At 56.3% G+C, this 42938-nt stretch carries 31 protein-coding genes (1 of these 31 only partly in view); 13 read left to right on the top strand and 18 right to left on the bottom strand.

The window, feature by feature from the left end:
• Positions 1 to 332: the 5' portion of an ATPase gene (locus C4318_05305; protein ID MER3454560.1), read on the bottom strand. It extends 1183 nt beyond the left edge of the window; 332 of the gene's 1515 nt are visible here — the first part of the coding sequence; it begins with the start codon at positions 330 to 332; its stop codon lies off the left edge, out of view.
• 1 nt (position 333) lies between these two features.
• Positions 334 to 1227 carry a hypothetical protein gene (locus C4318_05310; protein MER3454561.1) on the bottom strand — a complete coding sequence of 298 codons (894 nt, stop codon included), beginning with the start codon at positions 1225 to 1227 and terminating at the stop codon, positions 334 to 336.
• A 64-nt stretch (positions 1228 to 1291) separates the two neighbouring features.
• Between C4318_05310 and C4318_05315 the strand changes: the two genes are divergently transcribed.
• Together C4318_05315 and C4318_05320 are read left to right on the top strand one after the other, a co-directional pair.
• A complete protein-coding gene (locus C4318_05315; protein ID MER3454562.1) occupies positions 1292 to 2083 on the top strand; it encodes a uracil-DNA glycosylase in 792 nt (263 codons plus the stop codon).
• 183 nt (positions 2084 to 2266) lie between these two features.
• Positions 2267 to 4999: a hypothetical protein gene (locus C4318_05320; protein ID MER3454563.1), complete on the top strand. Its 2733-nt coding sequence runs from the start codon at positions 2267 to 2269 to the stop codon at positions 4997 to 4999.
• Between the two features lie 29 nt (positions 5000 to 5028).
• On the opposite strand, the gene C4318_05325 is transcribed toward C4318_05320, so the two are convergent.
• From C4318_05325 to C4318_05355, 7 genes are all read right to left on the bottom strand, one after another.
• Entirely contained in the window at positions 5029 to 7311 is a 2283-nt protein-coding gene (locus tag C4318_05325) for a hypothetical protein (protein ID MER3454564.1), read from the bottom strand.
• Positions 7275 to 8468 (bottom strand): hypothetical protein, encoded by a 1194-nt coding sequence (locus tag C4318_05330; protein ID MER3454565.1) that lies wholly within the window; start codon positions 8466 to 8468, stop codon positions 7275 to 7277. The genes C4318_05325 and C4318_05330 overlap by 37 nt, the downstream gene beginning before the upstream one ends.
• On the bottom strand, positions 8465 to 9409 hold the full coding sequence (locus C4318_05335; protein MER3454566.1) for a hypothetical protein: 945 nt from the start codon (positions 9407 to 9409) through the stop codon (positions 8465 to 8467). The genes C4318_05330 and C4318_05335 overlap by 4 nt, the downstream gene beginning before the upstream one ends.
• A gap of 238 nt (positions 9410 to 9647) precedes the next feature.
• A complete protein-coding gene (locus C4318_05340; protein ID MER3454567.1) occupies positions 9648 to 10418 on the bottom strand; it encodes a hypothetical protein in 771 nt (256 codons plus the stop codon).
• Positions 10415 to 11725, bottom strand: a complete 1311-nt coding sequence (locus C4318_05345) for a hypothetical protein (protein ID MER3454568.1) — start codon at positions 11723 to 11725, stop codon at positions 10415 to 10417. The genes C4318_05340 and C4318_05345 overlap by 4 nt, the downstream gene beginning before the upstream one ends.
• A 25-nt stretch (positions 11726 to 11750) precedes the next feature.
• Complete coding sequence (locus C4318_05350) at positions 11751 to 12740, bottom strand: anion-transporting ATPase (GenBank protein MER3454569.1); 990 nt, start codon at positions 12738 to 12740, stop codon at positions 11751 to 11753.
• Positions 12721 to 12954, bottom strand: coding sequence for a DUF3107 domain-containing protein (locus C4318_05355; protein ID MER3454570.1), 234 nt, complete (start codon positions 12952 to 12954; stop codon positions 12721 to 12723). Before C4318_05355 ends, C4318_05350 begins: the two co-directional genes overlap by 20 nt.
• Before the next feature lie 334 nt (positions 12955 to 13288).
• Here C4318_05355 and C4318_05360 point away from each other — a divergent pair, with 334 nt between their 5' ends.
• Together C4318_05360 and C4318_05365 are read left to right on the top strand one after the other, a co-directional pair.
• Complete coding sequence (locus C4318_05360) at positions 13289 to 14452, top strand: sulfonate ABC transporter substrate-binding protein (protein MER3454571.1); 1164 nt, start codon at positions 13289 to 13291, stop codon at positions 14450 to 14452.
• Entirely contained in the window at positions 14449 to 15354 is a 906-nt protein-coding gene (locus C4318_05365; GenBank protein ID MER3454572.1) for an ABC transporter permease, read from the top strand. The genes C4318_05360 and C4318_05365 overlap by 4 nt, the downstream gene beginning before the upstream one ends.
• 28 nt (positions 15355 to 15382) lie before the next feature.
• Here C4318_05365 and C4318_05370 read toward each other — a convergent pair whose 3' ends face one another.
• Complete coding sequence (locus C4318_05370; GenBank protein ID MER3454573.1) at positions 15383 to 15961, bottom strand: hypothetical protein; 579 nt, start codon at positions 15959 to 15961, stop codon at positions 15383 to 15385.
• Between the two features lie 95 nt (positions 15962 to 16056).
• Positions 16057 to 16935 carry a hypothetical protein gene (locus C4318_05375; GenBank protein ID MER3454574.1) on the bottom strand — a complete coding sequence of 293 codons (879 nt, stop codon included), beginning with the start codon at positions 16933 to 16935 and terminating at the stop codon, positions 16057 to 16059.
• A gap of 222 nt (positions 16936 to 17157) precedes the next feature.
• On the opposite strand from C4318_05375, the gene C4318_05380 reads away from it, so the two are divergent.
• The gene (locus tag C4318_05380) at positions 17158 to 18093 is read left to right on the top strand and encodes an LLM class F420-dependent oxidoreductase (GenBank protein ID MER3454575.1); all 936 of its coding nucleotides are present in this window, start codon (positions 17158 to 17160) and stop codon (positions 18091 to 18093) included.
• A gap of 119 nt (positions 18094 to 18212) precedes the next feature.
• Here the strand turns inward: C4318_05380 and C4318_05385 are convergent, their stop codons facing one another.
• The gene (locus C4318_05385) at positions 18213 to 19226 is read right to left on the bottom strand and encodes a hypothetical protein (protein MER3454576.1); all 1014 of its coding nucleotides are present in this window, start codon (positions 19224 to 19226) and stop codon (positions 18213 to 18215) included.
• A 67-nt stretch (positions 19227 to 19293) separates the two neighbouring features.
• Here C4318_05385 and C4318_05390 point away from each other — a divergent pair, with 67 nt between their 5' ends.
• Entirely contained in the window at positions 19294 to 20496 is a 1203-nt protein-coding gene (locus tag C4318_05390) for a hypothetical protein (protein ID MER3454577.1), read from the top strand.
• Positions 20493 to 22733, top strand: coding sequence for a hypothetical protein (locus C4318_05395; protein MER3454578.1), 2241 nt, complete (start codon positions 20493 to 20495; stop codon positions 22731 to 22733). Before C4318_05390 ends, C4318_05395 begins: the two co-directional genes overlap by 4 nt.
• Here C4318_05395 and C4318_05400 read toward each other — a convergent pair.
• Positions 22694 to 23410 carry a hypothetical protein gene (locus C4318_05400; protein ID MER3454579.1) on the bottom strand — a complete coding sequence of 239 codons (717 nt, stop codon included), beginning with the start codon at positions 23408 to 23410 and terminating at the stop codon, positions 22694 to 22696. The two genes, C4318_05395 and C4318_05400, sit on opposite strands and share 40 nt — an antisense overlap.
• A gap of 55 nt (positions 23411 to 23465) precedes the next feature.
• Entirely contained in the window at positions 23466 to 25175 is a 1710-nt protein-coding gene (locus C4318_05405) for a hypothetical protein (GenBank protein ID MER3454580.1), read from the bottom strand.
• Positions 25176 to 25447: 272 nt separating this feature from the next.
• Between C4318_05405 and acnA the strand changes: the two genes are divergently transcribed.
• On the top strand, positions 25448 to 28201 hold the full coding sequence (acnA, locus tag C4318_05410) for an aconitate hydratase AcnA (GenBank protein MER3454581.1): 2754 nt from the start codon (positions 25448 to 25450) through the stop codon (positions 28199 to 28201).
• A 96-nt stretch (positions 28202 to 28297) separates the two neighbouring features.
• Here the strand turns inward: acnA and C4318_05415 are convergent, their stop codons facing one another.
• Complete coding sequence (locus C4318_05415) at positions 28298 to 29773, bottom strand: hypothetical protein (protein MER3454582.1); 1476 nt, start codon at positions 29771 to 29773, stop codon at positions 28298 to 28300.
• A gap of 9 nt (positions 29774 to 29782) precedes the next feature.
• Here C4318_05415 and C4318_05420 point away from each other — a divergent pair, with 9 nt between their 5' ends.
• The 5 genes from C4318_05420 (at position 29783) to C4318_05440 (ending at position 37445) form a co-directional block, all read left to right on the top strand.
• Positions 29783 to 30919: a hypothetical protein gene (locus C4318_05420; protein MER3454583.1), complete on the top strand. Its 1137-nt coding sequence runs from the start codon at positions 29783 to 29785 to the stop codon at positions 30917 to 30919.
• 4 nt (positions 30920 to 30923) lie between these two features.
• Complete coding sequence (locus C4318_05425) at positions 30924 to 32174, top strand: hypothetical protein (protein ID MER3454584.1); 1251 nt, start codon at positions 30924 to 30926, stop codon at positions 32172 to 32174.
• Positions 32035 to 34473 (top strand): hypothetical protein, encoded by a 2439-nt coding sequence (locus tag C4318_05430; GenBank protein MER3454585.1) that lies wholly within the window; start codon positions 32035 to 32037, stop codon positions 34471 to 34473. The genes C4318_05425 and C4318_05430 overlap by 140 nt, the downstream gene beginning before the upstream one ends.
• A gap of 130 nt (positions 34474 to 34603) precedes the next feature.
• The gene (locus C4318_05435) at positions 34604 to 36571 is read left to right on the top strand and encodes a hypothetical protein (protein ID MER3454586.1); all 1968 of its coding nucleotides are present in this window, start codon (positions 34604 to 34606) and stop codon (positions 36569 to 36571) included.
• The gene (locus C4318_05440) at positions 36546 to 37445 is read left to right on the top strand and encodes a hypothetical protein (GenBank protein MER3454587.1); all 900 of its coding nucleotides are present in this window, start codon (positions 36546 to 36548) and stop codon (positions 37443 to 37445) included. The genes C4318_05435 and C4318_05440 overlap by 26 nt, the downstream gene beginning before the upstream one ends.
• Before the next feature lie 4 nt (positions 37446 to 37449).
• Here the strand turns inward: C4318_05440 and C4318_05445 are convergent, their stop codons facing one another.
• From C4318_05445 to mfd, 3 genes are read right to left on the bottom strand one after another with little or no spacing between them, the layout of a single operon-like run.
• Complete coding sequence (locus tag C4318_05445) at positions 37450 to 38988, bottom strand: nucleoside triphosphate pyrophosphohydrolase (GenBank protein MER3454588.1); 1539 nt, start codon at positions 38986 to 38988, stop codon at positions 37450 to 37452.
• Entirely contained in the window at positions 38985 to 40061 is a 1077-nt protein-coding gene (locus tag C4318_05450; GenBank protein ID MER3454589.1) for a hypothetical protein, read from the bottom strand. The genes C4318_05445 and C4318_05450 overlap by 4 nt, the downstream gene beginning before the upstream one ends.
• Before the next feature lie 59 nt (positions 40062 to 40120).
• Positions 40121 to 42874, bottom strand: a complete 2754-nt coding sequence (gene mfd, locus C4318_05455; GenBank protein MER3454590.1) for a transcription-repair coupling factor — start codon at positions 42872 to 42874, stop codon at positions 40121 to 40123.
• Positions 42875 to 42938 lie beyond the last annotated feature (64 nt).

A 42938-nucleotide genomic window follows, 5' to 3' on the forward strand; every position in this document is an offset into this window, starting at 1 on the left:
GTGACACGCTCGCCACTTCTCCAACACCGTGCTACATAGGGCACCACCGCTTCACCCACGATCTGGCCTGTGGGGTCCACTTCGAACAGTGTGTGTGTGGTATTTGGTCTAGCGAGTCCCAGCACCACATAGCATTTGGGGTCGGAAACACAGGGACAGAAAAGAACCAAATCAGCAAAGGAAAGGTCCGCAAGAAGCCCCCAAGTGGCTACTAAGTGCTGAATGTGAGACAGGCCATCGGGATTGAGGCGCGTGTACTTAGCCGCCAGCTCCTCCAACGACGGCTGCGGCTCGGTTGATGTTATCTGTGAGACGAGTTCGTTGGTCATCACTCTAGGACCTGCTTTCGCTATTTTCGGGTGGATCAAGAGGGAATCTGATAGGTCGCCTCTGACGATACCCGTAAATTTCTCGACACCCCAAGCCCTTCAAAAGCTCACAGAGATTGTCGACCCTATAGCCGACCAATTCTGGCACGTGAGCATCGGAGGCCGTCGTGAGTTGGGCGCCTCTGGAGACTGCAACTTCTAGAAGCTGACGTTCCGGATACTGCTCTTGCGCGGGAACCCTCCATCCTGCGGATGAAACCTCTAGTCCTACACCCTCTCGGGTGCAGACCGTCACCAAGCCTGAGTATGCTGCGGCGAGGTCATAGTTGCGGGATCTGTATCCAAACTTTTTTGGAAGATCAGGGTGAGCCAGTACCTGTGGCACTCCTGTAGAGGCCAATGCCAGTAAGTGGTCGAAGTATTGCTCGTACACTGAATCCGGATCGCGCCGTTCCCATTCGTCCGACACTTCTTCGTTGTCGAAACCCCAGGCTCCTATCCAGTGCACCGAACCTAGTACGAAGTCAAGCTCGAGGGAGTCGAGAAACTGTTTCACTTCTGCCATCCTGCCGGGGAAGAAATCCACCTCGAGTCCTGCTCTGATAGTTACTCCCCAGTCGTGGTCAGCACGCAAGAAATCGAGGTATCTATGCACTGACTGAGTGGCATGCTGAGCAAAGTACTTTTCGCAGTGGTCCCTGAGCCATTTGGGATCGTCGGTGTCGTTCCACCAATCGCCAACTACATCGACGAACTCGACAAAGCGGAATACGTGCTCTGAAAGACCGACCTCGACCAAGCCTTTTCGCTTTGCCGTCTTCGCGATACTTTCCAACCTCTGCAACTCGTATTCACCCGACTCGCCATGTTGGTGGTAATGAACGTGATAATCGATCATCGAAACTGTGATTCTTCACGATCCTTACTAAAACAACTAAAACAACCGCCAGCCTGGAGAACCGTTGGAAACACCACAACGAGCACTCGAAGACCTGAACCGGAGAATTATCGCCTGCAAGGCATGTCCGAGGCTCGTCGAATGGCGCCAGAGCGTTGGCCGAAAGCCTCCGAGGCAATACATTGGCTGGCGGTACTGGTCGAAGCCCCTGCCTGGATTTGGTGATCCCTGCGGCCCTCTCATGATCATCGGCCTAGCCCCCGCAGCCCACGGTGGCAATCGAACAGGAAGAATCTTCACTGGCGACCGGTCAGCGACGTTCTTGTTTGAAGCCCTGTATGAGGTAGGTTTGGCCAACTTGCCCGATAGCCGTAGTCTCGACGACGGGCTAAAGCTCCAGGGTGCTTACCTCTCAGCCGTAGTGCGGTGCGCCCCCCCTGCGAACAAGCCAACCCCGCAAGAGAGGGACAACTGTATTCCCTACCTCATCGAGGAAATCGAGATCGTGCAGCCGACGTCGATCCTGTGTCTTGGCCGCTTTGCATGGGACGGGATACTCCGGGCGACAGTTATTGCCTCTGGTGAGATACCCTCACCCAGACCCCGTTTTTTCCACGGAGCAGTTGCGAATATTAGATGGAAAAGCAGATCGATCTGCACAGAGCCCCGCATGGCGAAGACTGAGGGTAGGGTTACTGAGGTACCACCCTCGATGCGGCCCATCGCTCTCGTCGCCTCGTATCACCCCAGCCAGCAGAACACCTTTACAGGGAAACTGACAAAAGCAATGCTGGTCGATGCGATGCTTTCAGCTGTCGCTGAAGCAGAAAAGTTGGCTAAGACATCTTCCCAGTGACACCACGCGGCAACAAGCCGAATGCCTCGCGATACGTAATGTGCTTGCTCTGCTAAAATCAGAGGCCGGGTTGGAGACCTGGATCGGGTATGCAGCGTGTGCAAACTACCTGTCCCGTCTCAGGGGCATGCGGGCGACCTGTCGATAAATCCCCCAAAAAGCGAAGGCAAGGGTTGTCGTTTCATGGCACGCAAATCGAGTAACGCATATATCCGTCTTTTGATCTTTTTGATAGTTTTTTCTGCTGCGCTGGGAGGAGTGCTCCCTGCCCCTGCATTCGCTTCCGATCCCGTCCTCCCGCCAGAGCTGTCCACCGTCGACGCTACCTCCATCAAGCCCTCTAGAACTACACCACGCACTGGTGACAGCGAGCCGGTAGTAGAATCCGAGCCGGTCGACACAGGACGCATTTTCGATATGGTCGGCGCTTCGTGGGAGATCCCCTCCAACTCTCGCAGTGGCCAAGGTCTGGATGGTCTAGAGGGATCGGAACCACTCTTCGAGGTGCGAGGGGCTGTGGAGCCAGGAAAGTGGGGTCCTTGGATATCGTCCGACGAGGCTGACGGACCCGATCCCAGCACCGGCGAGGGGGTGGCTAACAAGGTAACCATAGGACCTATATACCTGGGTCCGTCTCGCTACGTCCAAATCAGATGGCGCGGACCCCATGGTATACAGAGTCCTCCAGAAGTAACCACGATAGACATTCAAGGGCGCCGGGCTCCCCTTCTCGCGAAGGCTGCTGCATACTTCCGAGCAATATTTCGCTCCCGACCCCTTCTCGCCAAGGCCTCCAGCCCCCAGCCCAGTATCGTGTCGAGGGCCGGATGGGGGGCTGACGAGTCTCTCAGGCGAGGGGAGCCTAGTTACGGTGCCGTAAAACTTGCGATCGTGCATCACACTGTGTCCACCAACGTCTACGGTCCGGGCGACTCAGCCGCAATCGTGCGAGGGATATACGCCTACCATGTCTTGACTAATGGCTGGAACGACATCGGGTACAACTTTTTGATCGATCGGTACGGGCAGATCTTCGAGGGGCGTTATGGGGGAATCGACCAGCCCGTAATCGGAGCTCACAGCTGGGGATCCAACTCTCAGTCGACCGGTATAGCTATCATCGGGGACTTCTCCTCTGCATCTATACCTGGCCCTGCCTTTGCCTCGCTGGTGGCGCTTGTCGATTGGAAATTAGACGTGCACTCCGTCGACCCCACAGCCCGAGTCGACATAGTAAGGACAGATGGCGTACCCCTGAATCTGCGAGCGGTCTCGGGTCATCGCGACGCGTTTCCGACTTCGTGCCCTGGAAACGGCGTGTATGGGACACTCGACTCAGCTGCTCAGCAAGCAAGGGATTCTGGAGGACAGAAAGTCTTCGGCGCCCGGTGGATACCCGAACAGCCGCGGTGGCTCGGAAATGGATTCGAGTCAGTTCGTTTTTCGGCATACCTCAAATACGAGGCCGCATGGAAAGTCACGATCGTCGACTCCCGAGGAGCGTCTTTGCTCACCAGGACCGGCTCCGGCGCTTCAATCGATGTCTTTTGGGATGCACGCTTTCCCGATAAAAGATCGGTGTTGCCCGGCACCTACTACGCCGTCGTAGAAGTTCAAGGGTCTATGACAAAGCGCATTCCCTTGCAGCTGACCGCCGGACCGACCTTTGAGCAGTGGTTTCTCACTTACAATCCCAATGCCGTTCCGACAGAAGTGACGCTGACTCTCTCCGGAAACGAAGGGGTTCTTGGGGTCAAGAACTTTGTAGTTCAGCCAAAGGCAAGACATACCTTTTTCGTCAATGACTACGTCGTTGGAAAAGAAGTCTCCGCCAGAGTGGACTCTTTGGTTCCTGTAGTTGTGGAAAGAGCTATGTACTTCGACTACCAAAGATCCTTCGATGGCGGGGACGCAGCCTTCGGTGTGCCCCAGCCCGATACACAGTGGTACTTCGCCGAGGGTTACACGGGAGGAAGCTTTGCAGAGTATCTAACGCTTTACAACCCTCAGGACTCGGATGCAACCACCAGAGTGGAGTTTTTGTTCAATCCCACGGGTAGCCAGAGCCTGGATGTCGTAGTTCCATCGAAATCGCGAAAGACTATCTTCGTCAATTCAGTCGTAGGATCCGGCAAAGAAGTGGCAATTCAAATAAGTTCGAACATTCCAATAGTGGCCGAGCGACCCCAATACTACGACTACTTGGGCTACAAAGGCGGAGACGTGGTCGTAGGTGCCAGATCTCCCCTCCGGGAGTGGACCTTCTCCGAGGGTTACACGGGCCGAGGATTTCACACTTACCTTACGCTCGCGAATCCAGGCTCGATAGATGCAGTCGTGACCATAGAGCTACTCGGAAACCAAGGCCTCCTAAAACGGCTTGAGGGAGTCCTTGTAAAAGCGAAGGGTCGCACCACTATTTTCGTCAACGACTACGTTGGACCCGGAAAGGATGTGTCGGCCAAAGTCTCATCGACTCAGCCAATAGTGGCTGAGCGGCCGATGTACTTCGGCTACGGAGAGGTAGACGGAGGTCACGTAGCTCTAGGTGCAGTATCCGCAAAGACCAAGTACTTCTTTGCCGAAGGTTATACGGCACCAGGATTCGACGAGTACCTGAGCCTTTTGAATCCCAACGCTTCTCCTATATCGGTACAGGGCACCTACAGCTTCCCATCGGGAGCTCCCATAGTGAAAAGCTACAGCGTCGGCCCCAATTCCCGGCTGACAATAGCCGTTCACGACGAGGTGCGCAGAGCCGGGGAGGTATCTGTCGCTCTCGAGTCGTCGTCCCCATTCTTCGCTGAGCGACCTATGTACTTCCACTACAGAGGGGCCTGGAAGGGAGGAAGTATCGTCCAAGGGGGCGCAGAGCCAGCATCGCAGTGGTACTTTGCCGAAGGTTATACGGGGTAGGAAAAGGGAGGCGACTATACAGCTCGGTGCTAACTAGTCCCCGCCGAGATACGTCGAGGAGACGGCTGGGCAAGTATCTGTTTTAGCTCGGCTTCCAACTGATTGATCACGGCCTCCAGGGAAACTCGGTCGGAGTCGTCCAGCGGGTGTCTCGAGTGAACGTGTCTATCTAGGCTATCGGCCAACGAGCAGATGTCGCTCAATCCTGTCGCTCTCGAGAGCCGCGCTGACCTTGCTTTTTCCAGCCGGTAGACGAACTCCCGAACGGTCTCCGACCCAGCTCGTTCAAGACCGTACTCGGTCGCTACTCGCTCCAAGCGCTTTAGCATTCGTTCCTCCCAAGCCAAAACCACCTCTGCACGCCGTCTTCTTCGACTCCTAACGCAGAATGCCGCAGCCGTACTGGATAGCAAGAGCAGCACTAGTGTCGAGACGGCCGACGGATCTAGGCTCCACACCCTCTTGCCAAAACGAAAGATCACGGAAAACGGAGCTCTTGCCCAACCAGGCAAGGAGTCGTAACGGGCCTTCGCCCACTGCAATGCCTCCTTTACCTGACTGAAACTGTCCGCTCGTGGCACTACATACGTCGGGTCTGACTCGACCCAACCCACTCCCGGGAAGTAGATCTCAGTCCACGTGTGAGCATCGCGTCCGCGAACCTCGTACATTCCCGAGAAAAAAGAGTGTTGGCCAGGTACGTATCCCGAGACCAGGCGCGCAGGTACCCCCGCCAACCTGAGAAGCATTACCTCTGCAGTGGCAATCTGCTCGCAAAAGCCTTTCTTGTCTTCGAATAAAAACGTGTCTAGAGCGTCCTTACCAGGAGGGAGAGGCGGGATATCGAGCGTGTACTCGGTGTTCTGCATCAACCAACGTTCGATGGCCAAAATTTTTTCGTAGCGGGTGGCGCTCCCTCGGGTTATCTCATATGCCAGATCACGTACCCTCTGGGGAAGGCTGTCGGGAACCTGAAGATATCGCTCCAGATCGGCCTTTGCAAGATCCGTACCGTACTCAGCGTTGGCCAACTCAGAGGCGTTGACGTTGAGCCTTCGAGACACCACCGAGTACACAAGTCCCTCGTTCACTTCGACAGGGCTTCTCACCGAGCCGTCACGGTCGACTCTGACATAGGCAGCAGGAAAGTAGATTCTCGTTGCCCGATACGCCCCGAACACAAGATTCGCCTGAGGAGCCTCTATGTAAAACGTTTGGATCAGCTCGTCGTACCGACTGTTCGGAAGTGAAGGCCCCGGAGGACTCGGAAGAAGCATCTCGTTTTCGAACGATTCGATCTTGTTCGGAGGATCTTCGTCTGCGTGCCAAAACCTCCCGTCGTAGGTCGCATACGCCAGCCCACGCCAGAATGCTGGCTTGTCAGCCCGCACTCGCATTACCAAATCGTCTCCGGGTCGGCCCCTTACCGAGAGATCCATTCGGTTGGCAAAACCAAAGTATCCCCCGTCCACCCTAGTCACGCCCCCCTCTCCGGTCGCTTCTTCGAGACCAGGCGTCTCGATTCGCAGACCACCACTGCCTACGGGGGAAACCCCTTTGATCGAAAAAGGGAGTTTGACAACCCGCCCGGTTCTGAAGCGAGGCATGAGCGTGTAAGTTGCAAGCGTAGCGGCGGTGATCGCAGCCACCAATGACACGAATGCAACGGAGCTTCGGACGAGGGCACTCCTGCTTCGCGATTTTTCTGCACCAACCTCGTTTTTACCCGAACCGGGCGTAGCCGGTAACAACTTTGTGCCGCCCTCGAAGCGCTCCTTGTCTGCAATCTCGGAATCGTGGCCGAGACGTAGTACAAACAGGGAAGCGATTCCAAAGACTACGATTACCAATCCGAAAGTATTTGTAAGCGCCTGGACAGCGCCCGCGGCGACCATCGATAGGGCGGCTGCCAAGCTAAAGTACAGGTCTCTACGACCTGGAAGGTCGAAAGAGTGCATTGCCTGCACCCATACCATCAGCTCTCCGAGTGGCTGGATCGTGTCTGAGACCGAAGCGATACCGATCCTGGCTATGGAGCGTAGAAACGCCCCGAACGCCACCACGATGGCAAAGGTCAGAACTAGCTTTATTTCCCAGTTGTCTCGCTTCCGAAACCGCCAGGAAAACACCATTCCTAACGGGATCACGGTGAGCCCGATGAGAGCAGTACTAGGGCGCACGATATCAGTAGTCCACAGCGCAACCACACCGATGAGCGTGGCGACTGTTGTAGCCACCCTGAGCGGAACAGAGTCCTCTGGGTGAGGAGGTCTATTTATGCGGCGGAAGCCGCCGATAAGCCGTCGAAGCATATGTCTCCTCGCGGCGGAACTATCCACATCCGTGCAGCAGAAGGCATGGTCTCGACTGAAGTCCTCGCTTCCTCCTCAGCGACGACGATGGCGAAGTCGAGAACACCCTCGAGACCCTCTGGCCAAGCCGATCGAGCCGACTTCACACCCACTACAGCCCCCATCGGAGCCTCGCGACAAAGTCGGACAGCTTTTAGAAGTTCATCACGGGCTACAGGTGCCTGGACCCTTGCCAGGGTCGACCTCAAAACGCTGGCAGAAGGAGAGGCAAGAACAAGCGGGCCCCGACCGGGATCCTCGAATCCTCCGGGAATCACCAGACGCACCGGTATGTGAGCCTTGACAGCAGCGCGCACCAGCGATCCCGCTACCGACAGCACTCTGTCGAGAGTCATGGCGTCTGCAGGTGGGGAAGTTACCACTAACACCGCCACAGGTGTTGTTCCCTCTTCCTCGAACTCTCTTACAATCACTTCGTCCCGTCGGGCACTCGCGGGCCAGTAGATGTGACGCACGGGATCCCCTGGAAGGTACTCTCGAAGTGCGAAGAACTCATACCCTTTCCCCCGCTTCGGGGGTTCCCGCTTGCCCTCCCCGTTGAGGACATGAGTCGTGAGGCCCACCGGGAGCGCGATCTCGAATATGGGAGGAGCCACCTCCACATCGCCCTCGCATGGGACCGTTCGTCTCGTTCTCCACAATCCAAACGGCGCGTAGCATGCAGCTACAAGGGGTGGGCTAGAGTAAACGCCCCGGTTACGTGGGACTGCCCTCAAGATTCCTTCTACGTCCTCGATAGATCTGGATACTTCTACGATGGCCGGGCGTGAGTCGGTAGCGGGATCCCAAACAACGAATCGACCTCCGGAGCCCAAAGTCGACACCGTAACAGGGTACTCTATGAGCTCACCGATAGTAGCCCTGACAATGCCATGACGCCGCGCCCTCAGACGCCTAAGGGGGAGAGAGGACCACGGCGCCGAGACCACGACAATCATCGAACAAGCCGACGCAAGTAGGTACAGCCACGTACTACCGGTGTTGACTCCGATCAAAAAAAGGCTGACGGCAAACGCTAAAAGGGCGACGCCCTTGGAAGTCGGCGCCGTCCTTAGATTCGCCAATCGCCGCCGAACTCTCCTCAACTTCCCAATCACTCTCTTCGAACCGTAGGCACCGCTACGTGAGTGAGCACATCGGAGATGAACGTGCGTCCTGCCCCGATCGTTCCCGACCCCTGTGCCAACACTATCCTGTGACCCAACACGGCCGGCGCCACCGCCTTGACATCGTCTGGCGAAACATAGTCCCGCCCAGCCATTACTGCGTGTGCCTGAGCCGTATGCAAGAGCGCCAATGAACCCCTAGGAGATACCCCGATAGCTACTTGGGGGTGTTCTCTAGTGGCATGAGCGATAGCTACTACATAGTCGAGGACAGCCGCCCCCGTGTGGACCTGACGAACTGCCCTAGATGCCTGCGCAACCTCTTCTAGAGTGCACACAGCCTTTATCTGTTCTATTGGATGTCCCAACGCTTGAGAGCGCAGCACTTCCTTTTCAGAGCCTACGTCTGGGTATCCCAAAGAAACAGCCAAAGTGAACCGGTCCATCTGTCCCTCTGGTAAAGGGTACGTTCCGTGGTACTCGACAGGGTTTTGGGTGGCTAGAAGAACAAAAGGTTCAGGGAGCACGTAGCTGTGTCCCTCCACGGTTACCTGATGCTCTTCCATTGCTTCAAGAAGGGCCGACTGTGTCCTAGGGGTAGCACGGTTTATCTCGTCGACTAGCACTACATTGGAGAAAATGGGGCCTTGGTGGAAGACGAACGCCTCGTCTTCGCGCCTATAGATGACAGAGCCAGTGACGTCTGCGGGCATCAGGTCGGGGGTTCCTTGAATCCGAGCGAATCGTCCCCCGATGGAGATGGCTATAGAACGGGCAAGAATCGTCTTTCCGACACCGGGGACGTCTTCAATGAGCACATGGCCGCCGGCGAGCAACGCGGTGGTCACTAGCTCTACGACTGAGCGCTTTCCCCTAACTACCCGGGTAACGTTGTCGACTATTCGAGCTCCCACTGAACGGGCCCCGGACAAAGCCGCGTGCAGCTCTTCGCCAGAAAGGTGTCTTCCTGCAGCGGATTCGGAGTGGTAGTGCTCCCCCGTGCCAGCGAACAAATGAGCGTCGGTCATGCCCTATAGTCCTAGCTGTTCTAGTGCGTAATCTCGCGCCCGACGACCTCGAAAGGTACCACTAGCAAGTATCGTCCCTATCCAAAGCCATCTGAACCAAAGCGAGGATCGCTCAGGATTGCGAAGCTCTGGTCCTCAAATTTCACGCCCTTATCCAAGCGATCGCCTCCCCTACTCCATAGGCAGTGCCGATCGCAACGAGTAAGACCCCCACGTAGATCCTGACTCGCCGCTCCCCGGATAAAAGCGTTACTCGGGACCCTAAGTATGAGCCGACCAAAGCCCCAGCACACAGACCGGTAGCCAGATACCAGTCGATGTTGCCGAGACGCCAGTGTACTAAGGTGCCAGGGATGGCCATTAGTCCTGCAACGACTAGTGAAGTGCCGGTAGTCTTCTTGATCGGCATGCCTAGCAGCCGGTAGTAGGCGGGCAACATGACTATTCCTCCGCCAATGCCCAATGCTCCAGAGAGAAACCCCGCTACTACCCCGATCCCCGCTGCGATCGGGACTCTCGCTTTCGAGATTGCCCTCCAACGGCTAGACTCGTCTAGGTGTCTCCCTTGGAAAATTCTCCCCCCTCCGTAGACGACCAAACACGCTGTTGCCAACATGAGGGGCCGGCCACCCACTACCCTTGCGAACAAAGCGCCTAACACAGTGAAGATCACGCCGGTCGCGCCAGTGGCGAATGCGACCGGCAAGTCGCAGCAGCGAGAACGAAGATAGTTCCATGATCCCGACGCAGAGGCAACGACAATAGCGGGAACTGTGGTCCCCACAGCTATAAGTGGAGCCGCTCCCAACACCCTGATTCCCGGCGTCGATACGATAGCGCCGCCCAGGCCAGCGGCTCCCGAGAGGATTCCTGCTACTACACCGACGATCGCGCCGGCTGCAACTTTGCTCATAACGACCGACGCAAGAGACTCACCTTGAAAAGGTTCTCGGCCATCTTCCCCAAACTAAGCAAGTCCGATACCTCTCCGGGTACGTAGGGAATCGAGCCCACGAGCAGGTGGTCGCTCCCGAACTCGCGGGCCTCTTGTGCTTGGCGCACGGCAGCAAAATGAAAGTTTTTGTAGTTCTCCGACACCTCGTTCAGTACTCTGTTTATAAGAAACGCGTCGTAGTCATCACCCACCAGAGCCTGAAGGGACTCGACGAGAGCCGGATCCGTCAAGCGTTCTGCCTTCTCTGCTGCTACCTTGTCGAGAAGGTAACCAGGGAGCACTTTGTTGAAGAGAATCGCCTCGAGCGGGAATCCACGGGCAATCAATAGGTCTCGAAAGCTCCGAGCCTCGAAAAGAGCGGCTGTCTCTAGGGTCGAGACGACCGCGAAAGCCGTGTGAGCATCCCTCAACATCCGATCTACTGCGGTCGCCCGTTCTACAAAGCCGTCGTACATCGACTGGAATAAGAGAAAGAACTCCGCAATGTCTTCTAAAAACTTCGAACCCAAGATCTGATCGGCTATCCGATAAAAGGGGCGGGTTGCAAAGTTGAAAAAGCGGGAGCCGACGTCGCCTCCTACCCGATAGGGGGCGGTCAGTAGCCTCAACAGCCTACCCCCGAAAAACTCTTGCACCCTGCGGGGGGCTTCAACGAAATCGAGAGCATTTCGCGAAGGTGGGGTGTCCACGACTATAAGGTCGAACTCAGCTCTAGAGCGAAGGTCGTACAGGCGATCCATCGCAATGTAGTCGTGACTCTGAATAAAGCGCCCTGAGAAGCCTTGATAAAGAGGGTTCTTGAGGATGCGGTAAGCCTCTTCCTCCGACTCTGCATATCGCCAGATCATCTCGTCCCACGATCGTTTGGTGTCTATCTGCATCGCGTAAAGACTGCCCCTGGGCTGAAGCCCGGCCTCTTTGAGCGAAGACTCGTCTATTTCGAATGCTTGATTGCCCAGGCCCGACAGGCCCAAGGCCGTAGCGAGCCGTCGTGCAGGATCTACTGTCACGACAATGGACTTCCGCTCTAGGTAACATGCAGAAAACAGCCCTACCGCAGCAGCTACAGAGGTTTTTCCGACGCCACCACTCCCAGAGATGACAATTACCCCTTTAGAAGAAACAAGGTCCACCAGGGAGGACGAGGCTAGCTCTTCGGCAACAGGAAAGGCTGCATCTATTGAAAAGGCACGAGAATTATCCAGCTGTTCGCGCTGCGGGGCATCTGGCGTCTGTGTGCTCTCGCTAATAAAAGAATGAAGCATTTTCTTGATACGTCACCTCATCGTGTCAGGAGAGCTCCTCGGCCAGCGCATCGGCGAGAATCTTCGTCGCGCGCAGGCCGTATCCCGCAGTAAAGACATAGGGAACGTAGTAAATTGGGACACTCACCGACTCTCTCAAACGCGATAGGTTCTCCAATGCCGAACGCCTCAGCCCGATCGCCAAACGTGCAGCTTCGAAGTATGGCCTTGGTTGGTAATTGATATGTTCTCCGATCGTCTCAAGGCAATCCTGCTCGGCGAGGCGCTCAAATACCTGCTCCTCCGAGCTAGTAAATAACTCGGGGAGAGCCTTGTTGACAATGACCGCTGCTGCTCTGGTGCGGCTTTCTTGTGCAAGCCTGTCCAACAGCTCGATAGTCTCAACAACCGGCATCTCTTCGGGAGTCGTGACGATAGCAACTGCGGTTCGCTCATGATCCTCCAGGATTGCAGCCATCCCCTCGGTCTGCTCCCGGATGAGCCCGACCTGGACCATGTCCCTTATTGCCCGGTGTGCTGTTAGCTGTCCAACGATGTGTCCAGACGCCGTACCGTCCACAACTATTAGGTCCCATTTCGGGTAGCCCTGCTGGTTCGGATCCACTAGTCCTGCTTCCCACGTGATCTTCCCGATCGTGAGAATTTCTTTAACCCCGGGTGCTGCAGTAGCTACGAAATCGAATATGCGAGCCAGCGGGCCGATGCGACCTACCCAAGGGATGCGAGCAAAGATTCGGAGGTACTCCCTAAGAGCCAACTCCGTGTCTACGGACAGTCCATAAAGGCCACCGTGGAGCTCCTGGATGGCGCCGTCAGCAGGAGGAACGGAGAACAACTCGCATATGTCGTGCTTACCGTCGAGCTCGGCGAGGAGCGTCCGCTTACCAAGGCTCGCGCCTAAAAAGGCCAGAGCACACGAGATCGTTGTCTTGCCTACCCCTCCCTTTCCCGTGACGAAGAGGAGTTGGTGGTCTAGGAGATGGATCTCAGGTGCGTTAGCTGCGGGCGAAGCCAACTCTGCGTTCCCGGTCGCTTTCCACCTCTACGTACGCAAGCTTGTCTGCTGGAACGCCCACACGCCTGCCACTGTCGTCCTCGAACCAGATCATCGACGACTGCTCAGATATAGCCACCGAGATATCGCGCAGGAACGTCTCCAGCTTGTCTTTGTCTCTTACGGTGCACGTGAGTTCTTTGTGCATGTTTACAACACCTATCTTGATCTCCATCTCACCTCGCTAGTAGTCGACTCCCTTTACTCGATGGTGAACCCTCAGACCACTGCACACTCCAGCAAACCTGCAGGAGAATAGATCCCGCATGTTGCTAAGAACTCAACATTAGCGCACAGAAGATCCTGCGATGAGAGCTCTTGCGGATTCGCTCTGCTTTTGCTTTTGTTTGTAGTATCGCTCGGTAGGGTTTTGGTAGAAGGTCTAAGGGGATGCAAGGGTTCGGGCGGGAGCCCGGCGCCCCATGCTCCACATCCGCAAGCTTGACATCGATCGACGTGCTTGTGCCCTCTTGAATTACTGAAGCGCTCATGCATTGAGTTTGATATAGGTGCAATCGGCTCTGAAACACACTGGGAGGAGTAAATCGGTGCTTTTAGCCCCCCCTCGAAATCGCGGTACTGCACGGCCGTTTGCAGGCCTTTTAGCCAGCAGGAGATTGGTAGCAGCCCTATGCTTAGCGATTACTGCGCTCGCGGTGGCATGCAGTTCGTCTGGGTCTTCGCAAAAAGGTTCCCAGCGATCGGTGAGAATCGGGCTTTTCCCGAATGTGACCCATGCGCCGGGTATCCTGTGCTACGAAAGAGGAGCCTTCGAGGCTCAGCTACGTTCCGAGTCGAGGCCGGGTCGTGATCGCGGTATAGAAGTTAAGCTCTTCGATAGCGGGCCTCAAGCAATAGAGGCAATTTTTTCAGGGGCAATCGACATCGCCTACATTGGCCCCGGGCCTGCTTTAAATGGTTTCCTCCGCTCTCAAGGTCAAGCGCTCCGAATAGTTGCAGGTGCCACTTCTGGGGGAGCTTCATTTGTGGTGCAGCCCGAGATCGCATCGGTTTTTGATCTCGCCGGCAAAGTAATCGCCACCCCTCAGCTGGGCAACACTCAAGACATAGCAGCCAGAGCTTGGCTCAAGCGAAACGGATTTAAAACAGATCCCGCCCAGGGTGGTGACGTCACCATAGCTCCGCGACCCAATCCCCAAATTGTCGATGCTTTTCGCAATCGAGAGATAGCAGGAGCCTGGGTACCCGAACCCTGGGCTTCCCGTCTCGTTGTCGAGTACGGGGGTAAAGTTTTAGTTGATGAGCGGGAGCTGTGGCCGAAAGGTCTATTTTCGACGACTGTGGTAGTCGCCACTCCTGCATTCATCCAAAGCGATCTGGACGCACTAGTGGCAATCCTCGTTGCTCACTTGCAGTGTATTGATAGTCTCAATTCCAGTGACCTTGCATCGGTATCCGAAGCCAGGCGATCCGTAGAGACTTGGTTAGGTCGGACAGTGGGCAAATCGCTTCCTAAAGAAGTTACGGAGAGGGCATGGAGCGAACTTACATTCACCGCAGACCCTCTCCTTGACACAATCGTTCAAACGGGTGCTAAGGCGGTAGAAGAAGGGCTCCTTCCGCCATTTGACAATTCCAGCATCGAAGGATTTGTCGACCCAAGGCCACTCGATCGGGCTTATGAAACGATCCAAGCACTCAGCCAAAAATGAGTGACGCTGGCAGCAGTAGTACGGCTCTTGGCAAGTCCGAGCGCATCTCTCACCAAAAGCTTGACGACGAGCTTTCTGGCCTCGATGCATTGGAACTCCCTATCCCCGAAAAGCGGTCGCTAGTATCTCGGATATGGTCGAGCGCATGGCCAAAAGCGGCCGCAGTCGCCATCGGGCTTGGGGGATGGCAGCTGCTCGTGGCTTTGAAATGGAAGCCGACCCATGTCCTTCCTCCTCCAAAACCAGTGGCCGCGCGTTTGTGGTCAGACATCGTGAATGGCAACCTCCTGGCGGCTCTCGCGATAACGATGCGGCGAGCGGGAGTGGGTTACGGCCTGGCGATAGCGATAGGTCTCATGGTGGGAAGTGCGGTCGTTTGGTTCAAACCCCTGCGAGCGGCAATTGGTTCGCTCATAACGGGCCTAGAATCCATGCCGTCGATTGCCTGGTTCCCGCTGGCAATCCTCTTATTTAAATTGTCCGAGGCGGCAATCGCTTTTGTCGTGGTTTTGGGAGCAGCCCCCGCTATCGCTAACGGATTGATTGCCGGCGTTGACGACATCCCGCCGTTGCTGTTGCGTGCCGGAAAAGCCATGGGGGCTAGGGGCTTAGACTCGTACCGCCATATTGTTCTCCCTGCGGCGCTACCCTCATTCGTGGACGGCCTCAAACAGGGGTGGTCGTTTGCCTGGAGGAGTCTGATGGCTGGGGAGCTGTTGGTCATCATCGCCAACCAGCCCTCGATCGGCGTCAAGCTGCAATTCGCACGGGAGCTGTCCGACTCCCAGGGAATGCTGGCGATCCTCGCACTGATCCTCGTACTGGGGACCGTCGTAGACTCCCTCGTTTTTAGCTCCCTATCTCGTCACATAAAACGACGGCGCGGACTGTTAGCAGGCTGAGTCGGGCCTTCTATATATGCGGGCCCATTCAGGTCTTGGGTCCGCCAAGGACTCCATCTAGCACTTCCTCTAAGGTGTATGGAAACTTCCACTCGCCTTGAGGATCGGAAGGTCTGCGTTTGTACTGTCCGAACTCTATGAGAACCCCAGACGTCGATTTCGGATGCAAGAAAGCCTCGTTCCATCCGTGGGGTCGGAGCGACTTGTCTACGACGCGAAAGCCTGCTTGCTCGGCCACTTCGATTGCGGATTCGATGTCTTTTACTTGAATCAAGATGTGGTGCATGCCAGGTCCACGCCGGTCTAAAAATCTTCGAACGAAAGAGTCTTTGGACAGCGGCTCGATCAACTCGATCTTGAAGCCTCCTGGATAGCAAAATTGCACAAACCTAAAGTTCTTCAGAAGATCGTCACCGGCGTCGACGAACGTTCCCCCCAGCAAGTCTCGATACAGGGGGACGAGGTCCCGCACCCGTTCCACTGCTACAGCCACATGGTCTATGTAGCTCACTCCCACAGCTTTTGGGATACTTCCCTCAAGGCGGGTCATCTCGGCGTGAATTTCTTTCATGTCTCCATAAGACAATCTAGCTAACTCCGCCCCCACCGTGTCCTAGCGCATTCATCCTTGTTGACTCATTCATCCGATTGATCAAATTCCCCTGCAAGTAACAGCCCGCGAAATCAGTGCATCCTGCCGCCCTAATTAGGGTCGCTCAACGAGTCGAGGGCCCTGACTAAATCGGCCATCTTAGGCCTATTGGGCTCCACCTTCGGCAAGATTTCCTCTTCAACGAGCGAGGCCGCAGCTACTGGACCCACTGCAGCCGGAACCACCGAGCCAGCAAAAGCTTCCTTCACCTCTGCCAAAAGGCCCATGCTTCGTGCCACCTCCAACAAGTTCTTCACCTGGGGTCTTGACGTGAAGCACACCGCATCAACTTCATGACTAGCGATGAGTCGCACGGCTTCCTGGAGGGGTCCGATATTTTCTGGAAGCCCCCAAGTATACGGATAAACATCGAACACTTTGGCACCTAAGGAGCGAAGCTCTTGGCGTATGAAGGCATTGTCGGAGCCGTAGTGCTGGAGAGCTACCTCGCGGCCAGCTATTTCGCTGCCACGGCGGCGGAGCACATTCGCAAGCTGCTCACTGGTGTGAGGCTCGGGAGCCATTTCCGTTGGTTCGATCCCGTGTTTACGAAGAACCGCCACGGGCTTAGGTCCTCTACATATCGTGGTCGTCGATGCTAGACCCAGCAAAAATTCATTTTCGAGTCCGATCTCTGACGAAGTCTCTATACATAGCCTGGTCCCCACCCCTGTCAACAAAACGACCATTCCGTAAACTCCTTCTACCACGCCCTCTATGTACCGGTGTACCGATGGCGCATGGGGATCCGGAATCTCCCTCAAAGATGGGGCGGATACAACCCGACCCCCTCTTCGCTCGATTAGCCCGGCGAACTCCTTTGGAAAGCGAGACTCGAGCGCTACTACCGTCTTGCCCGCGAGCCATCCCTCGCTTTTCGGCGCTAGCGGATCCGAGTACGGTCGGTCAGTCCTAGTATTCTCTGACATTGCGAACCCCTTTGTGGGGCCGGGAGACTGGTTGTTGCATATAAGACCAAGACTATATCTGTAGGTACTAGCATCGAGCAGAAGTTCTCAAGCAGTCGAGCGTGTAGAAGGCCCTCCTGCAAGGGCCTGCAGCAGAGACGGAGCAACGAAGCATTAGGAATCGAGCACCTTGAGGCGGTGGGCTACATACTCCATTTTGGCCGGCAAGAGGAGGCGTAAGTGATGAAGATTGGACTTGGAATCGGCGACTACTCTGGGCTGCAAGCCGCTCCCCGACAACTAACTCACCAAGCTATCAGAGCCGAAGAGCTCGGATTTTCCAGCGTCTGGGTCCCCCAGGTCATGGGAGCCGATGCTCTAACGACGCTAGTGGTCGCTGGGATGGAAACGAAGCGGGTCGATGTCTGTACCGGCGTAGTACCTATACAACTTCATCACCCGGTAGCGCTAGCGCAACAAGCACTCACCGTTCAATCGATCGTCGGAGGCCGCCTAAACCTCGGTATCGGACTTTCGCACAAGCCCGTCGTCGAAGGGATGTGGGGCGTACCATTCCACAAACCTGCACGCCGCATGGAGGAATTCGTCTTCATCCTGCAGGACCTAGTCGAAAAGGGATATTCCAGCTTTGCGGGCGATTTTTACAGGGTAAATGCCACGGTGAAGGTGGCCGAGGCAACACCTTTTCCAATTCTCATCGCAGCTCTCGGAGACAAAATGCTGAAAATCGCAGCTACCAAAGCTGCAGGCACGGTCACCTGGATGACGGGGGTCAAAACTATCGCCTCCCATATTGTTCCCAAAATCACTAGAGCAGCCCAAGAGGCAGGCAAGCCAAGTCCTCGAATCGTTGCAGGGATCCAAGTGTGTCTCACTCCGGATGTTGATGCCGCACGAAGGCGCGCCTCCAAGGTGTTTTCGATTTACCCGACTCTGCCCTCATACAGAGCGATGCTGGACATTGAAGGAGCAGAGAGCGCTGGCGATCTTGTCATCGCAGGCGACGAAAGAGCTGTAGAACGACAAATCCGCGCTTACATCGATGCGGGCGCCACAGAGCTACTGGCAGTCCCAGTGCCAATTGGAGACTCCAGAGAAGACAAGATGTCGTCGTTGGATCGCACAATCGAGTTTCTGGGGTCGCTGTCTTCAGAGTAGAGCCAGAAAAGAGCCGTGCCCTTGTGCTGGCTCTTGCGGACGTTTTTTCAAAGTGAGGTTGGCGCGGGCAGTATCGAGAGAAAATAACTGATAAGCCGAGAACGGCTGAGACGCTCCACTCAATCAAGTTTTTTCTTCGGAGTAATCTGAAGGCCGGGTATGCCTTGCCCCCTCGGAACCCCAGCCCGGCCCTCGGGGCGAGAGGGCGTCAATGATACTCTCAGAGGAATGCCCTTCGTGGCGGAGGTTCCCCTGGCTCCTGAAGAATCTATTTTCGCCTCTTTCCCAGCAGACGATCCCTGCTCGGACTCCGCAATAATCTTCTGCTTGCGGACCGGTTCCATTCCGTCGATTTCTGCCGCAATCTCTGTGATGGCACGAGCCCCAGGAGAATCTGGCTCAAACTCGACTACTGGTCGTCCCTTATCAGCTCCTTCCCGCAGAGCTGGATCCAGCGGCACTTTTCCCAACAACGGTACATCCAGTTTTGCAGCGAGGTCCTCCCCTCCACCCGATCCAAAGATTTCGTACCGCTTGCCGTCGTCTGCGACGAAGTACGACATGTTCTCGATAACCCCTATCACCTCGAGGCCCACCTTGGCCGCCATAGCCGCCATCCGCTGTGCCACTCGCTCTGCGGCGTGCTGCGGGGTCGTCGCCACTATCACCTCGGACCAGGGAAGAAACTGCGACATCGATATCGCCACATCGCCTGTGCCAGGTGGCATATCGACAAGAACGTAGTCTGGCTCCCCCCAAGCAACATCCGCCACGAACTGTTGAAGGGCCTTGTGAAGCATGGGACCGCGCCATATCACGGCCTGCTCCTCGGGGACAAAAAATCCCATCGAGACAACTTTCACTCCAAGAGTTTGTACTGGTCTAATCTTGTCGTTTTCGACAGAAGGCTCTTCTCGAGCCCCGAGTATCTTTGGGATCGAAAATCCATATACGTCGGCGTCTATCACGCAAACGTCTTTTCCTAGCTTGGCTAGAGCCACAGCGAGGTTCGCAGTGAGCGTCGACTTGCCTACTCCACCCTTGCCGGAAGATAAGGACACTATCCGTGTACGAGGCCCAAAGGCCTCGACAGGTTGGAGGTGCGCGGCGCTTGGACCGAAAGGACTAGTCATGGGATCCTCCCAAAATATTGCCTCTATCGCTCTGGGACGCACAGGGGTCACCAGGAGCACCTAGATCATGGTCGCTAAATTATCTAACCATCACCGGGTTTATTTGGACGAAGCATCCGACGCACCTCTGCTTGATGAGGTGAAAGCGGAGTTGTTGCGGTGGACGGATGCTGTCGGCGATCCCGCCCGACCCTACGCCGAGGGGCTGGAAGCAAGACGTGCGATTGAGCGAGCTCGTACCGAAGTAGCGGAACTTCTAGGGATCGCTCCTCGCAACATCACGTTTTGCTCGTCGGCCACCGAAGGACTTAACTGGCTCGTTTATGCTGCGGGCCTTACTGGCTCAGCGCTAGTAGTCTCCAAGGTGGAGCACTCCGCAGTTACCAACACCGCTAGAAAACTCGCATCGGAGCTCGACCTCATTCTCGTCGAAGTTGGCGTGGACAGCTCCGGTCAAGTGATCCCGGACTCTCTCGAAGATGCCATGGCCGAGGCTGCATCTAAAGCATACGGAGGGAGGCCATCTCGCGCCTCCATCTTCTGCTTCATACAACACGCCAACCATGAACTGGGGACCTTACAACCCCTGCCGGAGCTAGTGGAAGTCGCTCGACGCTACGGGGGGCGCATAATCTCCGATGCCGCACAGACTGCAGGCAGAGTGCCCATCGATTTCAAACGACTAGGCGTCGTCGCGCTCGTCGTTTCGGCCCACAAGTTCGGAGGGCCAAAAGGCGCTGCTGCAGTTGCGCTCGCCCCAGGATTTAGGCCACGCCCACTTCTTTACGGAGCGGCTCAGGAGAGGGGAAGGCGGGCCGGCACAGAAGATGTTGCTGCGCTGTCAGCCTTTGGGGTGGCCTGCAGAAGTGTCGCCGAGGACCTGGAGAAAGAAGCCCAGCGCCAGCGACGAATTACCGAATATCTCGCCCAGGAGACAATTCGAGCCCTTCCAGGGACGAGGGTTCTCGGTCATCCAACTCAGAGAGTTCCTCACATTATCTCGCTGGAACTGTCTGGGGTACAGGGAGAGGCGGTTGTGCTTGCCTTGGACAAACAGGGGTTCGCAGTACATTCGGGATCCGCATGCGCTGCGGAAGCTTTCGAGCCTTCGCCCATTTTGGCTGCCGTCGGCGCGGATAGCCGGCGGAACCTTAGGATCTCCATAGGACGCTCTACCGAGCCACGGGACATCGATAACTTCGTGTCAGCTCTCAGGGTCGAAGTCGGGCGCCTTCAAGCATTGTCGAAAGATCACGGTGCCTCTTCATGAAAGTACGATCCGGAGCCTGCACCAACGTGCAAGAAAAGTCAGGACAACATCTAAAAGAAGATCCCCCGCCTAGCGTGGGTCGTCTCATAGTGATAATTCTCGGAATTGTCGAGCTCACCCTTGTGATCACATCGATAGCGCTCGAGTCGAGCGAGGCGGGCCCGACCCCTCCGAGCATCGCATCGGCCATATCTTTTGCCATGCTGCTTGCAGTTCCTGGTGTGTTGGCTCTTTTGAGAGCAGGCCGATTCGCCCCTTTTCCCGACGACTCTCCAGAGGACAGGCGCGCGTGGTTTCTCACGGGTGTGCTGCTACTGTCGATAGCTGCGAACCTCGGCGCCTACCGGGTGGGACTCGTTTTGGACCTCGGCATTCTCGCTCTCACTATTTCGGCCACACTGTTTGCCTGCAGCGTCACGCTCGCGGCGATCATTGCTTTTCAAATAATCCGGCGTAACGCCTCGGGTCTCGAAATCCTCGTCGACTTTCTCGACATCTTTGTGTATGCCTTCGCTGCGATGGGCCTTTTAGAGGCCCTGGGGGGAGCGGGCTTAGACTTTTCCCCAGAAGCTCTGGGAACCCGAGCTTGGATCGTAGTGGGGAGCATTCTGCTCGGGATTTATCTCGTAACCCGTGTTTACGATTACCGTGGCTTTCCGTTCACCAACCACGTACTCGTACCGGTTGTTTGCACAACTTTGGGTTACTCTGTCTACTCCGCCCTTCTTTTCAGGTTTCCTTCGCTTCCCTACTGGCCTGACCCCGTACTGAGAGCACTAGCAAGCGGGACTGTGATTCTGATCCCTCTCCTAGGAAGGACTCGACGACTTCAAGCCCAAATTCCTCAACATCGCTACCGGTACTACAGGCTTTCACTGGGGTTTTTAGGTGCCGTCCTAGCTGCTTTGGCGATCGAGCTGGTAGTCGAGGGAGCCAGCGGTGTGGCTGGTACGCTGCAAGCTTTAGTGATCGTTATCACCGGTTTGATACTCGGCCGCCAATACCTGAGCTATCTCCATGGAAAAGAGATTTTCGAAAAGGCCCGTGTCTCTTTGGAACGGTACACGAAGCTCGTCGAAGAGGTGCCCGACCCGATTGTCGAGCTTGACGCAGACGGAGTGGTCACCCTAGTTAACTCAGCATTTTGTGAACGCTTCAAGATCGAAAGAGATCAGATCATAGGCCGTCGCTTGCCCGACCTCGTCTCCCGCTCTCCTTTCACCTTGGATATCGGGCCCGAGGCCAAAACAACCAGGCAAGGGGAAAAAGACGTCTCGCACAGCGAGGCAACCCATGTTATAAAAGTCACGCTAGTCACCCCCGCAGGAAAAAGGATCTTCCAGGGCACGGGAAGACAAGCCAACTCGCACAAACTCCAGCTGATCCTGCGCGATGTCACAGACCGCGTCGAGCTCGACCGCCGCATCGCCAAGTTGTCACAGCAACTCGCCGAGATAGACCGTTCTCGCTCCGAGCTTTTAATCAAGCTTATTTGGATCTTCGAAGAAGAACGGCGAAAGATGGCAAAAGCACTCGTTGGAGGACCTGCAAAAGACATAGAGTCGGCAGCGCAAGCACTAGAGACAGTAGTTTTAGAACAACGGGAAGACTCCACCGAAAACACTGATTCAGACTCAGTGGCTTCAGGCGAGGGTAAAGCGAGCCTACAGCTTGAAAACTCTTTGGTTCGCGCTAGAACACTGCTCGGCAAAGCAGTCCAAGACTTGAGACGAGCAGTCGACGATTTGAGGCCGACAGTGCTCGAGCAGAAAGGGCTTGAAGCCGCCACCCGATTGCTTGCCCATGAGATTTTGAAGGGATCGGTTTCTCAAGTACGAATCGACTGGAGGGCCGAGCCGTGCATCAGTCCTGGGCAGGAAAACCTCCTTTACTCCGCATTGCGCGACCTTTTCCTAGAACTCAAGGGAGCCACTGGACTGTCCGCGGTATCAATAAAAGTGTCGGGGTTCGGTGCCAATGGCCTTTGCATCGACCTTAGGTTTGAGTCGGACTCCCGAACGCCGTTTCCGGGCTGGTCGCCTCCCATGCAAGAAACTTACGAGCCCGAAGGGATGGAAGGCGAGCTCGTTGCCGTTATTTCCCCCGCTGAAAAGATCGAGGCCATCGGCGGTACCTTCGAGGCGAGTCGCTCTCCGGACGGCGCTCTAGAAGTTTCGATAAAAGTGCCGGGAATTCCTCATCGGCCAGCCAGCCGACCCACCCGCGAATCGGCTTGAGATTTGCATCGTTGCATCAAATCTTCCAACCCTCCAACTAGCATAGAGGCGGCTACCCTCGCCACGTGCTCGGGATCTTCACCCTTCTCAAGGATGAGATGGCGGCCAGCGAGCTCGGCTATGCCGACGATGCAAGTCGCAGCGACCTTTCTGTCGGGAGTCGGAAGGCCTGTTCCGGCACGGGCAATGAATTTTGCGATCCTCTCGATCACTCCGTTTCTCAATGCCTCTAGGTTCTCTCGAATTTCTTCTTCCTCGAACGCCTCTGATTGAAGTAGTTGGAAGGCGTCTGCGTAACGGGATATGAACTCAAAGTACGCAAGAAAACCTCTCTTAGCCGCCTCGTAGGGATCAGCGCCGCCCTCAACGCCAACCCACACGCGAGAAAGTAGGCGGTCAGCGGCGTCCTCCATGATCTCTAAGTAAAGGTCTTTTTTGGAGCTGAAGTGTCTATAGATGACGGGTTTGGTGACGCCCGCACGCGCGGCTACTTCCGCCATCGAAGCCCCCCTGTATCCCCGCTCTGCGAACACCTCCACCGCTACGGCCTGGAGCTGTTTGCGGCGCTCTGAAGCAGGCATTCGTTTCTGTCTCTTCTTTTCCGAATGGATATCGCTCGAGTTATCCGAATGGATATCGCCCGAGCCGCTTCTCCCCGGGCAGCTTTCCACCTTCATAGCTTTTCGAACCTCGCATCGATCCAGACCGAATGTACAGCTCTAGTCAGTACCACTACTTGCCCCGGACTCGTCCTAAAACCTCTTCCCGAAACTCTTCAGGGTGCTCTATTGGACCGAGCCTTTCGCCGCCGTGGAACACATATCCGACCGGCTTGCCCCTAAAAGTTACGTCTCGGATCCGTAAAGTCGACTCGTCTGTTGGATCTATTGTTCCAAGGGCCACGGCGGGGCTAAAGAGCTCGAGGACTGCAATTCTCAGCCTCGAGGCTGCAGGGTTGTCTCTGGATCCAATGACAACCGCTTCGGTGATACCCCCAAGATGCACATCACAAGCAAGCGCTACCTGCGCAGCTATCGGTCCCAACTCATCCAAGCGAGAGGTGAAGCGCCACAATGCAGCTGCCGCAACCTCCTTGAAGTGATCGTTGTGAGTAAGTGCCCCGAGCTTGTAAAAAAGCATCGCAACCCGGCCATTTTCGACTGCTGATTTCTTTCGAAACTTTAGGTGCCCTATGTCGTCCTCTTCGGGTGTTCTGTCATAGAATCCGCCTTGTGGATCCTCGTATAGAGCCTCTATCAATCCGCCGAGCTCCACCGCCCGTTGCAGATGCAGTGGGTGACCCCCAACTTCGTAAATTCTAAGCAAAAGATCGAGCATGGACAGCTGGTCGGCCAAGAAACCAAATTTTCTCTCGGCCAGTAGAGGCTCTAGGCGATGCGCCATCCCTGAATTGGGGTCATAACATTCACGCCACAGAAGCTCGCCAGCTGACAGGGCGCGCCTTCCAAGCTCCCTCTCGCCGGTGACCAGAGCCGCGTCGATCAAAGCACGTGCCATGGCTGCACAAGGCGCAACGTAGATCTTGGCGAGTGCGCGCGGTCTGGCAGCGTGGCCTCTCCTACCCTTGACGTAATAGTCTGCATCGGGAAGCTGGCCCGCAAAAAAGCCCCCCGTTCTTTCGTCCAGCAGAGTCGAGGAGACCCATCTGCATGTCTGGCGCAGGATAATGTCGAACTGCGCTCCGTTGTACAGCTTTGTGGCCACAGCGTAAGCTTCGATGGCGCCTGCGTTGTCGGCGCATGTCTTCGAAAGCTCGAGGTCCGAAAAGTCGGGCTTTGAGACATGGTGGAAAAAGCCACCGTCCACTTTGTCAAACAGGGGGGAGGACGCCCAGGACGTAAGAAGCTTGCGGATTGCTCCGCTGTACACCTCCGACCCGGTCCTCCAGTAGCGAAGATGAAGAAGGTGAACAGCGTCAGGGGCGAGTTTGAGAGAAAGCTCCGACTCGACCCAGCGAAGAATCGACTCCTCGACGCGGCGAACAGCTCCCGGAGTTATGGGATTCTGAGGCTCGCTCGCCAGCAACGCCCTGCGCTCTCGCTCGGCAACCTCTCGCTCTATTTGCGCTTTGTTATCTCTGTAATAGAGAACGACTCTTTCGATAGCACTGAGTAGCTGCGCTGCGTCCAAAAAGCCAGCAGCAGTGAGCAGGTGTCCGTCGGGAGTCAAAAACGCCGTCACGGGGGGGAGGCTGTGGGCATACCTAGAAACCAAGTCAGGACGGTCAAGCGCGTCGACGCGTATCGGAACCAGGTTTCCTTCTACAAATGTGACTACGCGAGAGTCTGAGTAGGTAGAGATATCCATGCGACGGCACGCATCGAACCAAGGCGAGACGATCGAAAGTAGCACCGGCACCTGACGGCGCCTGGCTTCTCTAAAACTACTCGAAGACCATTCCCTCCAGCCGATATCAGCCATTGCGCCTTTAGCACCCCGATACCCAAGTTACTGCGATAAGCGCGAACCGAATGAGCGATAGTCTCGATAGTGCCACACCTCATAAAGCAGCGCTGTGGAAGTCCACCGAAAAACGCTGAATGTTGGACGCGCACTGTGCGTCAGTCGGCGAATCTCACTTCGCTGGAAAACTTTCATGCGACGACAACCGGTGTGGAGAGACGGAGTCCGTAAGGGGAAGAGCTTCGGCCTGAGCAACAGGCCAGCATTACATGGGTGGATGGAGGCAAGTTATGGGAGCCGAACTACAGAAAGAGAGCGGTGCGACAGTAGATGTCGAGGAGCTGCACACGCCAGAGGGTAGTTACGCCTACATCCCCCTCCGAAGGCTCCTCGGTGCTGACGAGCTGGAGCGGCTTCCCTTCATAAAACGTGTCTTTGTTGAAAACGTGGCTAGGTCGATAGCTCTGGGTATTGCTGACCCCTCTGAATTAGAAGCGGTTCTTGCCGATCCCACAGACCCTCGAAGCGCCGACATGGAGTTCGGCTTTCGCCCTTCTCGTATCATCCTGCAGGACTTCACCGGAGTTCCCCTTGTAACTGATCTAGCAGCCATGAGGGACGAGGCGCGCCGGAAAGGTGAGGATCCGACGTCGGTAAACCCCTTGCTGCCCGTCGATCTTGTCATCGATCACTCGGTGCAGGTCGACTCATATGGTAGTCCCGAGGCCTTCGACGTCAACGTAACCCTTGAGATGGAACGCAACATAGAGCGGTACCGACTCCTGAAGTGGGCGCAAAACGCATTCTCGAACTTCAGAGTCGTTCCTCCTGGGAGCGGAATAGTTCATCAGGTCAACCTAGAGTATCTAGCCAGCGTAGTAGCCATCGACCGCTCGCCAGATCGAACATGGATCTTCCCCGACACTCTAGTCGGCACCGACTCTCACACAACGATGATCGGCGGAATCGGTGTTCTCGGATGGGGCGTAGGAGGAATAGAGGCAGAGGCCGCAATGCTGGGCGAGGCAGTTGCCATGGTACCGATCACGGTGGTAGGGGTTCGCCTATATGGCTCACTAGGCAAGGGAGTAACCGCTACCGACTTGGTCCTCACCCTCACCGAGCTTTTGCGCAAGCACGGAGTAGTCGGGAAGTTCGTAGAGTTTTTCGGGCCGGGCCTGGCCCATCTGTCGGTCCCCGATCGAGCTACAGTAGCCAACATGGCCCCTGAGTACGGAGCTACGACGGGATTCTTTCCAGTTGACGCGAGAACCATCGACTACCTGCGTCTAACTGGGCGAAACGAAGCCCTCGTGAACCGGGTTGTACAGTACTGCGCAGCCCAAAGCCTCTTGGCGGCGGGGGGGGAGAGAGAGGGTGCCTCCGACATGTCTTTCTCCGGAGACGCCGGTGACAGGATCGCCTACGACGAAATCCTCGAGTTGAACCTAGGTTCAGTCGAACCCTCACTAGCCGGGCCGAAGCGACCTCAAGACCGCACCACTCCTGCTGGCCTAAAGACAGTGTTTCGCAAGGCACTCGGACAAACGGCTTGGGTAGAGGATAAACGAACTGTCGAGGTGTCAATAGACGGCGAGAAAGTCTCGCTCAGTGACGGATCGGTTGTGATCGCAGCAATCACGAGTTGTACCAACACCTCCAACCCCGAAGTTATGATGGCCGCCGGCGCCCTAGCCAAAGCCGCTGTAGAAAGAGGGCTTGGCGTGCCACCTATTGTCAAGACTTCGCTCGCTCCTGGCTCTGCAGTAGTTGTCGACTACCTGGAACGAGCTGGGGTTCTGGCACCACTGGAAAAGCTCGGTTTCTTTATCGTGGGGTTTGGGTGTACGACGTGCATCGGAAACTCGGGGCCTCTTCGCCCCGAGGTGGCCGAAGCCATCGATCGTGCCAAGTTGGTCTGCGCAGCCGTGCTCTCTGGAAATCGAAACTTCGAGGGTCGGATACACCCACAGGTTCGACTAGCCTTTTTGGCTTCGCCTCCGCTCGTAGTCGCATACGCAATCGCCGGAACAGTAGACATCGACCTCACCTCAGAGCCCCTCGGTATAGACCCGGAAGGACAGCCTGTCTACCTTTCTGATATCTGGCCCGACACTGACAGGGTGTCCGAGCTCGTCAGAGAAAGCGTGGACCCAGAAGAGTTCCGTACAAGGTATTCACGAATCTTTGAAGGCCCCCCGCGCTGGCGAGAGATCGACGCTCCAGAAGAGCCCATTTTTTCTTGGGATCCGAGCTCGACATACATCCTGCGCCCCCCTTTCGTCGACGATCTTCCACCCGAGCCGCCACACCTCACTGACATAAAAGGAGCACGGGCCCTACTGGTCTTGGGAGACTCCGTCACCACAGACCATATTTCTCCAGCAGGATCCATACCTCCTGACTCGCCCGCCGGACGCTGGCTTGCTGAGCGGGAAGTCTCCCCAGCCGACCTGCACTCCTATGGAGCACGGCGTGGAAATTTCGAAGTTATGATGAGGGGAACTTTTGCAAATCCGAGAATTCGTAATCGAATTCTAGACACTGTCCCCACTAGCGCAGGAAAGGAAGGGGGGCTCACGCTTCACTTTCCCGACAAGACTGAGATGTCGGTGTTCGAGGCTGCGATGCTCTACAAAACCGAAGGGGTGCCGCTAGTAGTCCTGGCGGGCAAGGAGTACGGATCGGGGTCTTCGAGAGATTGGGCTGCGAAAGGTACCGCGCTGCTCGGGATCCGAGCAGTGATCGCAGAAAGCTTCGAGAGAATCCACCGATCCAACCTAGTTCAGATGGGCGTCCTACCCTTGCAGCTGCCCCCTAGTAGCACCGTGGAATCCCTCGGGATAACAGGCGAGGAGGTGTTTACGGTATCAGGCATTGCGTCTGGGATGAAGCCCCGCCAGCAGCTTACAGTGGTTGCCGAGAGACAAGAGGGAACCAAACTCGAATTTCCCGTTACCGCCCGGATCGACTCGCACACAGAGCTGGAGTACTACCGCCACGGCGGGATTCTTCCCATGGTTTTACGAAAGCTTTTGGGCTGATATGGCGCACGGTCGCTCGGTGGGTTGTTAGGCGGGCCGGACGCTAGACCACTCGAGACTACACTTCCCAATCCTCATCCTTGACACGCAGCTCGATCACCGCCACACAAACCCAGTGCCGATACTATTCTCGATCGCCTTCAGAGCCGCGTCGAGGCTTTCTTCGACACTTCCCGAGGTGTCGATGGACATAGCCGTGGGCCATTCATCAAACCGCCCGGCGATGGCTTGGGCTACTTCCAAATCGGCTTCGGAGGCATCGTCTCCTCGTCCCAACCTTTTCTCTATTCTGGCCTGACAAACCGCAAGAGGAGCATCGCAACGAAGCTCCACTAGAGCTGCGCCCGTGCTTTTTGCGATGGATCTCGCAATTTCTCTCAGACGCTTGTCCGAAAATGTGGCGTCTAAAATCACCGACTGTCCCATCTCCAGATGATCAGATGCCCTCTTAGCCATCTCCTGGTACGTGCGAAGGGTGAACTCGGAGGTGTAGATGCCGCTGTCGAGGGAGGAAGCCAACCTTGCTCCCGGCTCCACTCCTCCAAGCTCTTTCCTCACTACGTCGGATCTGAGAAGCTCGAAACGAGGCCTGCCCTCAAGTGCTGCTGCAAAAACATCTGCATCCTGGATAGCTTTGGACAGAGTAGACTTGCCGGTGCCCGGGACCCCGCCCACTACCACGAGAAGAGGACGTGCCCGCAGCGCGTGATCCAAAGCGATTCTCAAGAGATCTATGGCCTGCTCTCCCATGTCAACTCTGCCTTGCTCGTAACTTAGAGCGGCTACCTTGGCTCTGACGCATGCTCTATAAGAGATGTAGTGCTCCAGAAGCGTGTAGGGAACGGGACTTTGGTAGGCACGAACGTACTCCTCTAGAAACAATCGAGCTTGTTCGGGCCTACCGAGACGGATGAGGTCCATTGCCAAAAACGCAATTTCCGAAGCAACATCGCAGTGCCTGTAGGTGTCGTCGAACTCGATACAGTCCAAGATTTGGGGGGTGGAGTCGAGACAGAAGATGTCGGAGGAGAGCAGATCGCCGTGGCCATCCTTTATCTCGCCTTCCCGGATCCGCTCAAGGAAGAGGCGTTTTCGGCCTCTGATGTAAGACAGCGCAAGCTCGCGAATTCGATCTAGCAAGGCGGCATCGAACAAACGAGGAGTGAGCCGTTCTAGCTCTACGAAATTATCTCGCCATTTTTTTTCGAGCTCAGCTGGACTCCCGCCGCGTCCAATCTCTTCCGAGATCGAAGAATCGTTACAGCGTACGTGGAACTCTGCGACTTTCTTAGCCACCGCGCTCACGCACAGATCGATGCTCGCTCCCGAGCGGGCCAATGCCTCGAGCGAGCGGTCCGAAGGCATCCTCTTCATCACAAGGACTGGCTCTATCGGTCGACCCTGCTCATCGCAGAGCGAAAAGACTCCCTCGTAAACTTCAGGGGCTAGGCGCCGGTTCAGCGCTACTTCCCGCTCCAGAGCTTTCCTACGTTTGTCGGGAGTAGAGAAGTCCAAGAACCCGAAGTGAACTGGTTTCTTCAGTTTGAAAGCTTTGTCTCCGATTAGGATCACGATGCCCGCATGGGTCTCACGGAGCTCTGCCCCTTTTTGCGCTTGGTTTGGGGAGAAATCGCCCTGCTCGGTCACGGGTATCCTCGGCGCAATCCAACCTCTAGAATTCCCTGTCGAAGCGATGATGTAGCCTTGATATTTGTCGAGAGGAGCCCTGTGGCAGTTGCTGAAGAAAACATCCCAATATATGTTCCCGCAGTCGCCAAGGCTTTGGTCGACGCCTTAGACAGGGTACTCAAGGGAAAGCGACAGCAAGAAACCCTGGTCGTCACGACACTGTTAGCGGGCGGGCACGTCCTATTGGAAGACGTTCCCGGAGTGGGGAAGACGCGGCTAGCGCGGTCTGTAGCACATGCCATCGGCGGAAACTTCTCACGCGTTCAGGCGACGCCGGACCTTCTGCCCCAGGACCTGACGGGATCGAATATCTTCGACCGAGCCAACAATCGCTTCGAGTTTCAACCCGGACCCATCTTCGCGAACGTGGTCCTTGTGGACGAACTCAATCGCACCACACCCAGAACACAGTCTGCTTTGCTCGAAGCTATGGAAGAGCGGCAGGTATCCGTGGAAGGAAAAACCTACCGCCTGCCCGATCCGTTTTTTCTAATCGCCACTCAAAACCCGCTCGAACAACACGGAACGTATCCTCTGCCGGAGGGACAACTCGATAGATTCATGTGCTCGCTTCAGCTTGGCTATCCCTCCCAAGCCGACGAGCTGAAAATGCTCAGCGCTGGAGCCGAGGGCACTTTGAGAGATGTAACTGAGCCCGTCGTGGACCTTGACTCGCTGTTCGCCGCGAGACGTGAGGTGAAAGCAGTCTACGCATCTCGACCAGTTCTCGAGTACGTCTTGAATCTGGTTTCGGCCTCGCGCAGAGTGCCCGGCGTTCTGCTCGGAGCGAGTCCCAGAGCAGGCCTAGCTTTGGTTTCTATGGCTCAGGCAAGAGCCGCGATGAGCGGACGAAACTATGTCTTACCCGACGACGTGAAGGCCCTCGCTCCGTTCGTGTTGAGACATCGCATCATCTTTGCGGGCTCCGGACAATCCGACCACAGGGCCGGAGATGCACTAGTGCGCAAACTCATCGAGTCGACGCCAGTGGTTGTGGCCAGAGACGATCAACTTCGCGGAAGGCGGTGACGGTATGTCGGCGGAGAGGGATCATGGATCCCCACCGAAAAACCGCTACCCAACGGGGGTCCCTTTCCCCACTGGGCGCGGGTTCACCATGATCGCTCTTTCGGCTCTGTTTTTTATCGTGGGAATCTTGGGATCGAACTATCTGGCAACCGCAGTGGGTGCGGCTGGCTTGGCCTTCTGCACGGGATCGGCAATCGCAACATGGGACCTGATTCGCAGGGTAGATGTTCGCAGAGATCTGACCATTAGAGGCCAGGTCGGGTCTCCCATTCCCTTTCGCGTCGAAGTAGTGGCAGAACGCGGAGCGAAAGGAGCGGTCATCGCCAAAGATCAGAACTTCGGAGTGCACCCTGTACTGTTGGGTATCAGCGGCGAGTCGACCGACGCGACCTGGCTGCTTCGTCTTACTCAACGAGGGTATTGGAATCACTTCAGAACGATGCTCGCAACTTCAGTGCCGGCTGGGTTGTTCATCGCCAAAAAAGAAGTGGTCACCGAAGCAGACGTAGTCATCGGTCCCCAAACCTATCATGTGGATATACCCGAGGGCATGGGTAGTGTGACCTGGTCTGGAGAAGTCAGGACGACTCCGCCGCGAACCGGGGTGGGAATTGACTTTCTCAACATCCGCGAGTACCGCCCAGGAGACAGGGTAAGAAGGATTCACTGGCGAGCCTCGGCCCGCCACGATGAACTGTTTGTCAAAGAGATGGAGCACGAAGGACGCCTAGAGTTGGTTGTAGCCGTCGAGACGCTGTCTCCACGCCTCTACTGGGTCACAGAAAGCTCGTCAAAGTACCCCTCTCTTCCCGAGTTATGGGTGACAACTCCAGCTTTACCTACCACGGGTCTGGGCGATGTCTGGGGCGAAAGGGCGCTTGTGGTCGCGGCTTCGCTCTCTTTGGCTGCACTGGAACGTGGTCACACAGTTTATTTGCTTTCTGGAAGCCAGGTCATGCGGAGAGTGCGCTCACGAGAGGAAGTGATGGACTACTGGGCCAGAACCAACTTCGGGCCTGAGTTTCCCACAGTCCCCAAGTTGGGATCGTCCCCCAAGCGTGCTTCGACCATCTTTGTTTCCACACCGCATACCAGGCCCTATTTTCAAGCACTGGATGAGTCCGTGTTTTTGGTGTTCACCGGAGCACCCGAGCCCGTGCGAAACCGCTCGTGGTATGCGGAGATCACCGATAGGCTCACCGTGTATCCCCTCCATGGACGAAAGGCCTATGGTGAAGGACGCTTGGCAGGCTGAGAGAGTCTCGGGCTCGCTCAGGGTGGCGTCAGCCGCCACGCTGGCTTTGGCGGCGTTAGTCGCAACTACCGACGTACTCCCCGGCCTCGATCCCCAACGACCGACATTCTTGTTTGGATTGGCGTTCCTGACGGCTATTGGCCTGGCCGGGCATACTCTTGCGACTCCAATTACGGCCGCAGTGGCGGGAAAATTCTCGACTTCGCTATATCGCTCTGTCGTTGGGGTTGTCTCTATCGTGATCGGCTTCTATGTATTGATAGCTTCAACGCCTCTCGTGGGGCCCCCGAGCCGCTCAGCCGTGCTGGCACTCATTGCCACTGCCGCTGTTCAAGCCTACGGCTGCACCAGGGCCACCGACTGTCTAATCAACGGCATTCTCGGCGCTGGAACAGTAGGCATGACTATTCTCACGAGGCCTTCTGGTTTGTCAGCAGTCGCTCTAGGACTGCTGTGGGCAGCTGCATTTGCTGGCCAGCTGATGCTAGCCCACAGGCACGAACTCGCAACTAAGATAGCCCACCCGGCGGAAATGAGTGTCGAGCGGGTGGGAATGTCCCAGGAACCGTGGGTCCGAACTCTCGTCGGCACGCTCGGGGCTCTCTTGGTCTTGGGACTCCTCGCGATACTACTTCCCCCAATCAAAACCGCTTTCGAAGCTAAGGGGCGTGAGAGCAGTAGCACCGCATCTCCCACCTCCTCCTCGCGCCCCACAAGCAGTACTTCTGTCCCCACTGGAACGAACAACAACAGCTCCGACCCAAGGCCTACCTCTGGGCCCTACAACAAAAGCGATCCACGACCAGGTGCAAGCTCTACATCCAGTAGCCAAACGCAAGCCGGAGGATCAAACCAGAACGGAGCGAGAGGGGAAAGAGGCGCTGGGGTGGGGTCGTCGGCGTATTCGATCTCGGGATTGGACCTCTACCGAGTCGAGCCGCAGGGCGACTCTAGCGTATTCGCTGTGATGAAGGCGAGAGTGCCTCGCCTTATGAGAGCGACGGCATTCTCGGTCTATAGCGGTAACGCATTCCTTTCAACGGACGCGGTTGAAACCACCTTGCAGCGCTGCCCCTGCACGCTTCCTGTAAGCCGAGAATCATCTGCGCCATTCGACGAGTACGAACAGGCAATCGAGCTAATCGCTGCATACGATGGGCCCCTACCGGCAGCATTCGAAGCGCGCCGGGTGTGGTTTCGCTCCGATCCCGGCCCCGGGATCCGCTTAGCACACGAGGCCGCTCTCGTACCAAATGCACCGGTCAAAGCTGGCTTTGCTTACACGGTCCAATCCGAGGTTCCCGACCCTGAACAGGTGGATCTTGCGATGTTCGATGGACCGATTCCCCGAGAAGTTGCCGCTCAAGGACTCCAGCTCCCCGAAGGATACTCCGATCGCGTGCGACATTTGGCCGAAAGCATCACCAAAGGCAAAAAGAGCCCTTATGAAAAAGCTATGGCCATCATCGAATACGTAGTCGATAAGCACCAGTTCACCGTTGGAGCTGAAGGCCGCGACCCTTCGAGGGATGCCGTGGAGGACTATATTTTCGGCCGCGGCAATAGAGGTACCGGAGACGACGCCGTAGCTGCAGCAGTCGTCATGATGCGCACAGTAGGAGTGCCCGCAAGAATCGGATTTGGATACAGGCCAACCCCACTTGGGACTGTCGGGACGCCACCCTCGCCTTCTTCCGCCAGCAGCCCCGGACTGCGTTCAGCACCTACAACTTCACCTAGCGGACGATCCGATGTTTCAAGTAACGATCGAGGCACGCTCTATGCTCTCGACCGGGCTGAGAGGACGACCTGGGTGGAGGTGTACGTGAGCGGATTCGGGTGGGTCACTCAAGACATCCAGCCACTTTTGGGTCAGGCAAAAACCAGTGGATCTGGTTCCCACCTGATAACAGCACTGATCGCCTTGTTGGTGTTTTTGATTGCCGCCATTATTACCGTTGTCGCCTGGCACAAATTCAGACGTCGCAGGTCCGCTCATCCAGAAAGCGAGGCGTTCGACCTTATGCGGATGCTCGAAAACGCCGTCGGAATCGTCCGCAATCCTTCTCAAACGCCGAGCGAGTATGGCGCTGTGCTGTGGGCACGCCTTCCTTCGGCACAGCGGGAACTGGCAATGCAGGTTGTAACGGCGATAGTTCAGCTCTCGTACTCAAAGATCCCTCTTTCAGATACGCAGAGAAGCAATGTATACCAAGCACTGGAAAAACTGGCAGCGGCGCGGAGAGAGCGAGAACGACAACACCGCTATGCACAAAGGAAAGGAAAGCGGGGTGCCTGAATCGCTCCGTGCTAGCCCCAGTGGCTTCTAGGGAACTGAGACTTTATTGGTCCATTGGTCGCGTTCCTAACACCTCCAAATGTGCTTGCTTTGGTAAATTGACATCTCTGCCGACAAAGAAATTGTCACTGTGCTTTTGGAGGATCCTTCGAAAACAAAACTTCTTCATACGTCTAAACAGTTCGCGGAGGGCGAAGGGGTGCAGCACGAGATGTCATCGACCCGACGCTGCATCTCTGCTTTTCGAGCGGCTCTTGGCACGATTTTTGCTGCGGCCACCGTCGTTGTGGCGACAGGGGCTGTTTTGACGCCTGAGATGGCTAGTGCTCAAGTAGTTCCCATTGTGTTTCCCGTGAACGGGCCTGCGAGCTATACGAATGACTTTGGTGCTCCCCGTTCAGGTGGGCGCACGCACACTGGTATAGACATTTTCGCTCCCAAACTCACTAGGGCTGTTGCTGCAGAAGACGGTTACATCTCGTGGTGGCTGCTGAATGAAGGCTCAGCGGGATACATGCTTGAGCTAGTGGGGCGATCCGGCTACAGATACTGGTACATACATCTCAACAACGACACGCCTGGGACCGACAACGGTCAAGGAGGGAAGAGATGGGCATTCGCCGTAGGCATAGAGCCGGGTGCCCCGGTTAGACGGGGCCAATTCATAGGCTATGTTGGAGACTCCGGCAACGCCGAGGAGACCCACCCCCACCTTCATTTCGAGATCCACAATCCGGATGGAACCCCACTCAATCCCTTCGACAGCCTCAACGCGGCGGTCCGCTGGGCAGAGCCCGACCCGTCTCGAGGATTTTCGTTCCACGAGTACTTGACCATCCAAAATCCCGGAGATGTCACAGCCGTAGCTACGCCGCGTTACTTGCTCGACGGTGCCCCTCCCGTTATGGGATCCCCTGTAACGTTGCCACCTCGCTCCAGAAAAACGGTGTTTGTGAACGAGACCATCCCTAGACAGCAACACGGAACCGAGCTCAGATCCACCGAGCCGGTAGTGGTCGAACGTCCGATGTACTTTGCTTATGGACCCGATCTCTGGACAGGCGGCTCAGTAGGAGTAGGCTTTGAGCAACCCCAGACATCCTTCTATTTCGCCGAAGGATACACGGGCGAAACCTTCGAAGAGTACATAACGCTTGCTAACGCCTCTAGTACCGATGCTAGGGTAAGCCTCGATTACCTAATCGAAGGTGAAGCCAACCGCTCCCAGATCCTAGTTGTGCCAGCCGGAAGGCGCTCGACAGTCAACGTAAAGAGCGTGGTCGGAAAAGGAAAAAACGTCAGTACAGTTGTACGCTCCGACGTGCCAATCGTAGCGGAGCGTCCGATGTACTTCGCCTACGGCACCGGGAGCTGGACGGGTGGGCACGTCTCCACCGGGCTAGCCTCCCCAGCGAAGAATTTTTACTTCGCCGAGGGATACACGGCTTCAGGATTCGACGAGTACATAACTCTCGCTAATCCGAACGCAACACCTGCCACTGTGCAGCTGCGGTTTCTCCGCGACAGAGCAGGGCCTGCAATCAGAGTCGTGACCGTAAATTCACAAACCCGAAAGACACTGTTCGTGCCCGACCTGATAGGTCGTGGGTACGAGAACTCTTTAGTAGTCGAGTCTGACTTGCCTATTGCTGCAGAGCGCCCGATGTACTTCGACACAGCTAATTGGTACACCTATATGGGACCGGTGAGCGGCGGCACGGTAGGAGTCGGGAACCGCCAGCCCTCTCAGACCTGGTACTTCGCAGAGGGATACACTGGGAACTACTTCAAGGAGTATCTGACGTTAGGAAATCCCGATGCCTCGGAGGCTTTGGTTGACATCGACTACCACGGGCCTTCTGGCCTGTATAAAACAGTAAGGTATCGCGTCGCTCCCAACTCCCGCTTCACCGTAGACGTCAATGCAGAGATCGGGCCCGACAGAGAAGTAGCCGTAAAAATAGTGGCCTCACACCCGCTAATCGCCGAACGCCCTATCTACTTCCGCTACCTTGGGATTTGGACCGACGGGCACACGTCGAATGGCGTGAACGGTCCAAGAAAAGACTGGTATTTCGCAGAGGGATACACTGGCTAGCACTTCACTACCACCATCTTTTGAGAATCGGAACGTCCCTGCGGCCCACGGCAGCCGCGGCCCTGGGCCGCGTGCTGCCCCATGTACACCAACAGTTGTCAAAAAGATAAGAGACGCTCTCGAAAAAAAGGGGCTTGGGGTGTGGCGGGTCACTCACGGTCCCTTCGCCCGTTTCAACACAGCCCTCTACAAGATCGGATACCCACCCTGGGGAGCATCCGTCAGAAGGCGGCTGATCGCCCAGCTAAATGTCGATCTAGTTATCGATTGCGGAGCAAACACAGGACAATATGCCGCTGGCCTAAGAAACGCCGGTTACTTCGGGCGAATCCTATCTGTCGAGCCAGGTTCCGAAGCTTTTGCGCAGCTGGAAACCGCGGCACGCAGAGATCGTAGATGGGAGTGCCTAAGAGCCGCGGTCTACGATGAAGACGGCAGAGTCAGCCTGCGAGTTGCCGAGGAGTCGCCGTGCAACACACTGTTCAACCCGCTGCCGAGCGATGACGAGATGGTCCCAGGAGTCCAAACTGCCTTTATCGAAGAGGTCGAGGCGCTAACACTCGACACCATTGTCGACAGGTACGCAAGCGGCGCGCAGCGGATCTGGATCAAGCTTGACGTCGAAGGTGCCGAACTGAGGGCTGTTAGCGGAGGCAAAACGGCGCTAGGAAGAAGTGTCGCTGTCGAAGCAGAACTCGGACTAGTCCCTATCTATGAAAACGAGCCGATGTTTTTTGAGATGTCCAAGGTCTTGTACGAAGAGGGATTCTTTTTGTGCAACACCTCGGGAGCGTTCCAAGACACCCAGGGAACCTGGATCAAGATCGACGGAGTGTTCCTTAGAAACGAGTTCCGGGGTAAGGTCCGGCTATAACCCGCTAGTCACTGCTAGCTGACTTCGCCTCCTGCCACAGCTCCTCCAGAGTCGTATGGTCCACTTCCCGCAAGCTCGTCCCACGAGAGCGCGCTAGATCTTCCATCTTTCTGAAGCGAGCCGCGAAGCGCTCGGCCGATTTCCTCAAAGCTTCCTCTGGATCTACGCGCAGGTGCCTAGCTAGGTTGACAACGGCGAATAAAAGGTCTCCCAACTCCTCCACAACCCGCTGGGGAGCGACCGCCCACCCAGACACGAACTTTTCCCTACCATGTATCTCGCTCTCTAGCTCGCTCAGCTCCTCCCGGACTTTATCGAGAACACCAAGAGGCTCTGACCAATCGAATCCAACCGAGGTCGCACGCCTCTGAATCTTGTGAGCGAACAAAAGAGCGGGCAGGGTGCGTCCTATATCGTCCATCAATGAATGGCGCTGTTTTTCCTCGATCTTGATCTTCTCCCAGTTTCCGGCGACCTCTGCGGCATCCGAGACTACGGTTTCTCCGAATACATGAGGGTGACGGGCTACAAGTTTGGAATAAATGCCCCGCGCGACATCAGCGATCGTGAATGCACCGGCTTCCTTTGCCAGGGTCGCGTGAAATGCGATCTGGAACAGTAAATCCCCGAGCTCCTCTTCGAGAGTCGCATAAGCGGCAGGATTGATTTCGCCCTCGGGAGCCCCCTCTGGCAGGGCATCGATTGCTTCCAGGACCTCATAAGTCTCTTCTAGCAAGTGTCGGGAGAGGCTGTGGTGAGTCTGCTGGGCGTCCCAAGGACATCCCCCCGGACCCCTCAGAGTCTCGACAAGGTCGACAAAGTTGCGCAATGCCCTGCCCGGAGCTTTATCCGAAGCGGGAACGAACAATGACGTGCAATGAGTCGGCTCCAACCCAGCTCGATCGAGCTCAGCAAGCTCTACCCACACAAGCCGGGGCTTGCCGCTGTAAGCAGCATCCACGAATGCCACCCGATGCTCGGGAGGCAGCTCCTCTAATAGCGCCAATTTCACGGTAGAGAGAAGGTCACGGGAATGACACTGGGCCACCAATATCGCGCCCTCTCCCAACACGGCTTCCTCGATCCGATAGGCATCTACGATTTGAAGGCTTACGTCTACAGCGTCTACACCCAGTTCGCATGCGACGGCCTCTATAAAAGAAACTCCAGGAACCACTCGGACGCATAGCCCGGCGTTTTTAGCATCACGAAAAGCTAGCGAAGCAGCTGTCTCCCCCATAAAGGGACTGCCCGGAACTAGAAAGGCGACGCGCCCGCGGGTCGCAGCCTCTACCACCACGCGAGCCATTTCAGCATAGAGATCGTCGTACTCGTTGAAGCGCGAGTAGAGATCGTCAAAGGCGGTTGCTGTCTCTACCTCAGCAGCTATCTGAGATGCGAGAGGATGTTCAGCAGTACGCAGAAACACGCGCAATCGACCACGACGTGCCTCGTCTACGAGATCTCGCACCTCCAAGGTACACAGCTTTGGGTCACCGGGTCCCAGCCCGGCGATTAGTAAATCGTCTAAGGATCTACTCACTGCTCAGGTTGTGGAAGTGGCGGATGTGCGCCCCCCGAGGATGAGTCGCAAGCCTCTATGGCAAGCTGTTCTGGATTCCAGCGGCCCTCAGGACACGCAATACGAACATCGAGACTCAGGGCGACTTCGACGAATTGGTCGGATACCACTTGCAGTCGCGCCTGACCGTACTGCTCCAAAAGCTGGGGGCGGGCTGAGTCGAAGTCCAGGCCAGTGGAGCCCGAGTCGCTGTGGCGCACGAACCACCGCGCCCCGGTGGCTCCCTCGATCGGCCCCCGAGCCTGTCCGGGCCGGAGACTCAGCGCTACGGCAAAAGGAACCGGATCTTGCAATCTTTGGAAAGCCTGTAGCAAAGTAACGCAGCCAACGTCGCCTCTGCGGGGCTTTGTCGCCAGGTCAACGGAGAGATCGGCTGCGACAGCAGAGAAACTTTCGCCTGCATTCAGCCGTTCGGCGACCTTCCGGCTTTCATCGTCATTTTCGACTTTTATGACCGAGAAGCAAAGCTTTGCCCCGAAACCGGGGTAGCGCTGGAACAACAGCTCGAGCGATGTCTCGCTGGGCTGGCTAGGCATGATCGCCTCAATCAGCAGAGCTCGGTCTCCCCTCCATTTCGAGGCGAACTCGAGCACTGCGCGCCGTTGACTCTCAGAGGCCCATGTCTTTGCTTGTGTCTGCCGCTCTACTTCTGCGGCGGCTTGCTTCCTCCATGCAGAGGGGTCAAGGTTCATTCGCCCCAACATGGTGTCGACAACCTCGAGATTCATGCGCCTCGACAGAAGTGCTAACCGCAGATCCCGCCCCCGCAACCCAGACTGAGAACGTTCCTCTTCGGCGCTGGACACCACCACTGCGGGCCCTACATCTATGAGAGCTTGGAGAGCCTTGTCTCCCTCGAACGCATCGGAAACCGAGTCCAGCCACTCCCTTGTTATCGGCGACGCATTCACTGTGGCCACCACAGGCGAGACAAAATCGCAAGCCGAGAGTACAGAGGCGCTTGCGACCGCGAACACCAATACCGCCAGCCAATGCCGCATTGAGCATCGCAACAACGCTGATCCTGCTGCCATTTCTAAGTGAGCTCCTTTACAGCCTGACCTCGCAAAGCTTCTGCGCCTCGAGCTTCGGTTCAACTCCGCTGCGACCTACCCTCGTTCAGAGAAGCCCGATTTGTATTCTTCTTACTTCTATTCCTGGTTTTTTTAGGCCTCGATCCCTGCGCCGTCTCGATCGCTGCGAGCAAGCTGAGAATGTACTTGGGGGTGCACCTTTCCTTATCGACCTTTACTTGCAGGGCAGAGTCGGAGGGTTTGTAAACACAGTTGAATCCCCGAGCTGAGAGACGAAGACATTGGAGTTCGGTCAGCTCAAGGGGACTCAGTTTCAGTGTTACGCCTGCATACACGCAATCGGTAATCCCCATCCGCTGACACGCCAACTTTAGGCGAGCTAGGTCAGCGAGGGCCAAAGCGGGTCCGGGCAGAGGACCATACCGGTCTCTCCACTCTTCTTGCATTCGCTGAATTCCATCTTCGTCGCAGACCTCGGCCAACTTCCTGTACGCTTCGAGCCTCGAGGACTCTTGTGAGACATACTCTTTGGGGAGATAAGCCTCGACTGGAATATCGATCTGTACCGGAACAGATGCCTCCGCGACTTCTCCACTCTCCAAAGTAGCTACGGACTCGGCAACCATCTTTACGTAAAGATCCAATCCGACTGCTGCGATGTGCCCGGACTGGGCCTCTCCAAGCAAGTTCCCTGCCCCCCGAATCTCCAAGTCGCGCCGGGCGATGGCAAACCCGGAACCCAAGTCGGTATGTTCTCCGATCGTCTTGAGGCGCTCGAACGCCTCCTCGGACAAGGCCTTTCTGGAAGGATAAAAAAAGTAGGCATAGGCTCGGTCTTTGCCTCGACCCACTCTGCCGCGCAACTGATACAGCTCCGCCAGACCCAAGGTGTCGGCGCGTTCTACTATCAAGGTATTGACGCTAGGAATGTCCAGCCCCGACTCGACAATAGTAGTAGTAACGAGCACGTCGATCTCCCCCTCGTAAAACCTCATCATTGTTTTCTCGAGCACGTGATCTGCCATCTGGCCGTGACACGCTTCGACCCTAGCGGAGGGAACCAGTTCTCGAATGTGTTCCAACGCCATCTCTATAGAGCGCACTCGGTTGTGCACGTAGAAAACCTGCCCCTTGCGCATCAGCTCTCTTCGGATAGCTGCTGAGACGGCACCTTCGTCGTACTCTCCCACATAGGTGAGTACGGGCTGGCGCCCTGACGGGGGTGTTTCGATCGTCGAGACATCGCGGATTCCCGCAAGCGCCATCTCCAGTGTTCTGGGAATGGGGGTAGCAGTTAGGGTCAAAACGTCCACACCTTTGGACGCAACCTTGATCGCCTCTTTATGAGCGACCCCGAATCGATGCTCTTCGTCGACTATCAGCAATCCAAGCTTTGGAATTCGCACATCTTTTTGGAGAAGGCGGTGGGTGCCGATAATGACATCCACCTCTCCGCTCGCTACACGCTCAATGACTTTGCGTTGGCGAGCGGGTGTTAGGAACCGGCTCAACATCTCGACCCGAACTGGATACGGTTCGAACCGCTCGCAGAACGTCTCTAAATGCTGTTGGGCCAAGAGCGTGGTTGGCACCAGCACGGCAACTTGAAATCCATCTTGAACTGCCTTGAACGCAGCTCTTACGGCTATCTCTGTCTTCCCAAACCCGACATCGCCACAGACCAGTCGATCCATGGGACGCGGCGACTCCATGTCGGCCTTGACCTCTGTCAGTGCTCGCTCCTGATCGGGAGTGAGATCGTAAGGAAAAGAATCTTCTAACTCCCGCTGCCACGGTGTGTCCTTCGAGAATGCTATGCCTGAGATCTGCGAGCGCTCTCTGTACAGCTCGACGAGATAGCGGGCTACCTTGGCCGCAGCGGCTCGAGCCCGTCGCTTGGTCTGGGCCCAGTCTGCCCCGCCAAGTCGACTCAGACGAGGGTGTTCGCCCCCGCTGTACTTGCTAACCGAATCGAGATGATAAGTGGGAACGTAGAGACGCCCTCCGCCGGCATACTCCAAAAGGAGATAGTCGCGCTCAGCACCTCCGGCAGACAATGTGACGAGGCCCTTGTAAACCCCAATCCCGTGGTAATTGTGTACGACGTAATCTCCTGGTTCGAGGTCGGCCAAGAACTCCTCGTTGGTGGTTTTTCTACCGCGACCCGATTCCTCTGGAACAGCACGTAGTGCTCGAGAAAAACCCGGCGAAACTTTGGCGGTCGCATACCTAGTGGCTCTTTCCCAACGCGCAGGCGCTCGCTTAAGCTCGGAAACTTTAGAGCGAGAGGGTGCGAGCTCTGCCTCAGTGACCAGAGCAAGCTGCCCATCAGGGAATACGAATCCCTCGGAATAAGAGAAGGTCCCAGCAAGCAACCCGGGCTGTCTTATCAGCTCCGAAAGATCATCGGTGGCGGCTATCCCCACGGAAACTTCCTCATCCGCAAAACTCTCGACAACACGCCTGGCGTTAGCTGTGGATCCGGCCGCCACAGCAACAGTCCATCCCTTTCTCGAGTAAGCACCTGACTTCGCCGCCACATCCGACGTCTTGAACGCTCGAGGCCAAGGCTCGAAAAGCGGCTCTACGTCCTCTAGAGCTTGGGGTGCAGAAGTAACAGCGAGCATCGGCAATCTGAATCTCTCGAAAGCTTCATCCGGGCGGGCATACAGACGGGGGGCTTCCGCACTCGGGTCTGATGAAGCACTAGCATGTTCTTGCCCTGTATCCCACGTGCTCATCAGCGCAGAGGCGAGATCCTCTTCTTCGGCAACGTGAGCCTCGGCTCTGGCGCGTATCTCCGCGGGATCCATGAGCGCTACGATGCTGCCGCCCTCTAGTAGCTCGAAAAGAGTTGCGGGTCTAGGTACGACCCAG

Source organism: Acidimicrobiia bacterium, from assembly GCA_040289475.1.
Lineage (GTDB): Bacteria > Actinomycetota > Acidimicrobiia > ATN3 > PSLF01 > PSLF01.

What these genes read in the sequence shown, in the direction of transcription:
- C4318_05310 (MER3454561.1), bottom strand. Translation starts at nt 1,227, where the DNA reads ATGATCGATTATCACGTTCATTACCACCAACATGGCGAGTCGGGTGAA.
- C4318_05320 (MER3454563.1), top strand. Translation starts at nt 2,267, where the DNA reads ATGGCACGCAAATCGAGTAACGCATATATCCGTCTTTTGATCTTTTTG.
- C4318_05325 (MER3454564.1), bottom strand. Translation starts at nt 7,311, where the DNA reads ATGCTTCGACGGCTTATCGGCGGCTTCCGCCGCATAAATAGACCTCCT.
- C4318_05340 (MER3454567.1), bottom strand. Translation starts at nt 10,418, where the DNA reads ATGAGCAAAGTTGCAGCCGGCGCGATCGTCGGTGTAGTAGCAGGAATC.
- C4318_05345 (MER3454568.1), bottom strand. Translation starts at nt 11,725, where the DNA reads ATGCTTCATTCTTTTATTAGCGAGAGCACACAGACGCCAGATGCCCCG.
- C4318_05355 (MER3454570.1), bottom strand. Translation starts at nt 12,954, where the DNA reads ATGGAGATCAAGATAGGTGTTGTAAACATGCACAAAGAACTCACGTGC.
- C4318_05365 (MER3454572.1), top strand. Translation starts at nt 14,449, where the DNA reads ATGAGTGACGCTGGCAGCAGTAGTACGGCTCTTGGCAAGTCCGAGCGC.
- C4318_05375 (MER3454574.1), bottom strand. Translation starts at nt 16,935, where the DNA reads ATGTCAGAGAATACTAGGACTGACCGACCGTACTCGGATCCGCTAGCG.
- C4318_05380 (MER3454575.1), top strand. Translation starts at nt 17,158, where the DNA reads ATGAAGATTGGACTTGGAATCGGCGACTACTCTGGGCTGCAAGCCGCT.
- C4318_05385 (MER3454576.1), bottom strand. Translation starts at nt 19,226, where the DNA reads ATGACTAGTCCTTTCGGTCCAAGCGCCGCGCACCTCCAACCTGTCGAG.
- C4318_05390 (MER3454577.1), top strand. Translation starts at nt 19,294, where the DNA reads ATGGTCGCTAAATTATCTAACCATCACCGGGTTTATTTGGACGAAGCA.
- C4318_05395 (MER3454578.1), top strand. Translation starts at nt 20,493, where the DNA reads ATGAAAGTACGATCCGGAGCCTGCACCAACGTGCAAGAAAAGTCAGGA.
- C4318_05400 (MER3454579.1), bottom strand. Translation starts at nt 23,410, where the DNA reads ATGAAGGTGGAAAGCTGCCCGGGGAGAAGCGGCTCGGGCGATATCCAT.
- C4318_05405 (MER3454580.1), bottom strand. Translation starts at nt 25,175, where the DNA reads ATGGCTGATATCGGCTGGAGGGAATGGTCTTCGAGTAGTTTTAGAGAA.
- acnA (MER3454581.1), top strand. Translation starts at nt 25,448, where the DNA reads ATGGGAGCCGAACTACAGAAAGAGAGCGGTGCGACAGTAGATGTCGAG.
- C4318_05420 (MER3454583.1), top strand. Translation starts at nt 29,783, where the DNA reads ATGGGTCTCACGGAGCTCTGCCCCTTTTTGCGCTTGGTTTGGGGAGAA.
- C4318_05425 (MER3454584.1), top strand. Translation starts at nt 30,924, where the DNA reads ATGTCGGCGGAGAGGGATCATGGATCCCCACCGAAAAACCGCTACCCA.
- C4318_05430 (MER3454585.1), top strand. Translation starts at nt 32,035, where the DNA reads ATGAGTCCGTGTTTTTGGTGTTCACCGGAGCACCCGAGCCCGTGCGAA.
- C4318_05450 (MER3454589.1), bottom strand. Translation starts at nt 40,061, where the DNA reads ATGGCAGCAGGATCAGCGTTGTTGCGATGCTCAATGCGGCATTGGCTG.
- mfd (MER3454590.1), bottom strand. Translation starts at nt 42,874, where the DNA reads ATGGATCCCGCGGAGATACGCGCCAGAGCCGAGGCTCACGTTGCCGAA.